Source organism: Allobosea sp. FG18 (assembly GCF_057809495.1).
Genome location: NZ_JBMDKB010000012.1, coordinates 57,315 through 112,699, shown reverse-complemented (window position 1 = coordinate 112,699; position 55,385 = coordinate 57,315). Strand labels below are relative to the sequence as shown.

The 55,385-nt window shown below is 66.4% G+C and carries 56 protein-coding genes and 1 tRNA gene (2 of these 57 cut by a window edge); 38 read left to right on the top strand and 19 right to left on the bottom strand.

The genetic code is table 11. The features are described 5' to 3' along the window. A protein-coding gene (locus ACODTJ_RS14995) for an alpha/beta hydrolase (protein ID WP_454656857.1) crosses the window boundary here: on the bottom strand, positions 1–17 show its start. It extends 655 nt beyond the left edge of the window; the window shows 17 of its 672 coding nt (coding positions 1–17); the start codon lies at positions 15–17; its stop codon lies beyond the left edge, outside the window. A gap of 290 nt (positions 18–307) precedes the next feature. On the opposite strand from ACODTJ_RS14995, the gene ACODTJ_RS14990 reads away from it, so the two are divergent. The 9 genes from ACODTJ_RS14990 to ACODTJ_RS14950 all read left to right on the top strand — a co-directional run bounded on the left by ACODTJ_RS14990 (position 308) and on the right by ACODTJ_RS14950 (position 9,062). After that, complete coding sequence (locus ACODTJ_RS14990; RefSeq protein WP_454658990.1) at positions 308–1,513, top strand: cysteine desulfurase family protein; 1,206 nt, start codon at positions 308–310, stop codon at positions 1,511–1,513. Between the two features lie 60 nt (positions 1,514–1,573). Continuing rightward, positions 1,574–3,046, top strand: a complete 1,473-nt coding sequence (gene sufB, locus ACODTJ_RS14985) for a Fe-S cluster assembly protein SufB (RefSeq protein ID WP_454656858.1) — start codon at positions 1,574–1,576, stop codon at positions 3,044–3,046. Positions 3,047–3,193: 147 nt separating this feature from the next. Then, complete coding sequence (gene sufC / locus ACODTJ_RS14980) at positions 3,194–3,946, top strand: Fe-S cluster assembly ATPase SufC (protein WP_454656859.1); 753 nt, start codon at positions 3,194–3,196, stop codon at positions 3,944–3,946. Continuing rightward, positions 3,946–5,295: a Fe-S cluster assembly protein SufD gene (gene sufD / locus ACODTJ_RS14975; protein WP_454656860.1), complete on the top strand. Its 1,350-nt coding sequence runs from the start codon at positions 3,946–3,948 to the stop codon at positions 5,293–5,295. The genes sufC and sufD overlap by 1 nt, the downstream gene beginning before the upstream one ends. Continuing rightward, complete coding sequence (locus tag ACODTJ_RS14970) at positions 5,295–5,504, top strand: tautomerase family protein (RefSeq protein ID WP_291668402.1); 210 nt, start codon at positions 5,295–5,297, stop codon at positions 5,502–5,504. The genes sufD and ACODTJ_RS14970 overlap by 1 nt, the downstream gene beginning before the upstream one ends. Before the next feature lie 4 nt (positions 5,505–5,508). Beyond that, complete coding sequence (locus ACODTJ_RS14965; RefSeq protein ID WP_454656861.1) at positions 5,509–6,747, top strand: cysteine desulfurase; 1,239 nt, start codon at positions 5,509–5,511, stop codon at positions 6,745–6,747. A gap of 15 nt (positions 6,748–6,762) precedes the next feature. Next, on the top strand, positions 6,763–7,146 hold the full coding sequence (locus ACODTJ_RS14960; RefSeq protein WP_454656862.1) for an SUF system Fe-S cluster assembly protein: 384 nt from the start codon (positions 6,763–6,765) through the stop codon (positions 7,144–7,146). A 15-nt stretch (positions 7,147–7,161) separates the two neighbouring features. Continuing rightward, positions 7,162–8,064 carry a protein-L-isoaspartate O-methyltransferase family protein gene (locus tag ACODTJ_RS14955; RefSeq protein ID WP_454656863.1) on the top strand — a complete coding sequence of 301 codons (903 nt, stop codon included), beginning with the start codon at positions 7,162–7,164 and terminating at the stop codon, positions 8,062–8,064. Between the two features lie 110 nt (positions 8,065–8,174). After that, on the top strand, positions 8,175–9,062 hold the full coding sequence (locus tag ACODTJ_RS14950; RefSeq protein WP_488849249.1) for a PhzF family phenazine biosynthesis protein: 888 nt from the start codon (positions 8,175–8,177) through the stop codon (positions 9,060–9,062). A gap of 184 nt (positions 9,063–9,246) precedes the next feature. On the opposite strand, the gene ACODTJ_RS14945 is transcribed toward ACODTJ_RS14950, so the two are convergent. After that, complete coding sequence (locus tag ACODTJ_RS14945; RefSeq protein WP_454656865.1) at positions 9,247–9,606, bottom strand: MmcQ/YjbR family DNA-binding protein; 360 nt, start codon at positions 9,604–9,606, stop codon at positions 9,247–9,249. Positions 9,607–9,610: 4 nt separating this feature from the next. Further along, the gene (locus tag ACODTJ_RS14940) at positions 9,611–10,678 is read right to left on the bottom strand and encodes a malate/lactate/ureidoglycolate dehydrogenase (protein ID WP_454656866.1); all 1,068 of its coding nucleotides are present in this window, start codon (positions 10,676–10,678) and stop codon (positions 9,611–9,613) included. A 232-nt stretch (positions 10,679–10,910) separates the two neighbouring features. Between ACODTJ_RS14940 and ACODTJ_RS14935 the strand changes: the two genes are divergently transcribed. Continuing rightward, on the top strand, positions 10,911–11,300 hold the full coding sequence (locus ACODTJ_RS14935; RefSeq protein WP_454656867.1) for a HesB/IscA family protein: 390 nt from the start codon (positions 10,911–10,913) through the stop codon (positions 11,298–11,300). A gap of 17 nt (positions 11,301–11,317) precedes the next feature. On the opposite strand, the gene ACODTJ_RS14930 is transcribed toward ACODTJ_RS14935, so the two are convergent. Beyond that, positions 11,318–12,376, bottom strand: coding sequence for a GGDEF domain-containing protein (locus ACODTJ_RS14930; protein WP_488849247.1), 1,059 nt, complete (start codon positions 12,374–12,376; stop codon positions 11,318–11,320). Positions 12,377–12,561: 185 nt separating this feature from the next. Continuing rightward, positions 12,562–14,037, bottom strand: coding sequence for a DEAD/DEAH box helicase (locus ACODTJ_RS14925; protein ID WP_454656869.1), 1,476 nt, complete (start codon positions 14,035–14,037; stop codon positions 12,562–12,564). Positions 14,038–14,199: 162 nt separating this feature from the next. On the opposite strand from ACODTJ_RS14925, the gene ACODTJ_RS14920 reads away from it, so the two are divergent. Next, on the top strand, positions 14,200–14,895 hold the full coding sequence (locus ACODTJ_RS14920; protein ID WP_454656870.1) for an alpha/beta fold hydrolase: 696 nt from the start codon (positions 14,200–14,202) through the stop codon (positions 14,893–14,895). 6 nt (positions 14,896–14,901) lie between these two features. Here ACODTJ_RS14920 and ACODTJ_RS14915 read toward each other — a convergent pair whose 3' ends face one another. From ACODTJ_RS14915 to parE, 3 genes are all read right to left on the bottom strand, one after another. Beyond that, positions 14,902–15,162, bottom strand: a complete 261-nt coding sequence (locus ACODTJ_RS14915; protein ID WP_454656871.1) for a hypothetical protein — start codon at positions 15,160–15,162, stop codon at positions 14,902–14,904. A 101-nt stretch (positions 15,163–15,263) separates the two neighbouring features. Beyond that, positions 15,264–16,205: a LysR family transcriptional regulator gene (locus ACODTJ_RS14910; RefSeq protein WP_454656872.1), complete on the bottom strand. Its 942-nt coding sequence runs from the start codon at positions 16,203–16,205 to the stop codon at positions 15,264–15,266. 156 nt (positions 16,206–16,361) lie between these two features. Further along, a complete protein-coding gene (gene parE, locus ACODTJ_RS14905) occupies positions 16,362–18,443 on the bottom strand; it encodes a DNA topoisomerase IV subunit B (protein ID WP_454658991.1) in 2,082 nt (693 codons plus the stop codon). Between the two features lie 210 nt (positions 18,444–18,653). On the opposite strand from parE, the gene ACODTJ_RS14900 reads away from it, so the two are divergent. Together ACODTJ_RS14900 and ACODTJ_RS14895 are read left to right on the top strand one after the other, a co-directional pair. After that, the gene (locus tag ACODTJ_RS14900; RefSeq protein WP_454656873.1) at positions 18,654–18,920 is read left to right on the top strand and encodes a hypothetical protein; all 267 of its coding nucleotides are present in this window, start codon (positions 18,654–18,656) and stop codon (positions 18,918–18,920) included. 266 nt (positions 18,921–19,186) lie between these two features. Continuing rightward, positions 19,187–20,578: a hypothetical protein gene (locus tag ACODTJ_RS14895; protein ID WP_454656874.1), complete on the top strand. Its 1,392-nt coding sequence runs from the start codon at positions 19,187–19,189 to the stop codon at positions 20,576–20,578. A 9-nt stretch (positions 20,579–20,587) separates the two neighbouring features. Here ACODTJ_RS14895 and ACODTJ_RS14890 read toward each other — a convergent pair whose 3' ends face one another. From ACODTJ_RS14890 to ACODTJ_RS14880, 3 genes are all read right to left on the bottom strand, one after another. Then, complete coding sequence (locus tag ACODTJ_RS14890) at positions 20,588–21,706, bottom strand: glycosyltransferase family 4 protein (RefSeq protein ID WP_454656875.1); 1,119 nt, start codon at positions 21,704–21,706, stop codon at positions 20,588–20,590. 174 nt (positions 21,707–21,880) lie between these two features. Beyond that, complete coding sequence (gene glnA / locus ACODTJ_RS14885) at positions 21,881–23,290, bottom strand: type I glutamate--ammonia ligase (RefSeq protein ID WP_454656876.1); 1,410 nt, start codon at positions 23,288–23,290, stop codon at positions 21,881–21,883. Between the two features lie 98 nt (positions 23,291–23,388). Further along, on the bottom strand, positions 23,389–23,727 hold the full coding sequence (locus ACODTJ_RS14880; RefSeq protein WP_265059502.1) for a P-II family nitrogen regulator: 339 nt from the start codon (positions 23,725–23,727) through the stop codon (positions 23,389–23,391). A gap of 279 nt (positions 23,728–24,006) precedes the next feature. On the opposite strand from ACODTJ_RS14880, the gene ACODTJ_RS14875 reads away from it, so the two are divergent. Then, positions 24,007–25,536, top strand: a complete 1,530-nt coding sequence (locus ACODTJ_RS14875) for an NAD(P)H-hydrate dehydratase (RefSeq protein WP_454656877.1) — start codon at positions 24,007–24,009, stop codon at positions 25,534–25,536. Positions 25,537–25,635: 99 nt separating this feature from the next. On the opposite strand, the gene ACODTJ_RS14870 is transcribed toward ACODTJ_RS14875, so the two are convergent. Beyond that, on the bottom strand, positions 25,636–26,166 hold the full coding sequence (locus tag ACODTJ_RS14870; protein ID WP_454656878.1) for a PRC-barrel domain-containing protein: 531 nt from the start codon (positions 26,164–26,166) through the stop codon (positions 25,636–25,638). 292 nt (positions 26,167–26,458) lie between these two features. On the opposite strand from ACODTJ_RS14870, the gene ACODTJ_RS14865 reads away from it, so the two are divergent. After that, a complete protein-coding gene (locus ACODTJ_RS14865; protein ID WP_454656879.1) occupies positions 26,459–26,662 on the top strand; it encodes a hypothetical protein in 204 nt (67 codons plus the stop codon). Positions 26,663–26,683: 21 nt separating this feature from the next. Here the strand turns inward: ACODTJ_RS14865 and ACODTJ_RS14860 are convergent, their stop codons facing one another. Further along, the gene (locus ACODTJ_RS14860) at positions 26,684–26,851 is read right to left on the bottom strand and encodes a hypothetical protein (RefSeq protein ID WP_454656880.1); all 168 of its coding nucleotides are present in this window, start codon (positions 26,849–26,851) and stop codon (positions 26,684–26,686) included. 263 nt (positions 26,852–27,114) lie between these two features. Between ACODTJ_RS14860 and ACODTJ_RS14855 the strand changes: the two genes are divergently transcribed. From ACODTJ_RS14855 to ACODTJ_RS14790, 14 genes are all read left to right on the top strand, one after another. Continuing rightward, the gene (locus ACODTJ_RS14855; protein ID WP_454656881.1) at positions 27,115–27,390 is read left to right on the top strand and encodes a hypothetical protein; all 276 of its coding nucleotides are present in this window, start codon (positions 27,115–27,117) and stop codon (positions 27,388–27,390) included. Positions 27,391–27,478: 88 nt separating this feature from the next. Further along, a tRNA-Lys gene (locus ACODTJ_RS14850) sits at positions 27,479–27,553 on the top strand. Between the two features lie 123 nt (positions 27,554–27,676). Beyond that, positions 27,677–28,345 carry a LexA family protein gene (locus ACODTJ_RS14845; protein ID WP_454656882.1) on the top strand — a complete coding sequence of 223 codons (669 nt, stop codon included), beginning with the start codon at positions 27,677–27,679 and terminating at the stop codon, positions 28,343–28,345. A 255-nt stretch (positions 28,346–28,600) separates the two neighbouring features. Beyond that, positions 28,601–28,879 carry an FtsB family cell division protein gene (locus tag ACODTJ_RS14840; protein WP_454656883.1) on the top strand — a complete coding sequence of 93 codons (279 nt, stop codon included), beginning with the start codon at positions 28,601–28,603 and terminating at the stop codon, positions 28,877–28,879. Between the two features lie 284 nt (positions 28,880–29,163). Further along, entirely contained in the window at positions 29,164–30,261 is a 1,098-nt protein-coding gene (gene pdhA / locus ACODTJ_RS14835) for a pyruvate dehydrogenase (acetyl-transferring) E1 component subunit alpha (RefSeq protein ID WP_454656884.1), read from the top strand. Between the two features lie 58 nt (positions 30,262–30,319). Further along, positions 30,320–31,711: a pyruvate dehydrogenase complex E1 component subunit beta gene (locus ACODTJ_RS14830; RefSeq protein WP_454656885.1), complete on the top strand. Its 1,392-nt coding sequence runs from the start codon at positions 30,320–30,322 to the stop codon at positions 31,709–31,711. Positions 31,712–31,726: 15 nt separating this feature from the next. Next, a complete protein-coding gene (locus ACODTJ_RS14825; protein ID WP_454656886.1) occupies positions 31,727–33,064 on the top strand; it encodes a pyruvate dehydrogenase complex dihydrolipoamide acetyltransferase in 1,338 nt (445 codons plus the stop codon). A 95-nt stretch (positions 33,065–33,159) separates the two neighbouring features. Beyond that, a complete protein-coding gene (locus ACODTJ_RS14820) occupies positions 33,160–33,414 on the top strand; it encodes a hypothetical protein (protein ID WP_454656887.1) in 255 nt (84 codons plus the stop codon). 30 nt (positions 33,415–33,444) lie between these two features. Continuing rightward, positions 33,445–34,884 (top strand): dihydrolipoyl dehydrogenase, encoded by a 1,440-nt coding sequence (gene lpdA / locus ACODTJ_RS14815; RefSeq protein WP_454656888.1) that lies wholly within the window; start codon positions 33,445–33,447, stop codon positions 34,882–34,884. Between the two features lie 247 nt (positions 34,885–35,131). Beyond that, complete coding sequence (locus tag ACODTJ_RS14810) at positions 35,132–35,470, top strand: GlsB/YeaQ/YmgE family stress response membrane protein (RefSeq protein WP_454656889.1); 339 nt, start codon at positions 35,132–35,134, stop codon at positions 35,468–35,470. 80 nt (positions 35,471–35,550) lie between these two features. Further along, positions 35,551–35,829, top strand: coding sequence for a GlsB/YeaQ/YmgE family stress response membrane protein (locus tag ACODTJ_RS14805; protein WP_454656890.1), 279 nt, complete (start codon positions 35,551–35,553; stop codon positions 35,827–35,829). 100 nt (positions 35,830–35,929) lie between these two features. Next, positions 35,930–36,943 (top strand): lipoyl synthase, encoded by a 1,014-nt coding sequence (gene lipA, locus ACODTJ_RS14800; RefSeq protein ID WP_454656891.1) that lies wholly within the window; start codon positions 35,930–35,932, stop codon positions 36,941–36,943. Positions 36,944–36,958: 15 nt separating this feature from the next. After that, positions 36,959–37,435 (top strand): type II toxin-antitoxin system RatA family toxin, encoded by a 477-nt coding sequence (locus ACODTJ_RS14795; protein ID WP_454656892.1) that lies wholly within the window; start codon positions 36,959–36,961, stop codon positions 37,433–37,435. A gap of 42 nt (positions 37,436–37,477) precedes the next feature. Beyond that, positions 37,478–39,589 carry a fused MFS/spermidine synthase gene (locus ACODTJ_RS14790; RefSeq protein WP_454656893.1) on the top strand — a complete coding sequence of 704 codons (2,112 nt, stop codon included), beginning with the start codon at positions 37,478–37,480 and terminating at the stop codon, positions 39,587–39,589. Between the two features lie 6 nt (positions 39,590–39,595). Here the strand turns inward: ACODTJ_RS14790 and ACODTJ_RS14785 are convergent, their stop codons facing one another. Together ACODTJ_RS14785 and ACODTJ_RS14780 are read right to left on the bottom strand one after the other, a co-directional pair. Next, complete coding sequence (locus ACODTJ_RS14785) at positions 39,596–40,084, bottom strand: CinA family protein (protein ID WP_454656894.1); 489 nt, start codon at positions 40,082–40,084, stop codon at positions 39,596–39,598. Between the two features lie 2 nt (positions 40,085–40,086). After that, positions 40,087–41,292 carry a bifunctional 2-C-methyl-D-erythritol 4-phosphate cytidylyltransferase/2-C-methyl-D-erythritol 2,4-cyclodiphosphate synthase gene (locus ACODTJ_RS14780; RefSeq protein ID WP_454656895.1) on the bottom strand — a complete coding sequence of 402 codons (1,206 nt, stop codon included), beginning with the start codon at positions 41,290–41,292 and terminating at the stop codon, positions 40,087–40,089. A gap of 177 nt (positions 41,293–41,469) precedes the next feature. Here ACODTJ_RS14780 and dusB point away from each other — a divergent pair, with 177 nt between their 5' ends. From dusB to hflX, 7 genes are all read left to right on the top strand, one after another. After that, positions 41,470–42,459, top strand: a complete 990-nt coding sequence (dusB, locus tag ACODTJ_RS14775; protein ID WP_454656896.1) for a tRNA dihydrouridine synthase DusB — start codon at positions 41,470–41,472, stop codon at positions 42,457–42,459. A 27-nt stretch (positions 42,460–42,486) separates the two neighbouring features. Further along, entirely contained in the window at positions 42,487–43,620 is a 1,134-nt protein-coding gene (locus ACODTJ_RS14770) for a two-component system sensor histidine kinase NtrB (protein ID WP_454658992.1), read from the top strand. Between the two features lie 16 nt (positions 43,621–43,636). Then, complete coding sequence (ntrC, locus tag ACODTJ_RS14765; protein ID WP_454656897.1) at positions 43,637–45,088, top strand: nitrogen regulation protein NR(I); 1,452 nt, start codon at positions 43,637–43,639, stop codon at positions 45,086–45,088. A gap of 148 nt (positions 45,089–45,236) precedes the next feature. Next, entirely contained in the window at positions 45,237–47,501 is a 2,265-nt protein-coding gene (locus tag ACODTJ_RS14760; RefSeq protein ID WP_454656898.1) for a sensor histidine kinase NtrY-like, read from the top strand. Next, on the top strand, positions 47,498–48,865 hold the full coding sequence (gene ntrX / locus ACODTJ_RS14755) for a nitrogen assimilation response regulator NtrX (RefSeq protein WP_454656899.1): 1,368 nt from the start codon (positions 47,498–47,500) through the stop codon (positions 48,863–48,865). The genes ACODTJ_RS14760 and ntrX overlap by 4 nt, the downstream gene beginning before the upstream one ends. A 419-nt stretch (positions 48,866–49,284) precedes the next feature. Next, positions 49,285–49,533, top strand: a complete 249-nt coding sequence (hfq, locus tag ACODTJ_RS14750) for an RNA chaperone Hfq (protein WP_038365847.1) — start codon at positions 49,285–49,287, stop codon at positions 49,531–49,533. 73 nt (positions 49,534–49,606) lie between these two features. Continuing rightward, the gene (hflX, locus tag ACODTJ_RS14745) at positions 49,607–50,935 is read left to right on the top strand and encodes a GTPase HflX (RefSeq protein WP_454658993.1); all 1,329 of its coding nucleotides are present in this window, start codon (positions 49,607–49,609) and stop codon (positions 50,933–50,935) included. Between the two features lie 12 nt (positions 50,936–50,947). Here the strand turns inward: hflX and mazG are convergent, their stop codons facing one another. Next, positions 50,948–51,784 carry a nucleoside triphosphate pyrophosphohydrolase gene (mazG, locus tag ACODTJ_RS14740; protein ID WP_454656900.1) on the bottom strand — a complete coding sequence of 279 codons (837 nt, stop codon included), beginning with the start codon at positions 51,782–51,784 and terminating at the stop codon, positions 50,948–50,950. A 100-nt stretch (positions 51,785–51,884) separates the two neighbouring features. On the opposite strand from mazG, the gene arfB reads away from it, so the two are divergent. Both arfB and ACODTJ_RS14730 read left to right on the top strand, forming a co-directional pair. Beyond that, positions 51,885–52,304 carry an alternative ribosome rescue aminoacyl-tRNA hydrolase ArfB gene (gene arfB / locus ACODTJ_RS14735; RefSeq protein WP_454656901.1) on the top strand — a complete coding sequence of 140 codons (420 nt, stop codon included), beginning with the start codon at positions 51,885–51,887 and terminating at the stop codon, positions 52,302–52,304. Between the two features lie 91 nt (positions 52,305–52,395). After that, positions 52,396–52,881, top strand: coding sequence for a regulatory protein RecX (locus ACODTJ_RS14730; protein WP_454656902.1), 486 nt, complete (start codon positions 52,396–52,398; stop codon positions 52,879–52,881). 19 nt (positions 52,882–52,900) lie between these two features. On the opposite strand, the gene ACODTJ_RS14725 is transcribed toward ACODTJ_RS14730, so the two are convergent. The 3 genes from ACODTJ_RS14725 to ACODTJ_RS14715 form a co-directional block, all read right to left on the bottom strand. Continuing rightward, a complete protein-coding gene (locus ACODTJ_RS14725) occupies positions 52,901–53,047 on the bottom strand; it encodes a hypothetical protein (RefSeq protein ID WP_454656903.1) in 147 nt (48 codons plus the stop codon). 73 nt (positions 53,048–53,120) lie between these two features. Beyond that, positions 53,121–54,095 (bottom strand): Bug family tripartite tricarboxylate transporter substrate binding protein, encoded by a 975-nt coding sequence (locus ACODTJ_RS14720; RefSeq protein ID WP_488849236.1) that lies wholly within the window; start codon positions 54,093–54,095, stop codon positions 53,121–53,123. Positions 54,096–54,322: 227 nt separating this feature from the next. Further along, positions 54,323–55,385 carry the 3' portion of a peptide ABC transporter substrate-binding protein gene (locus ACODTJ_RS14715; RefSeq protein ID WP_454656905.1) on the bottom strand. Its footprint extends 725 nt past the window's final position, so only the last 1,063 of its 1,788 coding nucleotides appear in the window; the start codon falls outside the window, past its right edge — the gene reads right to left on this strand; the stop codon is at positions 54,323–54,325.

Here is a 55,385-nt window from a genome sequence, read left to right as displayed (position 1 = left end):
AAGATAACCTCTGGCATCGTCTCACCGCTTCTTGCGGCAGCGCCGGCGCGGGCGGGCAGAAAGCGGGCGCATGCCTGCTCGAAACCCGGCCACCCTTGACGGCGCCACCAAGCGCGCCCTAGATGAAGAGCGCTTAGAATAGTTCTAACAGCCGTGAACAAGTCGAGAACAAAACGATGGATCGCCCGAGCGAACCGCGTTTCGACCGTTCCGGCCGGTTCGGATGGGCGGCTATAGCACGGCGCACAGGTGCGATTTCAAGCATTTCGTATCAGAGGTCGGCAATGACGAGGATGGAGCAGGCAGGATCGTGACGGCGGGACGCGCCTATCTCGACCATAACGCCACTGCCCCGGTGCGCCCGGAGGTGGTGGAAGCGGTCGCGCATGCGCTTTTGCTGCCGGGCAATCCGTCCTCCGTCCATGGCGAAGGGCGTGCCGCGCGAGCCGCCATGGAGCGGGCGCGCGAGCAGGTCGCGAAGCTCTTCGGCGCCAAGGCCTCGAACGTCGTCTTCACCAGCGGCGGCACGGAAGCGAACGTCGCGGTGCTCTCGCCCGGCCTGATGGATTGCGACGGCGGCCGTGATTGCGTGCGGACGCCCGCGACGCTTCTCCTGCATAGCGCGACCGAGCATGCCTGCGTGCGCGAGGGGCATCGTTTCCCGGCTGCCGCCGTCGAGGCGATCCCGGTCGATGCGAGCGGGCTGGTCGATCTCGCCTGGCTCGATGCCCGGCTGACGCGTTTCGTCGCCGAGAATCCCGGTGCCCGCGCGCTCGTCTCGATCCATCTCGCCAATAACGAGACCGGCGTGATCCAGCCGATCGCCGAGGCGGCCGCGATTGTTCATCGCCATGGCGGCCTCATGCATAGCGATGCCGTGCAGGCGGCCGGCAAGATCGCCATCGATATAGCGGCGCTCGGCGCCGACGTGCTCACCCTATCAGCCCACAAGATCGGCGGGCCGAAGGGCATCGGCGCGATCGTCTTCCGCACCGGCGCACTCGAACTCGCCGACAAGCCTCAGCGCGGCGGCGGGCAGGAGCGCGGCTGGCGTGCCGGCACCGAAAACCTGCCGGGAATCATCGGTTTCGGCGCGGCGGCTGAGATCGCTGGCAAGGTCCTGGCAGACGAAGCTGTCCGGCTTTCAGGTTTGCGTGACCGCCTGGAGGCGGGGATTGCAGCGCTGTCGTCTGAGACGATGATCTTCGCTCAGGCTGCACCGCGCCTGCCCAATACCAGCGCGTTCGCGACGCCGGGCCTCAAGGCCGAGACCGTGTTGATCAAGCTCGACCTTGCCGGTGCGGCGCTCTCGTCCGGCTCGGCCTGCTCCTCTGGCAAAGTCAAGCGCTCGCATGTGCTCGATGCGATGAAAATCGACCCCGCCATGAGCGCAGGGGCCTTGCGGGCATCGCTCGGATGGACCACCTGCGAGGCGGATATCGATCTCTTTCTCGCGGCCTACGAAAAGCTCGTGACCGCGCAAGCCGATCGGGGCGCCCGGGCTGCCGCCTGACGCGTTCCGCAAAACGAAGACCAAACCGGCGGGCCTTGAACCCGCACTGGAGACTGAGAAATGGCAGCGGTCCAGGAGACCATCGATCAGGTCAAGTCGATTGACGTGACCGAGTACAAATACGGCTTCGTCACGGAGCTGGAGGTCGAGAAGCCGGCCAAGGGCCTCACCGAGGACACGGTCCGCTATATCTCGGCGCGCAAGAACGAGCCGGAATGGATGCTGGAATGGCGGCTCGACGCCTTCCGCCGCTGGAAGACCATGACCGAGCCGACCTGGTCGCGGGTGAACTATCCGCCGATCGACTACCAGGACCTCTACTATTACGCGGCGCCGAAGAAGGGCGCCTCGCCCAAGTCGCTCGACGAGGTCGATCCGGCCATTCTCGAGACCTACAAGAAGCTCGGCATCCCCTTGCGCGAGCAGGAAATCCTGGCCGGCGTCGCGCCGGAGAACCGCGTCGCGGTCGATGCGGTGTTCGACTCCGTCTCGGTGGTCACGACCTTCAAGAAGGAGCTGGCGCAGGCCGGCGTGATCTTCTGCTCGATCTCGGAAGCGATCCAGGAGCATCCCGAGCTGGTGAAGAAGTACCTCGCGACCGTCGTTCCGGTGACGGACAACTATTTCGCGACGCTGAACAGCGCGGTCTTCACCGACGGCTCCTTCGTCTACATCCCCAAGGGCGTGCGCTGCCCGATGGAGCTGTCGACCTATTTCCGCATCAACGAGCAGAATACCGGCCAGTTCGAGCGCACGCTGATCATCGCCGACGAGGGCGCCTATGTCAGCTATCTCGAAGGCTGCACGGCGCCGAAGCGTGACGAGAACCAGCTCCACGCCGCGGTGGTCGAGCTGATCGCGCTCGACGATGCCGAGATCAAGTACTCGACCGTGCAGAACTGGTTCCCCGGCGATGCCGAGGGCAAGGGCGGCATCTACAATTTCGTGACCAAGCGCGGCGATTGCCGCGGCAAGAACTCGAAGATCTCGTGGACGCAGGTCGAGACCGGCTCGGCGATCACCTGGAAGTACCCGTCCTGCATCCTGCGCGGCGACGGCTCGCGCGGCGAGTTCTACTCGATCGCGGTGTCGAACGGCATGCAGCAGGTCGATAGCGGCACCAAGATGCTGCATCTCGGCAAGAACACGACCTCGAAGATCATCGCCAAGGGCATTGCCGCCGGCAAGTCGGACTCGACCTATCGCGGCATCGTCTCGGCGCATCGCAAGGCAACGGGCGCGCGCAATTTCACCAATTGCGACTCGCTCCTGATCGGCGACCAGTGCGGCGCGCACACCATCCCCTATATCGAGGCCAAGACCGCGACGGCGATCTTCGAGCACGAGGCGACCACGTCGAAGATCGGCGAGGACCAGATGTTCTACTGCCAGCAGCGTGGCCTCTCCGAGGAGGAGGCGGTGGCGCTGATCGTCAACGGCTTCGTCAAAGAGGTGCTGCAGCAGCTCCCGATGGAATTCGCCGTCGAGGCGCAGAAGCTGATCACGATCTCGCTCGAAGGCTCGGTTGGATAAGGGCGGTCTTCCCGCACGCGCTGCGGCACAGGGTGCCGCTGCGCAGATGCGGGGCCGCATCGGAATAATCACTGGACATAACGATCCCGGGTCTGCGGCGCAGCACTTCGTGCCGCACCGCGCACGGGATGACACAGGAACGAAACAATGCTCGAAATTCGCAATCTGGTCGTCAAGATCGCCGACGAGGACAAGCAGATCCTGAACGGCCTGAATCTCACTGTGAACGACGGCGAGGTCGCCGCCATCATGGGGCCGAACGGCTCCGGCAAGTCGACCCTGTCCTACGTCATCGCCGGCAAGGAGGACTATGAGGTCCTCGACGGCGAGATCCTGCTCAACGGCGAGAACGTGCTGGAGATGGAGGCCGATGCCCGCGCCGCCGCCGGCATCTTCCTCGCCTTCCAGTACCCGCTGGAAATCCCCGGCGTCGCCACCATGACCTTCCTGAAGGCAGCCATGAACGCGCAGCGCAAGGCGCGCGGGCAGGATGAGTTGCTGACGCCGGACTTCATCAAGCAGGTCAACGCCGCCGCCGACAAGCTCGGCATCGCCAAGGACATGCTGCGCCGTCCGCTCAATGTCGGCTTCTCCGGCGGTGAGAAGAAGCGCATGGAAATCCTTCAGATGGCTCTGCTTTCGCCGTCCATGTGCATCCTCGACGAGACCGATTCCGGCCTCGATATCGACGCGCTGCGCATCGTCGCCGAGGGCGTCAACGCTCTCCGCGACAAGAACCGTGGCTTCCTCGTCATCACCCACTATCAGCGTCTGCTCGACCATATCGTGCCGGATACCGTCCACGTCATGTCGCAGGGCAAGATCGTGAGGACCGGCGGCAAGGAGCTGGCGCTGGAGCTCGAGAAGTCGGGCTATGCGGCCTATGGGGAGGCCGCCTGATGGCCATCGTCACCCCGCTGAAGACGGCGGCCGAACAGCAGCTCGTCCAGCAATACGCTGACAGCAAGGCCGAGCTGCCGGGCGGCCCGGCCGTACGCAAGCTCCGCGAGGATGCTTTCGCCGGCTTCGAGGCCAAGGGCCTGCCGCATCGCCGGCTCGAATCCTGGCGCTATACCGACCTGCGCACGCTGCTGCGCGAGGCGCGTCCGCTCGCCGGCGGTGCTGCTGTTACGGCGGCGGTCAAGGCTCGCCTCGCCGCGCTGAAGCTCGACGGCCTGCGCCTCGTGCTGGTCGACGGCATCTTCGCGCCGGAACTCTCCACGCTCGACGCGATCCCCGAGGGCGTCTCGGTGCAGTCGCTCGCCGATGCGCTGGTGTCGCAGCGTGAGGACCTGACCCGCATCCTCGCCGGCCCCTCGGTCGGCCATGACGACATGGGTCTTGCGCTCAACACCGCGCTGATGCGCGACGGCGTGTTCGTCGAGATCACTGAGGGCGTCGAGCTGGAGCAGCGGATCGTGATCGTCGCGCTCGCTTCGGGCGAGGAAGAGCGGGCGGTGTTCCACCGCTCGGTCGTGCTGGCCGGCAAGGGCGTCAAGGGCACGATCGTCGAGGTCAGCGAAGCCGCGGGCGATGCCGCGCAGCAGATCAACGGCGCCATCGTCTTCGAGACCGGCGACGAGAGCGAGGTCCAGCATGTCCGCATCGTTACCCGCCAGCAGGCGGCGACGGTCGAGGTGCAGAGCCTCCTCGCCACGGTCGGGGCTCACGCGAAGTTCGATTCCTTCGCGCTGATCTGCAATGCCGGCACGGTGCGCCTGCAGCATTTCGTCCGCTATGCCGGCGAACACACCGAGATCGGCCTGCGCGGCGTCAACCTGATCAACAAGGCGCAGCATTCCGACGTCACGCTGATCGTCGATCACGAGGTGCCGCACGGCACCAGCCGCGAACTGTTCAAGACGATCGCAGGCGGCGAGGCGACCGGCGTGTTCCAGGGCAAGGTCATCGTGCGCAAATACGCGCAGAAGACCGATGGCGGCATGAAGAGCAACGCGCTGCTGCTCAACGACGGCGCCTCGATGTACAACAAGCCCGAGCTTGAGATCTTCGCCGATGACGTGGTCTGCGGCCATGGCGCGACGGTCGCGCAGATCGATGGCGAGCAGCTCTTCTACCTGATGGCGCGCGGCCTGCCGCGCCCGCAGGCCGAGGCGCTGGTGCTGCAGGCTTTCGCCGGCGAGGCGGTCGAGTTCATCACTGATGAGGATGTGCGCGATCTCGTGATCGGCGAGGTCGAGTCGTGGCTGAAGGCCCGCGAGGCCGCTTCCGAGGTGAGCACCGTCTGATGCCCTACATCAATCTCCAGATCACGAAGGGCGCATCGCGCCAGCAGAAGGCGCAGATCGTGAAGGAATTCACGGAAACGCTGGTCAAGGTGCTCGGCAAGAACCCGCAGAACACCCATATCGTGATCCAGGAGATCGAGCGCGAGGATTGGGGCCATGGCGGCGAACTTGTCGCCGACAAGGCTCCTGCTTCGCCCGGAAAGGCCTGAACCGATGAACGCGCTGGCGAAGCCCTACGATGTCTTGGGCGTCCGGAAGGATTTCCCGATCCTGAGCCGGGAAGTTTACGGAAAGCCGCTGGTCTATCTCGACAACGCCGCCTCGGCCCAGAAGCCGGAAGCGGTGATCGAGGCGATGACGCGGCTGATGCGGGAGGACTACGCCAATGTCCATCGCGGCCTGCACTATCTCGCCAACGCTTCGACGGAAGCCTATGAGGCGGCTCGCGAAAGCGCGCGCCGCTTCCTGAACGCGGCGCATCTGGAGGAGATCGTGTTCACGCGCTCCTCCACCGGTGCGCTCAACACCGTCGCATCCTCGCTCGGGCGCTACCTCAAGATCCAGGAAGGCGACGAGATCATCCTCTCGATCCTGGAGCACCATTCCAACATCGTGCCCTGGCACTATTGGCGCGAGCGCCATGGCGCCGTGATCAAATGGGCGCCGATCGACGAGGACGGCAATTTCCTCATCGCGGAATTCGAGAAGCTGATCTCGCCGCGCACCAAGGTGGTGTCGCTGACGCAGATGTCGAACGCGATCGGCACGATCATCCCGATCGCCGAGGTCGCCGCGATCTGCCATTCCTATGGCATTCCGCTGGTAGTCGACGGCAGCCAGGGCGCCGTGCACATGCCGGTCGACGTGCAGGCGCTGGGCTGCGATTTCTACGCTTTCACCGGCCACAAGACCTATGGGCCGACCGGCTCGGGCATCCTCTGGGGCAAGAAGGAATGGCTCGACAAGCTTCCGCCTTACGAGGGCGGCGGCGAGATGATCGTCACCGTCAGCGAAGACAGCGTGACCTATAACGACCCGCCGCATCGCTTCGAATCCGGCACGCCGGCGATCGTCGAGGCGGTGGGCTTGGGCGCTGCGCTCGACTACATGATGGCGCTCGGCCGCGAGAACATTGCCGCGCACGAGGCCAGGCTCGGCGCCTATGCGATGGAGCGGCTCGGCGAGATGAACTCGATCCGCATCTTCGGCAAGGCCCGCGAGAAGGGCGCGATCGTCGCCTTCGAGATGAAGGGCGCCCATGCCCATGACGTCGCGACCGTGATCGACCGCGCCGGTGTCGCAGTCAGGGCGGGTACCCATTGCGCCATGCCGCTTTTGGCACGATATGGAGTGACATCGACCTGCCGTGCCTCCTTCGGGCTCTACAACACGCTCGAAGAGGTGGACAAGCTGGTCGATGCCCTGCGGAAGGCCGAGAGCCTGTTCGCCTGACCGGGATTTGAAGAAATGACCGACAGCGTCGCCGAAGACATCAAGCCGAACGCCCCCGCCATGGGCAAGGGCGCCGCGCTGCCGCCGGAAGAGATCGACCGGCTGACGGACGATATCATCGCCGCCCTGAAGACGGTTTACGACCCCGAGATCCCGTCGGACATCTACGAGCTCGGCCTGATCTACCGCGTCGACATCGCCGACGACCGGCAGATCACGATCGACATGACGCTGACCGCGCCGGGCTGCCCGGTGGCCGGCGAGATGCCGGGCTGGGTCGAGAATGCCGTCAGCACGGTGCCGGGCGTCGCCGGCGTCACCGTCAACATGACCTTCGATCCGCCTTGGGACCAGTCGCGCATGTCCGACGAGGCCCGCGTCGCGCTCGACATGTGGTGAGCGCGAAGCCGGCTCTTGAGCGCGCGCTTCACCCCGGCTGAGCTGACGATCGTCAGGCGCGCCTTTGCGGCGCAGGTCTTGGCTGCTGCCGGCGTCGAGGGCAATGCGGCGCTATTCGAGGCCTTCGCCAGCGTGCCGCGCGAGGACTTCGTCGGGCCGGCGCCCTGGCAGGCGGTTCGGCAGCGCGCTTATGGCTCTGTGGTCTCCGACGATCCGGTCGTGCTCTACCAAGACGTCAACTTCGCCCTGTCGCCGGGGCGGGGCGTCAACAATGGCAGCCCGACCCTGCATGCGAGCTGGCTCGACGAACTTGGTCCGCTGGCCGGCGCGCGGGTCGTGCATGTCGGGGCCGGGACAGGGTACTACACTGCCTTGCTGTCGCGTCTGGCCGGCAAGGACGGCCGCGTTCTCGCGATCGAATACGACCCTGAACTCGCTGATCGCGCCCGGCGCAATCTGGCCGGTTTCGAGAATGTGTCGCTGATCACCGGCGATGGCACGGCAACCGTGCTGGAGCCGAGCGACGCGATATATGTCAATTTTGCCGCCGGTCGGCCAGCCGATCACTGGATCGAGGCGCTCGCGCTTGGTGGGCGGCTCGTCTTCCCGCTGGGCGTGCCCGGCCGCAAGCGCGGAGCCACCGGCGGACAGCATGCCGGCGGGGCCGGTTTCCGGATCGAGCGGGTGGCAGGCGGCTTCTCCGCGACCTGCCTCGGGCCGGCCTTCTTCGTCTATGCCGAAGGGGCGCTGGCGCCATCGACCGAAGATGGAGAGGCGCTGCGCGAGGCCTTCAAGGCGGGCGGCGTCGAATTCGTCCGGAGCCTTCGCTGGCAGGAGGCGGCGGTTCCGGGGCGATCCTGGTTCGCCGGCGCGGGCTGGAGCCTCTGCTATGACGAGCCAGCCGCTTCCGAACGGTGAGCGTTGCGCTGGCCGTGACGCCGGCGTGATGAAACGTATTCCATCGCTTCATTGGCGTTGAGGTTGTTTCGCTGGCACGAAGGGGGCGCTATCCGCTCTTGGAGCCCGCCATGACCAGCTTTCCCTACGAGACCGTCGACGTCTTCACCGATCGTCCCTTCGGCGGCAACCAGCTCGCCGTGTTCACCGATGCGCGCGGGTTGTCCGATGCCCAGATGCAGTCGCTCGCGGCGGAGATGAACTACAGCGAGACGACCTTCGTCCTGCCGCCGGACGATCCGGCCAACGACGCGCGCGTGCGCATCTTCCATCGCACGGCCGAGATGCCGTTCGCCGGCCACCCGAATGTCGGCACGGCCTGCGTGCTGGCCCGCCACGGCCGCGACCGCAACGGCGTGCTGCGCTTCGAGCAGATGGCCGGGCTGGTCGAGATCGCGGTGGAGCGGGATGCCGCTGGTGCCGTGACCGGCGCTGTCATCGCCGCGCCGCAGGCGCTTTTGCTCGGGATAGAATTGCCGGTCGACGGCATCGCCGCCTGTGCCGGCGTAGCGGCGTCCGATATCGTCACCAGTCGCCACAAGCCGGTCCAGGCATCGCTCGGCGTGAGGTTCGTGCTGGCGCAGGTCACACCGGCCGCGCTGACCGGCGCGACTCCCGACATCACCGCCTTCCGCAAGCTGGAGGGGCAGAATCCCGAATTGCAGGGGCGGCTCTCGCTGTTCCTCTATGCCCGCGACGGCAATGCCATCCGGGCGCGGATGTTCGCTCCGCTGGCCGGCACCTGGGAAGACCCGGCCACCGGCAGCGCCAGCGCAACGCTCGGCGCATTGCTCCTGTCGCTCGATGGCGGCGACGAAGCCGCCTACAGCATCACGCAGGGCGTCGAAATGGGGCGCCCGAGCCTGTTGAACGTCACATCGCGCCGCGCCGCCGACGGGATCCGTTCGCGGGTCGGCGGCGGCTGCGTGCCGATGTTCCGCGGCGAGGCGCTGCTATAGGCACTATAGGCATTACCTTTGTCATTCCGGGGCGCGCCACAGGCGCGAACCCGGAACCCACGACGGGGTGAGACATTCGATGCCGGGTGGTGGATCGCTCGCCCGGTCGTGGGTTCTGGGTTCTTCGCTTCGCGAAGCCCCGGAATGACAGACGTGGAAGCGAACCTGCAACCACCTCTGTCGCCTAACCCAGCCCCAGCTCCGCCCGCACCCGCTTCGTCAGCCCGGCAGCGGCGAGGCGGTGGCTCTCGGCGAGATAATCGCGCAGGGCATCGTCCGGCATGCTCTCGCCGGTGAGCCACTGAATCCATTTCATGCCGCGCGAGGCGAGATAAGGCGCGGGCCTGAGGCCCGGTTGCTCGCGCAGGATGTCGAAACCCATCGGGGAGCACTTGAAGGACACGGCCATCTCGCCATCCTCCTGCTGCCGGCCGATGGCGAAGACCTTGCCGCCGACCTTCCAGACATCGGCGCCGCCCCATTGCACGACATGGCTGGTGGCCGGCAGCGAGGCGCAGAAGGCGTTGTAGACTTCGGGCGACATGCTCTCAGTAGCTTTCGGCGTCGAGGCCATGCTGCCTGGCGGCAGCCACGATCTGCGACCAGGTTTCGTCGTCGAGCGGGATGCCTGCCGCCTGCCGCTCGATCCTGACCTTGCGCTCTTTGTCACCGGGCGCCAGCACCGGATTGGCCGGGGCCATCGGCTTCGCGGCACGGACGAAGGCGAGATAGCTTTCGGTGCGGCTGCGGCGCAGCTCCGCGTCCGGCTCGAGCCGGGCGGGGTCGATGATGACGCCGAAGAGCGAATTGATGACCCAGGTCTTCTGCGGCTTCTGGTCGATGCGGGCGGCGCCCATCAGGCCGGCCGAGAGCAGTTCGGCGATCAGCGAGAGGCCGGCGCCCTTATGGTCGCCGAAAGGCAGGAGCGCGCCGAGCGGATGATCCGGGCTGGCGAAGACATGAGCGGGGTCGGTAGTCGGGCGGCCCTCGCCGTCGATGATATAGCCGGGCGGCACCTGCTCCCCCTTGTTGAGGGCGACGCGTGCCTTGCCATGGGCCATGCGGCTGGTGGCGAAGTCGAGGATCAGCGGGTCGCCGCCGGGCACGGGGATGCCGATCGCATGGGGATTGGTGCCGAAACGGGCTTCCTTCGCCGCATAGGGCGCGACGATCGGCGGACGGCCGGCGACATTGACCCAGAAGAAGGAGATCAATCCGGCGTCGGCCGCGACCTCGGCATAATGGCCGATGCGGCCGATATGATGGGAATCGAGCAGGTTGACGATGGCGACGCCGCCGGTCTGCGCCATGGCGATGGCACGGTCGACAGCATTGCGGGCGTTCGGCTGGCCGAGCGCGATCTTGCCGTCGATGATCAGGAAGGGCGCGGCGTCGACGCGCGTCTGCGGTTGCGAGGCCGGGCTGAGATTGCCGTCCGCCAGCGACTGGAAATAGAGCGGCAGCATGCCGACGCCGTGGCTGTCATGGCCGCTGAGATTGGCGAGGACGAGATGATCGGCAGTCTCCTGCGCTTCGGCATCGGTCCAGCCGGCCTTCACGACCATGTCGCGGACGAGGGCATGCAACGATTCGGGGCGATGCAGACGATGCGCCATGGGTTTCCTGCCGTTTGGAAGAGGTCTTGTCGGAAGAGGTCGTGGAGCCTCGGGGATTCTTAAGCGCCAGAGTGCATGAGCCGGATCGTTCCGCAATGCGTGGGGCGGGCAGGGGCCGGATCGTGGGCGCATGGCGCGCGGTCGGCATCTCGACGAAAGCCCTGCCGATCCCTATGTTGTCGGGAACAATCTTGCTTCACCGGGCCTTGAACCCGGTCGAGGAGGGAAACAGATGTTTTCGATACCGGGCCTCAAGGTCATTTCGCTGACCGACGCCGCGGCGGCCCGCATCCGCGAGATCATGGCGCAATCCTCTGGTGGGGACGCCCTGGCGCTCGGCCTCAGGGTCGGCGTCAAGAAGGGCGGCTGTGCCGGCATGGAATATACCTTCGAGATCGCGCGTGCGCTCGGCAAGGGCGATGAGGTCGTGACCGACAAGGATGCGACGGTGGTCGTGGATGCCAAGGCCGTGCTGTTCCTGCTCGGCACCGAGCTCGACTTCAAGACCGACCGGTTCTCATCGACGTTCGTCTTCAACAATCCCAATCAGGTCTCGGCCTGCGGCTGCGGCGAATCCGTCGAGATCAAGCCGCGCAGCGAGAGCGTGCTGACGGCGCCCTGAGGCAGGCGACGCCTCGCTCAGGCGACGCGGCTTGCCGTCTCCACGACATCTTCGGTGACGGTGCGGTTGCGGCCGTCGCGCTTGGCCTGCATCAGGGCCTGGTCTGCCCGGTCGACCAAGGAGCCCGCGGTGTCGCCGCGACGATAACTGGCGACGCCGAGCGAGATGGTGATGCGACCGAGATTTTCATTCGTCGAGCGCTTGATCAGTTCGCGGGTGAGCAGTGCCTGACGCACCGTCTCGGCACCGAACTTGCCGGCGATCAGGTCTGCCTCGGGCAGGATGATGGCGAATTCCTCGCCGCCGAAGCGGGTGATGACCGCCTTGTCCTTGAATTTGTCCTTCATCGTGCGCGCGACGAGACGCAGCACCTGGTCGCCAGTCAAATGGCCATGGGCATCGTTGAAGCGCTTGAAGAAGTCGATATCGGCCATGACCAGCGCGAAGGGCTCGCGGCGCAGCGTCGCCTGATCGATCGACTTCTGCAGCATCTCCTCGAAATGGCGGCGGTTGGCGAGCCCGGTGAGCGGATCGGTCAGGGCCTCGGCGCGGGTCGATTCGAGGGCTTCGCGCAGGTTACGGATCTCGTTGGAGCTGTTGCGCAATTCCGCTTCGAGCTGCGCCTTGCGCGTGACTTCCTCGCGGGTCGACATCACCAGAGCCTCGACCCATTCGCGCAGCTTGTGACGGTCCGTCGGCGGCGGCACATCCTCGGACATCGCGCAGAGCCGGCCGTGATAGAGTTCGCTGGAGCCAAGCGCCTTGTCGACCAGACCCATCATCGCGTCGATCTCGCCGAGCACCTGCAGGCTCGTGCGCTCGGCCTGGCGCGAGAAGCGCTCGGTCGAGATGAAGCGTTCGTAGAGGCTGTCGATATCGGCGGCACTGACCTGACCGTCACTGCCGGTGAGGATCGCGCTCATCGCGACGCTGACGGCCGGCATCTCGCCGCTGAGATGGGCGTACCAGACCTCGAAGGCGCGCGGATAGCTCGGCGAGCCATGCTGTCGCATCGCCGCGACGACGCGCTCGGCGAGATCGTCAGTGCGGGCGGGAACCGAAACCAGGTCGTCCATGCCTTCGCCATCCGGTATGAAGCCGGTTCGCGGCCTTCGGCCACGTCAGCTTCGATTGACACAATCGAAGCGGGACATCCTGTCCGTATATACGGCGGCATGCGCCCGTTCGCCGCGAAGGTCATTCCATCGCTGCGAAGGGCAATCTAGGTCGATGTCGTTAAAAACGAGTTGATGCTGTTACGTTAGCCGACGCGTGCCGGACGCAGGAGGAAGGCCGGGACGTGATCGCCCAGGCCCTTCACCTGCGGGCCGTCATCGTCGTCGCGCGTACGGGGTGCACGGGAGCGCCGGGGTTCGTCCTGATTCCGCGCTACGGGCGGTGGCGCTGCCGTCTCGGAATCGGGCCGGATCGGCACGCGGCGCGGCTTGCGCTGTGTGTCGGCCACGTTCTCATCTGTATCCGAGCGCGAGGCACCGGATTCCGCGCGTGCGCTGCGCTCGGGACGGCCGCGACCACCACGCGACGAGGAACGTTTGTCGTCCCGGCGGCCACCGCGACGCTCGTCGCGCGGCTCGCCCGGAGGCAGTCCATCGAGGCCGGGGCCTTCGAAGGCGATGGTCTGGCCGGTCAGCTTCTCGACGGCGGAGACGAGCTTGTCGTCATGACGCGTGACGATGGTGAAGGCTGAACCGAGTCGCCCGGCGCGGCCGGTGCGGCCGATGCGGTGGACATAGTCCTCGGCATGGGTCGGCACGTCGAAATTGAAGACATGGCTGACGGCGGGGATATCAAGGCCGCGCGCCGCGACATCGGAGGCGACGAGGATCGGGTTCTCGCCGGTCCGGAACGATTCCAGCGCCGCCATGCGGGCATACTGGTCCATGTCGCCATGGAGCGCGACGGCGGGGAAGCCGTGGCGTTGCAGCGACTTGTGCAGCGTCGCGACATCGCGCTTGCGGTTGCAGAAGACGATCGCGTTCTGCAGGTCGGTGGCGCCCTTGATCAGCTTGCGCAGCGTCTCGCGCTTCTCGAAATCCTGGGAATTGGAGGCGATCAGGCGCTGGGTGATCGTCGCGGCGGCAGTGGCCGGGCGGGAGACCTCGACGCGGACCGGATTGTGCAGGAACTGCTCGGAGATGCGGGTGATCTCGGGCGGCATCGTCGCGGTGAAGAACAGCGTCTGCCGGGTGAAGGGAACAAGTTTGCAAACCCGCTCGATGTCCGGGATGAAGCCCATGTCGAGCATGCGGTCGGCTTCGTCGATGACGAGGAGCTCGACGCCGGTGAGCAGCAGCTTGCCACGCTCGACATGATCGAGCAGGCGGCCGGGCGTCGCGATCAGCACGTCGACGCCGCGGGTGATCTTGGCATCCTGGTCGCCGAAGGAGACGCCGCCGATCAGCAATGCGACCGAGAGCTTCTGGTTGACGCCGTAGCGAACGAAGTTCTCCTCGACCTGGGCGGCGAGTTCGCGCGTCGGTTCCAGGATCAGGGTGCGCGGCATCCGGGCCCGGGCGCGGCCGGTTTCCAGGATGGTCAGCATCGGCAGCGTGAAGGCCGCGGTCTTGCCCGTGCCGGTCTGGGCGATGCCCAGAACGTCCTTGCGAGCAAGGACATGCGGAATGGCCTGGGCCTGGATGGGGGTCGGCGTGTTATAGCCTGCGGCCGTGACGGCCGTCAGAACCTTTTCACTCAAGCCGAGTTCGGCAAATGACATCGCGTATGCTGCTTCTTCTGGGTCGGTGAAACGCGGCGGGATGACCTGCTCAACCACCACGTTGGCGCGACGACAGTTCCTGCGCGCCTTCGGACTCGTGTGGAATGCAAAGAAAACGCGGCAAAGTCAATCATCTAGCCTTGAAAGGACTGCTTTAACCTCATGAAGGAGCCGCTCGTTCTCGTTCCCGGCCTGAGTTGCAACGCCGCGCTCTACGCTTCGCAATGGCCCGCGCTTGCCGATGGGCGCCCGATCTTCGTCGCCGATCACGCCCGTGACGAAACGCTTTCGGCCATCGTTCAGCGCCTGCTTGCGGCCGCTCCGCCGCGTTTTGCGCTCTGCGGCCTGTCGATGGGCGGTTATATCGCGTTCGAGGTCCTGCGGCAGGCGCCGGAGCGCGTGACACGGCTCGCCTTGCTCGACACCAGCGCCAGGCCGGCGACGCCCGAGACAAACCTGCCGCGCGAGCAGATGATCGCGCTGGCCGAGAAGGGCGCCTTCGACAATGTCACCACGCTGCTCTGGCAGAAGCTGGTCGCGCCGGCGCGCCTGGCGGACGAGCCATTGCGCCTGCTGGTGCGCCGGATGGCCGACGAGGTCGGGGTCGACGGCTTCGTGCGCCAGCAGAAGGCGATCATGCAACGGCCGGATTCAAGGCCGGTGCTGGCGGGGCTATCGATCCCGGTGCTGGTGCTGGTCGGAGCGGAGGATGAGATCACGCCCGTCGCCGAGGCGCGGGACATGGCCGGTCTCGCCGGCGCACGCGCGCGGCTCGCGATCGTTCCCGGCTGCGGCCATCTGTCGACGCTGGAAGCGCCGGAGGCTGTGACGGCGGAATTGCTGCGCTGGCTCGGCTGATCGCGCTCAGCGGGGCAGGGCGCAGGGGTCGAGCTTCGCTGCGTTCGCCGCCTGGGTGATCGAGCCCGTGATCATCGGGTCGATCGCTTGGCGCTTCGAGGCGGCGAGGCTGACCTGTGCCATGCGCTCCTTGTCGAGCGAGGCGGTCTGGCTCGACAGGAAATTCGCGGCAATGACCGACAGGAAGGCGATGGCCGCTCCCGCCTTGGCGATGTCGGCGGCGATGGTGCCGCGATTGTTCTTCCAGAACATCTCGATCAGGCGCATGGCGCACTCTCCGCGGCCCGTGAGGTCACGAGCTTTGCGTCAACATGCGCCCCCAGCAGTAAAGGGATGGTTAGCCAAGTCTTGCCGGTTTCCCGGCGACTTTAAGGATCGTCGGTCTTCTCGACGGTTCGGCCAGCCAGGAGGGCCTGGCGCTCCTTGAAGAGCTTGCGCAGAGCCGTCAGCACGGCGGCGACGCCCGGCCTGCGGCGCGAGACCTCGTGCGAGACCAGGAAGATGTCGTCGCCGGTCTGCTCGGGCGGCGGCGCTAGACGGCGCAAGGTCGGATCGGCATCGCCCATGAAGCAGGGCGCCATCGACAATGCCCCTGACGAGCGGATGCTTTCGTAGCGGGCGGCGGAATCGCCGACGCGGGCTGCGATCGGCCGGCCGGCGGCATAGGCCATGATGTGATCGTCGATCCGCGAGGAGGTTTCGCGGTTGACGGAGATGATCGGCGCGGTCGCGGGATCGATGTCGCGACGGACATAGAGCGCCTGCATCAGGCGCCCGACCTTCTGGGCGTAATGGCCGGGCTCACCCGGAACCCTGGTCATGCGGAGCGCGATATCGGCTTCGCCACGCGCCAGATCGAGCCGGTTGCGCGTGCTGATGATGACGATCTCGACGCCGCCAGCCGCTTGCGAGATCGCCGTCGCGTTCATCGTCAGGAGCAGGCTGATCGAGGTTGTCGCGGTGATGCGGACCGGCGCATCGGCTTGCGGGCGGGCTGCATCGGCGCGAATTGCGAAGCGTCTTGCGGCAGTCTCGACGAGGGCGGCCTCGGCCGCGAGCTCCAAGCCGACGGTGGTCGGCACGAGCCGGTTGGCCTCGCGGGTGAAAAGCTGCAGGCCGAGAGCGGTTTCGAAGCCCTTGAGCCGGCGCGCGACGGTCGCTTCGCTCAGTTCGAGCTGTGCCGCTGCCACGGCCATCGACCCACCGACGGCGATGGCGTTGAAGATCCGGATGTCGTCCCAGGACGCCTGTCCGGCTGGCGATGCCAGTTCACCGTCGCGTCGAGATGGAGGGGAAGCAGGCTCGCCCATGCCGTCAGCGGCCAATCCCAGGTGGTGTGGTGTCGGCGGTCATGACGGTCCGGGGTGTGATGAGGGTTCGGCATGCGCGAACCCTGCCGGGAAACTGTGTGCCGGGCAGCCCGCCGGGCCTGAGCCCCAGCCCTGCAAACATGCAGGGCTTGGCGCTCACAGGTCGATCAGTTCGCCGGCAAAGGCGGCGCGTTCCTGAATGAAGATGAAGCGCGCTTCCGGCTTGTTGCCCATCAGGCGCTCGACCGTGTCGGCGGTCTCCTCCTTGGCCTCGTGATCGACCATGACCTTGAGCAGGATGCGCTTGCTCGGGTCCATGGTGGTTTCCTTGAGCTGGGCCGGCATCATCTCGCCGAGGCCCTTGAAGCGCGAGATTTCCGGCTTCTTGCCCTTGAACACGGTCTCGATCAGCTCGTCCTTATGGGCATCGTTGCGGGCATAGATGCTCTTGCCGCCGTGCTGGAGCCGGTAGAGCGGCGGCACGGCGAGATAGAGGTGCCCCTTCTCGATCAGGCGCGGCATCTGGCGCCAGAAGAACGTGACCAGCAGCGAGGCGATATGGGCGCCGTCGACATCCGCGTCGGTCATCACGATGACCTTCTCGTAGCGCAGGTCGTCTTCGCGGAACTGGGTGCCGATGCCGCAGCCGAGCGCGAGGATGAGGTCGGCGAGCTGCTGGTTGGCATTGAGCTTCTCGCGCGTCGCATTGGCGACGTTGAGGATCTTGCCGCGCAAGGGGAGGATTGCCTGGTTCGAGCGGTTGCGCGCCTGCTTGGCCGAGCCGCCGGCCGAGTCGCCCTCGACGATGAAGAGCTCGGAGCCGGCCGCGCCTGCATTCGAGCAATCGGCGAGCTTGCCGGGCAGGCGCAGCTTACGCGTCGCGGTCTTGCGCGAAACTTCCTTTTCGAGGCGCCGGCGCAGGCGCTCCTCGGCGCGGTCGACCGACCAGTCGAGCAGGCGCAGGGCCTGTTGCGGCGCGGCGGCGAGCCAATGGTCGAAGGCGTCGCGCATCGCGTTTTCGACGATGCGATGTGCTTCCTGCGTCGCGAGCTTGTCCTTGGTCTGACCCTGGAATTCGGGCTCGCGGATGAAGACCGAGAGCATGGCGGCACAGGTCGCCATGACGTCGTCGGTGGTGACCTGCGCCATGCGCTTGGACTGGCCGATGCGCTCGGCATGGTCGCGCAGGCCGCGCAGCAGGGCGATGCGCAGGCCCTGCTCGTGGGTGCCGCCCTCGGGCGTCGGGATCGTGTTGCAATAGGAGGAGGAGAAACCGTCCTCGCCGGTCGCGAGCCAAGCCACCGCCCATTCCAGCGAGCCGTGGCTGCCTTCCTTGGTGATCTTGCCGGAGAAGATTGGTTCGGCGACGAGATCCTTACCCTCGATCTCGCGGCCGAGATAGTCGCGCAAGCCGCCGGGGAAGCGGAACACGGCCTCGGCGGCGACATCGCCTTCCGGCTTCAGCAGCGACGGCGCGCAGGTCCAGCGGATTTCGACGCCGCCGAAGAGATAGGCCTTGGAGCGCGCCATGCGGAACAGGCGGGCGGGGGAGAAATGCGCGCCTTCGCCGAAGATCTGCGCATCCGGGTGGAAGCGTACACGGGTGCCGCGCCGGTTGGCGACGGCGCCGACGGTCTCCAGCGGCCCCTGCGGCAGGCCGCGCGAGAAAATCTGGCGATAGAGCGTCTTGCCGCGCGCGACCTCGACCTCGAGCCGGTCCGACAGCGCGTTGACGACGGAAACGCCGACGCCGTGCAGGCCGCCCGAGGTCTCGTAGGCCTTGGAATCGAACTTTCCGCCGGCATGCAGCGTCGTCATGATGACTTCGAGCGCCGATCTGCCGGGGAATTTCGGGTGCGGATCGACCGGAATGCCGCGGCCGTTATCGGTCACCGCGATCGAGCCGTCCTCGAACAACTCGACATCGATGAAGGTGGCGTGGCCCGCCACCGCCTCGTCCATGGCGTTGTCGATCACCTCGGCGAAGAGGTGGTGCAGGGCGCGCTCGTCGGTGCCGCCGATATACATGCCCGGCCGGCGGCGGACCGGCTCCAGTCCTTCGAGGACCTCGATCGCCGAAGCGTCGTAGCCGGCCTCGGACAGCGTGCCGTTGCGGGCGGGTGCGGCAGCGGTCGCCGCCGCCTTGGGGCTCGCGGCAGGCGGGCGCGCTTCCGGTCGCGGGCTCGCCGCGTCGGGCCGCTCCGGTTCTCCGCCGAAAAGATCGCCGTTATCCGCCATTGCCACCAATTGCTTCCTGATTCGCGACTGTGAACTCTAACGCATCGTGCGCCGCCATGCCCTGTCAGGGGCAGCTTATAGACACCTCATCCGAGGATCGAAACCGCTTCGTCGCCGCAGAGCACCCGCCCGTCACATCCCTGTCGTCGAGATCGGGAAGAGCGAGGTGGAACGGGTCCGTTCAGGCCACGTTAACCATCGGAGCCGAGGATGATCAGCACGATCTGGCCTATGCGGATTTCCGCAATGCGCTATGATCGGTCGGAAGGGGGGAAGGCCGTGGCGTCGCGTCAGTCAGTGCCGGTTGCGGGTATCGCGGGTCTGCAGCGTGCTGCACGCCTCGCCGGCGAATCCTTCGGTCATGAGGATGTGATCGGCACGCCCCTGGCGACGCACGATCCGCACGCCGCGCGCTGGCTCTGGTGGCTGGCCGCGATCGCCGCTTCGGCCGGGCTGGCGGTTCTGCATTTCTCCTGAGTGTCTGATCGAAAATTCGAGCCCTCATCCTGAGGAGCCGCCATTTCTGACGAAATGGCGGCTCCTCAGGATGAGGGCTGAGGGAATAGCCGGCGAGATAAAGACGGCACCGCTCCTCCAGCGCGGAAATATCAACCTTTTTGCCCTAGGTCTGCGGTCGGAGGGCAATCCGATGTGCTGCGCCATCGCGAGGGATTTCAAGGCGGCCAATAGCGGCGCGCGGCTGTGCGCCGTGGCTGGCCTGGGCTGAGCAGGGCGTCGCGCCGGTGGGTCAGCTCGTCGCTCTCGGAGCCTATGTCTATCAGGCCGTGCTGGCGCTCGTGCTGCTGCTGCTGGTCTCGCGCATCCTGCCGCCGCAGGAATTCACGCATTACTCGCTCTTCGTCACGATCAGCCAGTTCGCCAGCATCGCCGTCTTCGAATGGATACGGTTCTCCTGCAGCCGGTTCTACCCCGGCGCCGACGAGGCGGCGCAGCGCTCGGTGATCCTCTATGCCTTCGCTGCCTGTGCCGGGCTTTGCCTGCTGGCGGGCGGAGGCGTTCTCGCGTCGGGCATCATCTCCGCGGGCATCGCCGTCGGCGGCGCCTTGGTGGCGGTATTCCAGGGCGGCACCGAGCTGCATCTGACGATGCTGCGCTTTCGGCAGGACTTCCGGCTGTTCTCGACCCTGCAAGCCGCCCGCGCGTCGCTGCTGGCGATCGGGACGGTCGGCGGAGTTCTGCTCGTTCCGACGCTGTCCGGCGCGGTGGCCGGCATGCTGGCCGGAGGCCTCGCCTATGTCGTGCTGGCGCGGCTTGCCGGCGGCTCCCTGGCGCAGGGGCTCCGGCGCCCGCAGCGCCATCTCGTGACGAAATACCTGGCCTATGGCGGCGTCTCGGCCGGAGCATCAGTCGCTAGCCTGCTGGCGCCGCTCGGGCTCAAGACGCTGATCACGGCCATGATCGGCAGCCAGGGCGCGGCCGGCGCGTTGCTGGCGCTCGACCTGCTGCAGCGGCCCTTCGTCCTGGTCGTCTCGGCGCTGCATGCGATCCGCTATCCCGAACTGGTCGCTAGCTATGACCGGGAGCCGGGCTCGCCGGCATTCCGTGAGCGCCTCGGCGGCTATTACGGGCAATTGGCGAATTGCTCGCTCGTGGCGGCAGCCGTGATCCTGTGCCTGCTGGCGCCGGTTGCCGCCTGGCTGGTCAAGGCCGAGCTGCGCGAGGCCTTCCTGCTGGCCGCGCCGGCCGTGACGATCCTCGCGCTGCTGCGGGCCTGGGTCCAGAACCTGCTGCCGACGCCGGCGCATCTGGCGCAGCGCCTGCGGCCGATCATCGGGCTCGCCGTTGCTGACGCCATCCTGCTCAACCTGAGCGCGCTCGCCGGCTGGACCCTGTCCGGCGGCTCGCTGGCCGGGCTGCTCTATAGTGGTGCCGCCGGGGCGGCCGTCGCCGTCATGCTGGGGACGCCGCTCTTCCTGTCGATGCCGTTCCGCTGGCCGCGATTCACGCTGGGCAGCGCGCTTGCCGCGCTCGCCGTCGCGGGGATCGCCAATGGCGGCACCCCGCAGACATCGTTGCCGGTGTCTCTGGTGGTCTTCCTGCTGTGCATCCCGCCGACGGTCGCGACCGTCACCGCATTGCTCCAGCGCCAGGACGCGTCGCCGAAGATGTCCTGACGGGCGCGGTCAGGGCTGCGGTGCCGCCATCTCCGACAGGGTCGACAGCAGCGCCCCGGCGCTCTTGTCCCATGAAAAGCGGGCGAGATTGGTCCGCGCCTTCTCGGCCAGTCCGGGCGCATCGCCGCCGGCGTCCATGATCCCGCGCATGGCATCTTCGAGGCTCGCCCGATTGCGCGGATCGAAATAGAGCGCCGCCTCGCCGCAGGCCTCGCGGACCGCCGGGATATCCGCCGCCAGGACCGGGCAGCCCTGCGTCATCGCTTCGAGCGGCGGGATGCCGAAGCCCTCGTAGAGGCTCGGAAAGACGAAGGCGCGGGCGCGGCGTTCGAGCGCGATGATCTCGGCATCGCTCAGGCGTCCGGTGAATATCAGGTTCTCGGCGCTTGCCGGCGCGTCGGCCTTGAACACGCCGCTCCTGTCGAGCGCGCCCGCGATGACGAGCTTCCAGCCGCGGTCGCCGAGGGCATCGAAGGCGCGGATGGCGAAATCGACATTCTTGTTGGGCTTCAGGGTGCCCAGCATGAAGAAGAAGTTAGTGCCGTCGAGCCCGAGGCGCCGCAGGACGGTTTCGTCCGGGATGAGCCCGGAGAAATGGTCGGTAGCGTTGTAGATCACCGCGATCTTGTCCGGCCGGACCCGGAAGATCGTGCCCAGCTCGCCGCGCGAGAACCGTGAGACGGTGGCGATGCGCGCGGTGCGCGTCAGCCCGAAGCCGAGCGCCTTATGGGTAGCGCGATAGGCCCGGCTGAAGGCTTCCGGATGCCGGAAGATGGTGACGTCATGGATGACGACGAGCTGGCGGCGGTGGAGCAGGGGGCCGCTGCCGCCGAAGCCGACGAGGATGTCTCCCGCCGCCCGGCGCGCGAGCGCGGTCTGTTCCCAGAGATGGCCGGAGAACGGCCCGAAGCGCTTCAGCGCGATATGCCGGAACTCATGGGTCTGGGGGACGTCCATGGGCGCGAGCAGGCGCCAGCGCGCATTCTTCAGCCGATCGGGAAGCGCGCCTGCGCCGATCCGCTGGTCGAGCGCCCTGGTCAGTTCCAGCGCAAAGCGCTGCACGCCGGTCAGCGGCTGGCCGAGAAACCGCCCGTTGATCGAGATCGTCTGCACATCCTGGGTCTGCAAGTTCGGGGCACCGTCATCCAGTCGTTCTCCGCCGAACCTGCCCGATCACGCATGAAGGCGAGGTTACCCAGCGCCACGGGCCCCGCGCCCAATGAAAAAGCCGGGGCGTCGCCGCCCCGGCCTTGATCGTCTTGGGGGTGTCGGCCGGTGCCTGCGCGACCGGCCGGAAATCCCTCAGTAGGAGTAGTACATCGCGAACTCGACCGGGTGCGGCGTCATCTCGAAACGCGCCACATCCTGCATCTTGAGTTCGATATAGCTCTCGATGAAGTCGTCGGAGAAGACGCCGCCGGCCTTGAGGTAGGCGTTGTCCTTCTTGAGCGCTTCCAGCGCCTCGCGCAGCGAGCCGCAGACGGTCGGGATCTTCTTCAGCTCGCGCGGCGGCAGGTCGTAGAGGTCCTTGTCCATCGCCGGGCCGGGATCGATCTTGTTCACGATGCCGTCGAGGCCGGCCATCATCAGGGCCGAGAAGGCGAGATAGGGGTTCGCCATCGGATCGGGGAAGCGGACCTCGACGCGCTTGGCCTTCGGCGAGGTCGTCCACGGAATACGGCAGGAGGCCGAGCGGTTGCGCGCCGAATAGGCGAGCAGCACCGGGGCCTCATAGCCCGGGACGAGGCGCTTGTAGGAGTTGGTCGAGGGATTGGTGAAGGCGTTCAGCGACTTGGCATGCTTGATGATGCCGCCGATGTACCAGAGGCACTCCTGCGACAGGTCGGCATACTTGTTGCCGGCGAAGAGCGGCTTGCCGTTCTTCCAGATCGACTGGTGGACGTGCATGCCCGAGCCGTTGTCGCCATAGACCGGCTTCGGCATGAAGGTCGCGGTCTTGCCGTAGCTCTGGGCGACGTTGTGGATGCAGTACTTGTAGGTCTGCAGCTGGTCGGCGGTCTTCACCAGCGTGTCGAACTTCATGCCGAGCTCGTGCTGGGCCGAGGCGACCTCGTGGTGGTGCTTCTCGACGGCGACACCCATCGAGGCCATGGCCGCGAGCATCTCGCCGCGCATGTCCTGCGCCATATCCTGCGGCGGAACCGGGAAGTAGCCGCCCTTGGTGGCGATGCGGTGGCCGAGATTGCCGCCCTCGTAATCGGTCATGCCGTTGGTCGGCAGTTCGGCGGCGTCGAGCTTGAAGCCCGTGTTGTACGGGTCGGCCGCGATCTTGACGTCGTCGAAGATGAAGAACTCGGCCTCGGGGCCGACATAGACGGTGTCGCCGATGCCGGTCGACTTGAGATAGGCCTCGGCCTTCTTGGCGATGCCGCGCGGGTCGCGGCTATAGGGCTCGCCGGTGGCGGGCTCGAGCACGTCGCAGTTGATGACCATGGTCGCGGCCGAGAAGAACGGGTCCATCACGGCGGTCGTCGGATCCGGCATCAGCAGCATGTCGGACTCGTTGATCGCCTTCCAGCCGGCGATCGACGAGCCGTCGAACATCGTGCCCTCGGCGAAGATGTCCTCGTCGATGATGCTGACGTCGAAGGTCCAGTGCTGCCACTTGCCGCGCGGGTCGGTGAAGCGGAAGTCGACGTATTTGACGTCGTTGTCCTTGATCGCCTTGAGGACATCCTTGGCGCTTTTCATTTCAGCAATTCCTCTTGCCAGCCATGTTCACATTCACGCTGCCGCACCCGGCTCCAATCCGGCCTGCGGCTCGTTATTCGATGAGGAGGGAGAAGTCCTCAGATCGCGTCCGCGCCGGTCTCGCCGGTGCGGATGCGGATCACCCCCTCGATGGTCGATACAAAAATCTTGCCATCTCCGATCCGGCCGGTCTGGGCGGCCTTCATGATGGCCTCGATGGCGCGATCCAGCATGTCGTCGGCGAGCACGATCTCGATCTTCACCTTCGGCAGGAAGTCGACGACGTATTCGGCGCCGCGATAGAGCTCGGTATGGCCTTTCTGGCGGCCGAAGCCCTTGGCTTCCAGCACCGTGATGCCCTGCAGCCCGACCTCCTGGAGAGCCTCCTTCACCTCGTCCAGCTTGAAGGGCTTGATGATCGCTTCGATCTTCTTCATGCGCCGACCGGCCTCCCTTGCGTCTCGAGCTCCGGCCGGGGCCGGACTGTAACTGATGGCACCCTTGGGCGCGGGAAAGAGCCCCGCTGCCTCGGACGCCTGCAACCCTGCTTCTGCTCATAGCATTGGCGCCGACGCCCCGCCATGCGGCAGCGCCCGCGAAGGCGCCCGACGAAAAGGCAATAAACAGCACAAAAAATGAGCATATGCGCATCTGTTGATCATAAGCGGCATTCCGTCGCAACTTGCGGCCTGCCGGGCGCCGCCCGAAGATGCGGCATGGACGACAAGAGCGCCGGCATGACGGGCAAGGCGGAACTCGCCCTGCTGACCACGCAGCAGATGGCGGCGGCCGATCGCGTCGCGATCGCGGCCGGCACGCCCGGCATCGTGCTCATGGAGCGCGCGGGCCGCGCGGTGGCGGATGCCGTGCTCGGGCGAGCAGGGGCGGGAGGCTCCGTCACGCTGCTCTGCGGGCCTGGCAATAATGGCGGCGATGGCCTTGTCGCGGCGCGCCTCCTGCGCGAGCGGGGGCTGACGGTTCGCGTCGTCCTGCCAGGTGCTGCGGATGGCTTCAAGGGCGATGCCGCGACCGCGTTGGCGCGCTGGGACGCTCCGGTCGAGCCGCCGGGCGCGCTCGGCGATGCGCAGTGCGATGTCCTGGTCGATGCCATGTTCGGGGCTGGCCTGACGCGTCCGTTATCCGGGGCCTTCGCCGACGCGGCGGCGTTTCTCAACAATGCTGGGCGTCCGGTCATCGCCGTCGACATACCGAGCGGCGTGTCCGGCGATACCGGCAGGGCGGACGGCATCGCCGTCAAGGCGAGCGAGACCGTCACCTTCTTCCGGTTGAAGCCGGGGCATCTGCTCCAGCCGGGGCGGTCGCTCTGCGGCCCGGTGACGGTCGCCGATATCGGCATCCCCGCCCGGGCGGCGCTTGAAGCCGTCGGTTCGACGGCTTTCCGCAACGACCTCGCGCTCTGGCGTCGTGCCTGGCCGGAGCATGCGGCCGAGACGCATAAATTTCGGCGCGGTGCCGTCGCGGTGCTGGCGGGCGGCGTCGCGGGCGTCGGAGCGCCGCGGCTGAGCGCGCGCGCGGCGCTGCGGATCGGGGCCGGGCTGGCAACCGTTCTGTGCGAGCCGGAGGCCCTGCCGGTCCATGCGGCGCGCGGACCGGATGCGCTGATGCAGCGAGCGGTGGCCGATCGCGGGGCGCTGGAGGCGTTCCTCCGGGATCGACGGGTGTCGGCCATCCTGGCCGGGCCGGCTCTCGGTCTCGACCGACGGGCGGAGGATCTGGTGCGCGCCGTGATCGGGAGCGACAGGCCTGCCGTGTTCGATGCCGATGCCCTGACGGCGCTTGCCGGCTTTTGCGATGGCGGCGCGGTCCTTCTCCGCGATCGCGGCGGCGAGACTGTGCTGACGCCGCATGAAGGCGAATTCCAGCGCCTGTTCGGCAAGGCGCCGGCCATTGCCTCGGAGCCCTCGAAGCTCGAGCGGGCCCGAAAGGCCGCGGCGCTGTCGGGGGGCGTCATCGTCTACAAGGGGGCCGATACGGTCATCGCCGCCCCGGACGGGCGCGCCGCGATCAACGAGACCGGATCGGCTGCGCTGGCGACGGCGGGGTCCGGCGACGTGCTGGCCGGGCTGATCGCCGGCCTCCTGGCTCAGGGCATGCCCGCGTTCGAGGCGAGCTGCGCGGCTGTCTGGCTGCATGGCCTCGCCGGTGAGCGGCTGGGAATGGGGCTGATCGCCGACGATCTGCCGGAGGCGATCCCGTCGCTGCTGCGGACCATCCTCGCGGCCTGATGTCTGCCAGCGGGAGAGCCCCAGGCAGACAGAAGAGCCCGCCCCGCTTTCGCGGAGCGGGCCTGCTCGACGGGGCAGTCACGCCACGGCGATGGGCCGTCAGGTGCCCGCGTAAGTCACGCTCGGCGCGGACTTGAGCTGGTCCTTGGTCATCGTGATCTTGCCGTGATCCGGATACATGGCCGGCGCCTTCGGGGCCGCCGCGGCCGGCGGCGGGGAGGCCATGCCGCCACCCGTGCTGCCGGCGCTGCCGGACGGAGCGGGCGCCGGAGCCGGTGGCGCGATCGGCTGGTCGCTCCAGTTCACCTGATCGAACGGAACCGCGACGTCCTTCGAGCCGATGCCGAGGAAGCCGCCGACGCCGATCGTGACCATCTCGACCTTGCCGGTCTTGTCGACGATCACCTCTGTGACGTCGCCGACCTTATTGTCGTCAGGCCCGTAGATGTCGACGCCGATCAGCTTGCTGGTGCGCCACTTGCCCTTGCCGGCCAGATTGGTCTCGGCCGCTGGGCTGGCGGTCGCCTGCGTCGCGGTCGGCGCGGAGGGCGCCGCGGAGGGCGGCGTCGGTGCGCTGGTCTGGGCCATGGCAGCCGTGGCGAGCATTGCGACGCCAACGGTGGACAACATGAAGTGATGATGCCTGATCATATCTTCCTCCAGAGTGTTTCCGCTTAAAGCGGCTCGCATCGACAACAGTTCTGAGGCGAATTTGTTCAGATTGGAGATCCGTTAATTCCGACTATCGGGCGATTTATTTGGGGTGTCCGCTCAAGCGAATGGCATGACCCATCGTCCCGGCAGATTGATCTTTGCCTTGTCGGATATTTGCTAGCCGAGTGGAGCTGTGCTCCAATGCCGCATCCATGGAAACGCCGCCGCCGCGGGCGCTGTTCCGCCCTCGGTTTTACGAGGTGCTCTGATGTCGGCAGTCCCTGTCACGCTTTCGGTCGACGAGCGCACGCTGGCCGTGCTCGACCGTCATATCGAGCTCCATCGACAAGGGCGTTCGCGCGCCGATGTCATCGCGGAGATTCTGGCCATATGGGCGGCCAGCCCGGAGCGTTCCGCGGAGCCGGATGAGGGCCTGCGCCCCGAAGAGCTCAATGCGAGCAATGATTCCTGAAGCCGGGGCCGAGCCTTCGCATCAGTCGTCGGCGTCGTCGCGCCGCAATTCGAAGGCGAGCATGGCTTCGGCCAGCGCCTGCAATTCACGCTCCTTGTCCGTGCCGTCCGGCATTGCGTTCAGCTCTTTCGCGCGCTGCTGCGCGCGATCGTAGTCTTCCTCGGTGTGGATCACGATGGGCAGCTTCACGGGGAACAATCTCCTCTGTGGAGAGGGGGCATGGACCGGCCGGCACGCCGCCCTCTCGAGACGTTAGAGCCAATCCGGCGTCGAGCCGAACGCCGGGCCTCGCGAATCGGTTCCTCACGCTGCAGGTCGTTGCACGACCGCGTGCCGTCATGTCGTGTGTCTCTGGGGAGCGGAGAGGAAATGTCGACTTAAGCCTTCGGCAAGGGCGGGGCGGGCATGATGAGCGCTCCCCATCAGGATGCAAGGTGCCGAGAGGGCAGGCGATGCGAGGTTTTCTGTTTCCGGCCTGCCTGGCGGCGGCGATGGCTGCGGCCGGCGGGCCGGCATCCGCCTTCTGGCAGCGCTCGCAGGTCTCGGCCTGTTCGGATGCCACGACCGATGCGGAGCGCCAGCGTCTGCGCTGCTGGGAGCTGAACGCCTATGCCGATCCCGGCTGGCCCGCGCTTGGCGGCGCCGGCGGCGCTTACCTGATGCCCGCACCGGCGATCCGCCCGGGCCACGGGCACAAGGGCGGTGGCGTGACCCGACGGCTCGGGTGAAAGATGTGAGGAAGAGAGCCGGTCACGACCAATCTACACGGAACGTGTTGACCGCCGCCGCTCCGCTCCGTATTCAGCGGCCCGGTGAGGGCGGGTAGCTCAGTGGTAGAGCACGTGACTTTTAATCATGTGGTCGTGGGTTCGATCCCCACCCCGCTCACCATATAAGAAGCTGATTTTGCTGATATAATTTCAAATCAAGCTGAGCGAGGGGTCTCGATTTTTCCCGTCGCACGTCGCACGTCGTACGTCGCATGATCAGCCCGTCACGATTCTGGGATGAACGATGACGGTCGAGAAGTCTGCTACCAAATCAGAAATCAATATCGCTGTTCGAGAACAGCAGCGTCTATGGCTTGAGGATGCCAGGAGCAGAACCGGCCTAAGCTGGTCGCAGCTTGCTGAGCGCTCTGGCCTGACGCCGTCGACGCTGCTTCGCTTCATCAAGAACGGCAAGATGCACGGTGGCCTGCTATCGGCTCGCACGGTGGCAGCTGTAACAAGTTGCGTAGAGCAGCTTAGCGATCAGCGCGCAACCTTTAGCCCGCCTCCATCAGGGAGGCTGTCAGAGGCCAGGCCATGCAAGCTCGATCCCCTTAGTCTTATGGGTGCGTATTTTTCCCAAGCACTTGCGAACAATGCTGACCTATCTCTCTGGGAAATCTCCACATCCGCGCTTGTGAACGTCGGCTACCATCCTGGCGATATACTCGTTGTTGACGCTCGTTCGGTCGCATCTTCGGGTGATATCGTGTTCGCGCGCTTGTACCGCTGGGCACCACAGAAGACCGAACTGGTCTTCAGGATTTTCGAGGAGCCCTATTACCTTGTCGCCGCCTCCTCAGATCCCGGTCTGCACAAGCCGATGGTCGTTGACCACGACAACACCCTTATTCTCGGGGTCGTGGTTTCATCGGTGCGGCTTAGGCGAAAAGCCGAAGTTCGCCGGGAATGATGCGACAAACACCTGATCTCGCCCCATCGTCGCATGGGGGTGTCATCTAAGTATTTGAAATATCTTAAGGCGATCAAAACTTTTAATCATGTGGTCGTGGGTTCGATCCCCACCCCGCTCACCAGCGAAATCAACCGGCATGCGTGATCTTGTGGCGACGACCGATCGGTTCGATCGGGTGCGTTAACCTGCCGGAAACCAAACCGCCCTAGCGTTTTCGGCATGGTTATTCGCCGCGGTCTCCGGTCCATCTTCGTGACACTGGCCCTCTATCTCGTGTCGGGGGCGGCCGTGGCCTATTTCATGTTCCATGCTCAGCACGGTGCGCGCGGCCTCGAAGCGCGCGGCGCTATCCGGGAGTCGCTGCGCGACATGGAGGGTGAACTCGCCACCCTGACGGCCGAGCGCAAATCCTGGGAGCAGAAGCTCGCCCTGGTGCGCAGCGAGGCCGTCGACCGCGACCTCCTCGAAGAGAACGCCCGCGCGATCCTCGGCCGGACCCATAAAAACGACGTCGTCATCATGGGGCGCTGAGCGGCGATAGCCGGACGCCCGCGCGGGGATTAAGGCTCGCGTGACGGTTCAGTGCGTCGCTCCGGTCTCGATCCTGCCCGAAAGGCGGGTTCCGTCTTTCGGCCCGCACGTTCCAAAAAGCGCTACGCTTTAGTCTCGGACGTATCGATTAACTTAATTCCAGTTAAAGTGTCTTGCTCCTTGTTTTTCAATGGGTTATGTCATGTTGCATTGCGAGATAGCGTGCTCGCCAAGGTTTTTCCGATCCTCTACAACAATAGTCGGATGACCTTGGAGGACCGCCTATGGCTGTTGCTGCGCGTAAGTCGAAAGCTCCCGCTCAACCCAAAGCCGCTGCAAAGCCGGCAAAGGCCCGCGCGGGCAAGGAAGGCGCCGGCAAGGTCGAAGGAGCTCTCAGCAACACCGCGACCTTCACCAAGGACGAAGACCTCCATGCCTATCGCGAGATGCTGCTGATCCGGCGCTTCGAGGAGAAGGCCGGCCAGATGTACGGCATGGGCCTGATCGGCGGCTTCTGCCATCTCTATATCGGCCAGGAAGCCGTCGTCATCGGCATGCAGATGGCATCCAAGGATGGCGATCAGGTCATCACCGGCTATCGCGACCACGGCCATATGCTGGCCTGCGGCATGGAATCGCGCGGCGTGATGGCGGAGCTGACCGGCCGGCGCGGCGGCTATTCGCGCGGCAAGGGCGGCTCGATGCACATGTTCAGCCGCGAGAAGAATTTCTACGGCGGTCACGGCATCGTCGGCGGGCAGGTATCGCTCGGCACCGGCCTCGCCTTCGCCGACTGGTATCGCGGCGACAACACGGTCTCGATGACCTATTTCGGCGATGGCGCGGCCAACCAGGGCCAGGTCTACGAGAGCTTCAACATGGCCGAGCTCTGGAAGCTGCCGGTCGTGTTCGTCATCGAGAACAACCGCTATGCGATGGGCACCTCGGTGAACCGCGCTTCGGCGCAGACCGATTTCTCCCGCCGCGGCGTTTCCTTCGGCATCCCGGGCGAGCAGGTCGACGGCATGGATGTCCGCGCGGTGCGCGAGGCCGGCCTTCGCGCGATCGAGCATGCCCGCTCCGGCAAGGGCCCGTATATCCTGGAGATGCAGACCTATCGCTATCGCGGGCATTCGATGTCCGACCCGGCGAAGTACCGCTCCAAGGACGAGGTCCAGCGCATGCGCGAGGAGCACGATCCGATCGAGCAGGTCCGCGCCCGCCTCGTTCGCGACTTCAAGGTCGGCGAGGACGAGCTCAAGGCGATCGACGCCAAGGTGCGCGAGATCGTCAACGATGCCGCCGAGTTCGCGACCCATGATCCCGAGCCGGATCCGTCGGAACTCTACACCGACATCCTGCTGGAAGCCCCGCGGAGCTGATCGCTCCGCGTCTGCCGGCCTTCATCCTTTCCCCGCGTCTTAGAATCCGGGTGCGTTCATGCCGATCGACATTCTCATGCCTGCGCTTTCTCCCACCATGGAGGAAGGAAAACTGGCCAAGTGGCTGAAGAAAGAGGGCGATCAGGTCAAGGCCGGCGATATCATCGCCGAGATCGAGACCGACAAGGCGACCATGGAGGTCGAGGCGGTCGACGAGGGCGTGCTCGCCAAGATCCTCGTCGCCGACGGCACCGAGAACGTCGCCGTGAACACGCCTATCGGCGTGATCGCCGCCGAGGGCGAGGATGTCTCGGCCGCGGCCAGCGGTGCTGGCAAGGCCGCTGCTCCTGAAGCCAAGGCCGCGCCGGCTCCTGCTGCGGAAGCGGCTCCCGCCGCCGCCCCGGCCGCCAGCGTTCCCGCCCAGGCGAAATCCTACGATTCCTCGTCGGAATTCCCGGCCGGCGCCGAGCTCGTCAGCACCACGGTCCGCGAAGCGCTGCGCGACGCGATGGCCGAGGAGATGCGCCGCGACAAGGACGTCTTCGTCATGGGCGAGGAGGTTGCGGAGTATCAGGGCGCCTACAAGGTCACCCAAGGGTTGCTGCAGGAATTCGGACCCAAGCGCGTGATCGACACGCCGATCACGGAGCACGGCTTCGCGGGCATCGGCGTCGGCGCGGCGCTCTCCGGCCTGAAGCCGATCGTCGAGTTCATGACCTTCAACTTCGCCATGCAGGCGATCGACCACATCATCAACTCGGCTGCCAAGACGCTCTACATGTCCGGCGGCCAGATGGGTGCGCCGATCGTGTTCCGCGGCCCCAACGGCGCGGCCGCCCGCGTCGGCGCCCAGCACAGCCATGACTACGCGGCGTGGTACTCGAACGTGCCGGGCCTCAAGGTGGTGATGCCCTACAGTGCCTCCGACGCGAAGGGCCTGCTGAAGAGCGCGATCCGCGATCCCAACCCGGTGATCTTCCTCGAAAACGAGATCATGTACGGCAAGTCCTTCGACGTGCCGAAGGGCGATGACTTCCTGATCCCGATCGGCAAGGCGAAGGTGGTGCGCCCGGGCACGGACGTGACGATCGTCTCCTTCGGCATCGGCATGACCTATGCGCTCGGCGCCGCCGAGGCGCTGGCCAAGGAGGGCATCGAGGCCGAGGTCATCGACCTCAGGACGATCCGCCCGATGGATATCGAGACCGTCATCGCCTCGGTGCAGAAGACCAATCGCTGCGTCGCGGTCGAGGAAGGCTTCCCGCAGTCCGGCGTCACCGCCGAGATCGGCATGAAGATCATGGAGGCGGCCTTCGATTACCTCGACGCTCCCGTCGCCCGCGTCACCGGCAAGGACGTGCCGATGCCCTACGCGGCCAATCTCGAGAAGCTCGCTTTGCCGAATGTCGGCGAGGTCATCGCGGCGGCCAAGGCCGTCTGCTATCGCTGAGTGGGGGGCTGACCGATGCCGACGAACATCCTGATGCCCGCGCTCTCTCCGACGATGGAGAAGGGCAATCTCGCCAAGTGGCTGAAGAAGGAAGGCGACACCATCAAGTCCGGCGACATCATCGCCGAGATCGAGACCGACAAGGCCACGATGGAGGTCGAGGCGGTCGACGAGGGCGTGCTCGCCAAGATCGTGGTGCCGGAAGGCACGGCCGATGTCGCGGTCAACGAGGTGATCGGCGTGATCGCCGGCGAGGGCGAGGATGCTAAGAGCATCTCCGCCCCGGCGGCTGGTGGTGCTGCGCCCGCCAAGGCCGAGGCTCCCAAGGCTGAAGCGCCGGCCGCCGCTGCGGCTCCCGCACCGGCTGCGGCCGCTCCCGCGGCGGCTCCGGCCTCTGCCGGCGGCAGCCGTTCGTTCGCCTCGCCGCTCGCCCGCCGCATCGCCAAGGACGCCGGGCTCGACCTCAATGCGATCAAGGGCTCCGGCCCGCATGGCCGCATCGTCGAGAAGGATGTCGAGGCTGCCAAGGCCGGCGGTGGCGCCAAGGCGGCTCCGGCTGCGGCTGCGGCCGGGGCTCCGGCCGCCAAGCCTGCGGCTGCACCGCTCGCGAGCGGTCCCTCGGACGAGCAGGTCAAGAAGCTGTTCGAGCCGGGCTCCTACGAGGAGGTCCCGCATGACGGCATGCGCAAGACGATCGCGCGCCGCCTGACCGAGGCCAAGCAGACGGTTCCGCATTTCTACGTCACCGTGGATTGCGAGCTCGACGCGCTGCTCAAGCTGCGCGGGGAGCTCAATGCCGCCGCGCCGGAGAAGGATGGCAAGCCGGCCTACAAGCTCTCGGTCAACGACATGGTGATCAAGGCGCTCGCGCTGGCGCTCCGGGCCGTGCCGGACGCGAACGTGTCCTGGACCGACAACACCATGCTCAAGCACAAGCATGCCGATGTCGGCGTCGCCGTCTCGATCCCCGGTGGTCTGATCACGCCGATCATCCGCGATGCCTGCCACAAGAGCCTGTCGCAGATCTCCAACGAGATGAAGGACATGGCGGCCCGCGCCAAGGCTCGCAAGTTGAAGCCCGAGGAGTATCAGGGCGGCACGACGGCGGTCTCCAATCTCGGCATGTTCGGGGTCAAGGACTTCGCGGCGATCGTCAATCCGCCGCATGCGACGATCCTGGCGGTCGGCGCCGGCGAGCAGCGCGTCATCGTCAAGGGCGGCCAGCCGGCTGTCGCGACGGTGATGTCGGTGACGCTCTCGACCGACCACCGCGCCGTCGACGGCGCGCTCGGCGCCGAGCTTCTCGCAGCGTTCAAGGGCTATATCGAAAAGCCCATGGCGATGCTGGTTTGACGATGGCTGCCCGGCGGGCGCCACGTTCTCTGACAGCCGGCATGGAGGCCTTGGCTTCCATGCTCGGTCCCGGACGGGGCATCGAGCCGAAATCCATGCTGAACGCCGCTGGCCTTGCTGTTTCAGGCAAGGTGTTCGCTTTCGAGCATGATGGCGCGCTGGTTCTCAAACTGCCGCGTGATCATGTCGAAGGCCTCGTTGCTTCCGGAGCGGGGCGCTCCTTTGGAACGCCGGGACGGATCATGAAGGAGTGGGTCGCGGTCCCGACGCAGCGGCCCGTCGACCAGGCGGCACTGGCCGAGGCTGCTCTGGAATTCGTCGCAAGATCAATCAAGCCGGCAGGCCGCTAGGCCGCATAGTTTGTTCACGAGGTGGTCTTCATGGCTGACTACGACATCATCGTCATCGGATCCGGCCCCGGCGGCTATATCGCTGCCATTCGGGCGGCGCAGCTCGGCTTCAAGACCGCGATCGTCGAGCGCGAGCATCTTGCCGGCATCTGCTCGAACTGGGGCTGCATCCCGACCAAGGCGCTGCTGCGCTCGGCTGAGATCCTGCATTACGGCCAGCACGCCAAGGATTACGGGCTGGTCCTGGAAGGCTCGTTCAAGGCCGATCTGGAGGCGATCGTGAAGCGCTCGCGCGGCATCGCCGCGCGGATGAACAACGGCGTCCAGTTCCTGATGAAGAAGAACAAGGTCGACGTGATCTGGGGCGAGGCGAAGCTCACCAAGCCCGGCACGATCACGGTCGCGCCGACCAAGAAGCCGGCCATGCAGCCGCAGACGCCGCCGCCGAAGAATGCCAAGGGCGAGGGCACTTATACCGCCGATCACATCATCGTCGCGACCGGCGCCCGGCCGCGTGCGCTGCTTGGCATCGAGCCGGACGGCAAGCTGATCTGGACCTATTTCGAGTCGATGGTGCCGGCGAAGATGCCGAAATCGCTGCTCGTGATGGGCTCCGGCGCCATCGGCATCGAATTCGCCTCGTTCTACCGGACGATGGGCGTCGAGGTGACCGTCGTCGAGGTGCTGCCGCAGGTCGTGCCGGTCGAGGATGCCGAGATCGGCGCCTTCGCCCGCAAGGCCTTCGAGAAGCAGGGCATGAAGATCATCACCAGCGCCAAGGTGACGAAGGTCGAAAAGGGCGCAGATTCCGTCACCGCTCATATCGAGGACGAGAAGGGCGGCAAGCAGACGATCACCGCGGATCGGATGATCTCGGCCGTCGGCGTCGTCGGCAATATCGAGAATCTCGGGCTCGAGGCCCTCGGTGTGAAGACCGATCGCGGCTGCATCGTCATCGACGATCTCTGCCGGACCAACGTCAAGGGCGTCTATGCGATCGGCGACGTCGCCGGCCCGCCGATGCTGGCCCACAAGGCCGAGCATGAGGCGGTGATCTGCGTCGAGGCGATCAAGGGCCTGCATCCGCATCCGATGGACAAGCTGATGATCCCGGGCTGCACCTATTGCCACCCGCAGATCGCCAGCGTCGGCCTGACCGAGGCGAAGGCCAAGGCCGCCGGCCACGAGATCAAGGTCGGCCGCTTCAACTTCGTCGCCAACGGCAAGGCCGTGGCGCTCGGCGAGGATAGCGGCCTGGCCAAGACGATCTTCGACGCCAAGACCGGCAAGCTGCTCGGCGCCCATCTCGTCGGCCCGGAAGTGACCGAGCTGATCCAGGGCTTCGTCGTTGCCATGAACCTGGAGACGACCGAGGAAGAACTGATGCACACGATCTTCCCGCATCCGACCCTGTCGGAGGTGATGAAGGAAAGCGTGCTCGACGCCTACGGCAAGGTCCTGAACGCCTGAGGCTTCGCCTGCAGGTGCCGGCTCGAAGCCTCACGACTGTCATTCCGGGGCGCGCCGCAGGCGCGAACCCGGAACCCACGATTGGGTCGGACATCTTGTGCCTTGCTACAGCCGGCTCACCCCGTCGTGGGTTCCGGGTTCTTCGCTCCGCGAAGCCCCGGAATGACAAACTACGCCGCCCGAAAATGACGCCCTGTCTCTAGCGCTGACGCTTGGCGACCGCCCATCCGCGCTCCATATTGCGCCGATGCCGCCACGCACCCGCAAATCCGCCAAGCCCGATCGCGTCGTCCGCGACGAGGAGATCGAGATCCTGCCGCCGCGCCGGACATTGCCGCTCGACTGGAGCGTCATCGTGCCGACCGTGGCCTTCGGCACGTTTACGGGCTTTGCGGCCAGCTTGGTCGTCGGAGGCGGCGGCTTGATCCGCCATGCCGTCGTCGGCGTGCTCGGCATGCTGGTCGGGCAGGGCATCGTGCGCCTGACCGGCTGGCGCCTCAACACGGGCTATAGCTTCCTCGACGATGCCGGCATGGCGGTCATCGGCGCCATCCTCGTCATCCTGCTGGCGCGCTTCATCGCCTGAGATAGCATCGCGAGCGGAACCGGCGGCGCCCCAAGTCGTTGGTAGGCGCGCATCCACGCATGGCTAGGGGGATATCCGCGATGGAAAGCTTTGCCGCCACCATGGCCCAGCCGGGCTATGGCTTCTTCATGACGCTGCTGATCGGCGTCCTCGCCGGCTGGATCGCCGAGCGCCTGACCTCGTCCGATCACGGCCTCTTCACCAATATGCTGGTCGGCGTCGCTGGCTCCTTTGTCGGCGCCAAGGTCGCGGAACTCATGGACATTCCGGTGTTCGGCTTCTGGCGGACACTCACTGCTGCGGTGGCCGGCGCGATCATCGTCATCGTGATCTGGAACGCGGCCCGCGGTCGCAGGTGAAGCACTGTTGCCCAGGCCGGTGGTTGCGGCAGAGCGCTTTGGGGATTAGCTAGAGGGAGCCGGCTTGGCCGGCTCCTGCTGTTGAAGCCCGGACCCTGTTATGGCGCTTGTTCTCGACCTGCTGAACCGCGATCCGCGGCCCAATGCCGGCAATCCGAAGGCGCAAGCCACGGAAGTCCGCCACCCCGAGAAGCAGAAGCGGCCGGAGAACCCGGTCCTGCGCAAGCCGGACTGGATTCGGGTCAAGGCGCCGGGCTCGCCGAAATGGGCCGAGACCAAGGCGATCGTGAAGGCCGAGAAGCTGGTCACGGTCTGCGAGGAGGCCGGCTGCCCCAATATCGGCGAGTGCTGGGAAAAGAAGCACGCCACCTTCATGATCATGGGCGACACCTGCACGCGGGCCTGCGCCTTCTGCAACGTGAAGACCGGTGTGCCGCAGCCGCTCGATCTCGAAGAGCCGCGCAAGATCGCCGAGGCCGTCACCAAGCTCGGGCTCGAACATGTCGTGATCACCTCGGTCGACCGCGACGATCTCAAGGACGGCGGCGCCGAGCATTTCGCCCAGGTCATTCGCGCGATCCGCAAGGCTTCGCCCAGCACGACCATCGAGATTCTGACGCCCGACTTCCTGCGCAAGCCGGGCGCGCTCGAAGTGGTCGTGGCGGCCAAGCCCGACGTCTTCAACCACAATCTCGAGACCGTGCCGGGCAAGTACCTGAAGGTGCGGCCGGGCGCGCGCTATTTCCATTCGCTGCGTCTGCTGCAGCGGGTGAAGGAGCTCGATCCGACCATCTTCACCAAGTCCGGCATCATGGTCGGCCTGGGAGAGGAGCGGAACGAGGTGCTCCAGTTGATGGACGACCTGCGCTCGGCCGAGGTCGATTTCATGACGATCGGCCAGTATCTCGCGCCTTCGCGCAAGCACCACGCCGTGATCCGCTTCGTCACGCCGGACGAGTTCAAGAGCTTCGAGACCATCGCCTATGCCAAGGGCTTCCTGATGGTGTCCTCGACGCCGCTGACCCGGTCCTCGCATCATGCCGGCGAGGATTTCGCCAAGTTGCGTGCCGCGCGCGATGCCCAGATCGGTATCGGCCATAACAGCCGCGGCTGAGAAGGCACGTTCTCGATGCCGATGTTCAACAGCAGCCGCCGGGTGAAGCACTCGCCCGAGCAGATGTTCGCGCTCGTGGCGGATGTCGAGACATATCCGCAGTTCCTGCCGCTCTGCGAAGGGCTCACCGTGCGCCGGCGCACGCCGCGCGAGGGCGGCGGCGAGGTGCTGCTGGCCGACATGACCGTGGGCTACAAGGCGATCCGCGAGACCTTCACCAGCCGCGTCACGCTCGATCCGGACAATCTCAAGATCCTCGTCGAATATGTCGACGGGCCGTTCCGCTATCTCGAGAACCGCTGGACCTTCAAGCCGCACGAGGCGGGCTGCGAGATCGGGTTCTTCATCTCCTACGAATTCGCCAGCCGGATGCTCGGCCTGCTGATGGGCGCGATGTTCGACAAGGCCTTCCGCAAATTCGCGGAAGCCTTCGAGAAGCGCGCCGAACTGGTCTACGGGCGGAATGCCCCTACGGCAGTGACGGGGTCTTAAGCCCCGCGTGGCATGGTTCGGCCATCAGCCGAGGACATGCCCATGGATGCATCCGCAGCGCAGACGGTCGATCGCCTTCACGCCCGCCGCGTGGCCGCGACGCTTCCCGTCTATATCGCGACGATCTTCGTCTCGGCCTTCCTGCTGTTCGGCATCCAGCCGATGTTCGCCAAGATGGTGCTGCCGAAGCTCGGCGGCTCGCCGGGCGTCTGGTCGGTCGCCATGGTGTTCTTCCAGGCCGTGCTGCTCGCGGGCTATGGCTACGCGCATCTGCTCGTCAGCCGCCTTTCCCTGCGCCGCGCGGCGCTGATCCATCTGGCGCTGATGATGACAGTCCTGGCGATCAGCCTGCCGATCCATATCGCTGCCGGCTTCGAAAGGCCGCCGCAGGAGGGGGAGGTCACTTGGCTGATCGGCCTGTTCGCGGCCTCGGTCGGCTTGCCCTTCTTCGCCGTCTCCGCCAATGGCCCCCTGCTTCAGGCCTGGTTCGCCCGGTCGGGTCATAGCCACGCCGCCGACCCCTATTTCCTTTACGCTGCATCGAACATCGGCAGTTTCCTGGCTCTGATCGCCTATCCCTTCGTCGTCGAGCCGTTGTTGCCGCTCGCCATGCAGGCCAGCGCCTGGACCTGGAGCTTCGCGCTTCTGCTTGCCGGGATTGCCGGTTGTGCCGGGCTCGCCATCGGTACGGGCCGGATGGATGCTTCCACGCCGGCCGCTGCCGCGCCGGCCGTGCCCGTCACCCATGCGCAGCGCTTCGGCTGGGTCGCACTCGCCTTCGTGCCGTCGGGGTTGCTGGTCGCGGTTACCGCGCATGTTTCCACCGACGTCGCCGCCGTGCCGCTGCTCTGGGTGGTGCCTCTGGCGCTGTTCCTCCTGACTTTCGTCATTGTCTTCCAGCGCCGGCCGATCCTGCCGCATCGCTGGATGCTGCGCCTGCAGATCGTCCTGATGCTCGGCGTACTTGCTGCCTTTCCGTTCAAGTCGTGGGTCGGCTGGGGCCTCTCGCTGGCGCTGCATCTTGGGCTGTTCTTCGTAACGGCCATGGTGGCGCATGGCGAGCTCGTGAAGCGGCGCCCCGATGCTTCGCGCCTCACCGAATTCTATCTGTGGATGTCGTTCGGTGGCGTGCTTGGCGGGCTGTTCTGCGGCCTGCTGGCGCCGATGCTGTTCAATGCGGTCATCGAGTACCCGATTCTGGTGATGGCGGGATTGCTTTGCCGTCCTGAAGTCATCGCGGGTCGCGCGAAGGGCGCCGTGAAGCTCTACCTCGTCTCGGCGACCGCAAGCGTGATGATTTTCCTTGTGATCAGCGACTGGCAGCGCACCGATTCGATCCGCTCCTTCTTCGGCATCAACCGCGTTTCCGAAACCGAGGATGGACGCTTCCGCAAGCTCACGCACGGGACTACCGTCCACGGGGTGCAGCGCCTCCGCAATGACGACGGCAGCATGGTCACCAGCCGCCCCGAGCCGTTGAGCTACTACTTCACCGGCGGAGCCATCGCGGACGGTATCGATGCGGTACGGCGTGCGCGCGGCGGAAGGTTGGGCAAGGTCGCCTCGGTCGGCGTCGGCACGGGCTCGCTCGCCTGCCAGATCCGCCCCGGCGAAGACTGGAGCTTCTACGAGATCGATGCCCGCGTGGTTTCGCTCGCGACCGATCCGGCGCGCTTCTCCTTCATCAGCCAGTGCGCTCCGCATGCGCCGTTCGTGATCGGCGATGCGAGGCTGACGCTCACCGATGCAGCCCCCGGCTCGCTCGACCTGATCGTCGTCGATGCGTTCTCCTCGGACGCGATCCCGATTCACCTGCTGACGCGCGAGGCGATCGGGCTCTACCTGTCGAAGCTGACCCCCAATGGTGCGCTGCTATTCCACATCTCCAACCGAAACATGGACCTGGCTCCCGTGGTCGCGGCGACGGCACGCGAGCATGGGCTTATCACCTGGATCAGCCAGTATCGTCAGACACAGGAGCTGGCGGATCAGCACAAGTTCCTGTCCCTGGTCGCGATGGTCGTGCGCGATCAGGCCGATCTCCGCTTCGCGGCAGGTGAGCGTTGGCGGGTGGAGCAGGGGGGCGGGACGCGGCCCTGGCGCGACGATTACTCAGACGTCATCGGCGCGATCTGGCGCAAGCTCTCGCGCTGAACGAGGTCAACCGGCGGCGTCGCGCAGCAGCCCAAGCGCGATGATGACGGAAAGCCGCCGGATCTGGTCGCGCGACAGGGGGCCGAAGCGCATTTCGCGATGGGCCGTGCCGGTTGGCCCGGCGCAGGCAAAATGGACCAGGCCGACAGGCTTGCGGTCCGTGCCGCCACCGGGGCCGGCGACGCCGGTAACGGCGACGGCCAGGTCTGCGGAAAGCCGTGTGCGACCTCCCGCGGCCATCGCGCGAGCGACCTCTTCGCTGACGGCGCCGTGAGCCTCGATCAGGGCGGCAGGCACGCCGGCCAGCGCCGTCTTGGCGCCGTTGGAATAGGTCACCAGCCCGCCATTGACGACATCCGAGGAGCCCGCGATCGCGGTCAGGGCGCCCGAGACCAGCCCTCCCGTGCAGGATTCGACCGTGGCCACGCTGAGGCCACGGTCGCGGCAAGCTGCCAGGACCGTTTCGGCCAGCACGGTGATCTCCGCATCGAACATGGCTAGTCCTCCTCGGGCAGGCGGATCGTTGCCGTCCCAAATGCGACGAGGCCCTCGCGCCGGCCGGTGAAGCCCATGCGCTCCGAGGTCGTCGCCTTGATCGCGACCTTGCCGAGCGGCAGGCCGGCGATCGCTGCGATCTCGGCGCGGATGACCTCGCGGTGCGGGCCGATCTTCGGGGCCTCGCACACGACGGTCAGGTCGAGAAGGTCGATCCGCCCGCCGCGTTCGCGCACCCGCTGCGCGGCGAAGGCAAGGAACTGGGCCGAGGCTGCGCCGCGCCATTGCGGATCGCTCGGCGGGAAATGCGTGCCGATATCGCCGTCTGCGAGCGCGCCGAGCAGGGCGTCGGTCAGCGCGTGGAGCGCGACGTCACCGTCGGAATGGGCGATGACGCCCTGGTCGTGGCCGATCCGGACGCCGCCGAGCCAGACATGGTCGCCCGGCCCGAAGGCATGGACATCGTAGCCCGTGCCGACCCGCGTCACGAGCGCCTTGCCCGGTTGTGCGGAGGCCCGCAGGAAATCTGCGGCATGGGTCAGCTTCACGTTGGCCGGGTCGCCCTGGAAGGTCGCGACCGGATGGCCGGCCCATTCCATCAGGGCGGCATCGTCGGTGAAGCCATCGAGCAGGGCCGCCTCCGCGGCCTCATGGGCCTCCAGCAGGGGCCTGAAGCGGAAGGCCTGCGGCGTCTGGACGGTGACGAGTTGGTCGCGCGGCGGGGTCTCGGCGACATGGCCGTCGGCGCTGGTGCGCTTCACTGTATCGGTGACGGGCAAAGCGGGGATCGCGGCGATGCCGCCGGCACCGAGCCGGTGGATCGCGGCGCTGATCTGGGCGCGCGAAACGAAGGGGCGGGCCGCGTCATGGACAAGCACGATACCGTCGAAGCCCTCGCGCGACAGCGCGAGCAAACCGCGCCGCACCGAGGCCTGGCGCGTTGCACCGCCGAGCGTCGGCGTCACGAGACGGGAGCCGTCGATGCCGGCCATGGCATTGGCGTAGCGTGCCTCGTCGCCTTCGCCGATGACGATGGCGATACGCTCGATCGCCGGCTCCGCCAGGAAGGGCGTGAGCGCATGAGCGAGAACGGGGCGGCCGTCGACCAGCCGGTACTGCTTCGGCTCGCCATCGCCGGCCCGCAGGCCGCGGCCGGCCGCGACGAGCAGGGCTGCAACCGGCGGAAGCGCATCGGATTGACGGAGCACGGCGCTGGATCCTGTCTGCAAGCGGGTCAAGAGCGCATGCCATAACCAATTCCGCTGCGATGGGGCAGGGGGGTGTGACGCTGTTGCATTGCAGCATTCCGCCTAAGCGCTTGCGCTCATGCAGCATTGTCCAATAAATATGCATATAGAGAATTGCCTTAAAAGCAGCCTGCCCTTTTGGACATTGCAGATATCCCGATCGCCTCCCGTGCCTTCCTGGCGCCGATGTCTGGCGTGACCGACATCGTGATGCGTCGCCTGGCGGCGCGCAGCCGCGCCGGGATCGTCGTGTCGGAGATGGTTGCATCCGACGAATTCGTGCGTGGCAGCGAGGAAGCGCGCATCCGGGCCGAGGGCGAGGGCGTCTCGCCGCATGTCGTCCAGCTCGCCGGCTGCGACCCGTACTGGATGGGTGAGGCGGCGCGGCTGGCCGAGGCCAACGGCGCCGATATCGTCGACATCAACATGGGCTGCCCGGCCAAGAAAGTAACGGGCGGCTGGGCCGGCTCCGCCCTGATGCGCGATCTCGACCATGCGATCGCGCTGGTCGAGGCCGCCGTTGCCGCCACCAGCGTGCCGGTGACGGTCAAGATGCGCCTCGGCTGGGACGATGCTTCCCGCAATGCTCCCGAGCTTGCCCGTCGGGCGGTCGATGCTGGGGCGCGGATGATCACGGTCCATGGCCGGACGCGCCAGCAATTCTACAAGGGCACGGCTGATTGGCGGGCGATCGCCGCGGTGCGTGCTGCCGGCGCCTTCCCACTGGTGGCCAATGGCGACATCCACGATGTCGCGGATGCGCGGGCTTGCCTGGAACAGTCGGGCGCCGATTTCGTGATGGTGGGGCGTGCTGCGCTCGGCCGGCCCTGGCTGGTCGGCGCGATCGGCGCGGCGCTCGACGGGCGCGCGTTCCCCCCACTCACTCTGGCCGAGAAGCTCGCGCTGGCCTGCGAGCACTATGAGGGCCTGTTGTCCCTGATGGGCGTGGCGCATGGCGTGCGCCATGCCCGCAAGCATCTGGCGGCCTATGCGGATGACGCCGTTGCCGATGGCTGCGAGCCCGATGCGGAGCTGCGCCGCAGTCTTCTGACGTCTGACGAGCCCAAACAGGTCCTGGTCGCGCTGACCGGCCTGTTCTCGACCGAACGCAATCGCGAAGCGGCCTGACGCCGCAAGGAGCAGCCGATGACGGCGATGTTTGCCGACAAGGGGCTTGGAAGCCGGAGCACCTACCTGCTCGATCCGATCGAGGTCCAGGCGCTGAACGTGCTGCCGATGCCGGTGCTGGTGATCGGCGAGAGCCATGCCGTGCTCTATGCGAACACGGCAGCCGAGGATTTCTTCCAGTCGAGCGCCGCCCTGCTCAAGCGCCAGCGCATCGATGATCTCGTCGCCTTCGGCTCACCCGTGCTGGGGGTGATCGAGGAGGTGCAGCGCCGCGGCGCCAGCGTCAGCGAGTACCGCCTCGATCTCGGCACGCCCCGCCTCGGAACCGATCACATCGTCGATGTCTTTGCCTCTCCCTTGCCCAGCCAGGGCGACGCCGTCGTGCTGATGCTGCAAGAACGAACAATTGCTGAAAAAATGGACAGGCAATTGACCCATCGCGGGGCAGCTCGCTCGATCACCGCGCTCGGCGCGATGCTGGCCCACGAGATCAAGAACCCGCTTTCGGGCATCCGCGGCGCGGCGCAGCTGCTCGAAGGCTCGATCGGCGACGAGGATCGGATGCTGACGCAGCTGATCTGCGACGAGACCGACCGGATCGTAAAGTTGGTCGAGCGTGTCGAATTGTTCGGCGACGAGCGGCCGAGCGAGCGCGACGCGGTCAATGTCCATGACGTGCTCGACCATGTGAAGCGCCTCGCCCAATCCGGCTTCGCCCGGCATATCCGCTTCACCGAGGCCTACGACCCGTCGCTGCCGCCGGTGGCCGGCAATCGCGATCAGCTCGTCCAGGTGCTGCTCAATCTCATCAAGAATGCCGCCGAAGCCATCGGCGAGGGCGCGATCGACGGCGAGATCACGCTGACGACCGCCTACCGCCCGGGTATCCGCCTGCAGGTGCCCGGCTCGTCGGAGCGCATCGCGCTGCCGCTCGAGATCGGCGTGCGCGACAACGGGCCGGGCGTGCCTACTGATCTGGTGCAGCACCTGTTCGATCCCTTCGTCACGACCAAGGCTCAGGGAAGTGGCCTTGGACTTGCACTTGTCGCCAAGGTGATCGGCGATCACGGCGGAATCGTCGAATGCGAGTCCGTTCCGCGCCGGACGCATTTCAGGATCCTCCTGCCCCTGCACCAGCTCAGGTCGGGGCAGGCAACGTAAAGGCCTCAAGCAACACATGCCGACCGGTCACATCCTTGTCGCCGACGACGACGCCGCGATCCGCACCGTCCTGAACCAGGCGCTGGCCCGGGCGGGCTATGAAGTCAGGACCACGGGTCAGGCCGCCACGCTCTGGACCTGGGCTGCCCAGGGGCTGGGTGACCTGATCATCACCGATGTCGTGATGCCCGACGGCAATGCCTTTGACCTGCTGCCGCGCATAAAGCGGGTGCGGCCAGAGCTGCCGATCATCGTGATGAGCGCTCAGAACACCTTCATGACGGCGATCAAGGCGTCGGAACGCGGCGCCTACGAGTATCTGCCGAAGCCCTTCGACCTGAAGGAGCTCGTCGCCATCGTCGGGCGGGCCATGTCGCGCCCGCGCGGCGAGGCAGCGCGCGGCCATGCAGCCGAACCCGAGGACATCCCGCTGATCGGCCGCTCGCCGGCGATGCAGGATGTCTATCGTGCGCTGGCCCGCCTGATGCCGATCGACCTGACCGTGATGATCAACGGCGAATCCGGCACCGGCAAGGAGTTGGTGGCGCGCGCGCTGCACGATTACGGCAAGCGCAAGAACGGGCCCTTCGTCGCGATCAACATGGCCGCGATCCCGAAGGACCTGATCGAGTCCGAGCTGTTCGGCCATGAGAAGGGCGCCTTCACCGGCGCGCTGACGCGCTCGTCCGGCCGCTTCGAGCAGGCCGAGGGCGGCACGCTCTTCCTCGACGAGATCGGCGACATGCCGATGGAGGCGCAGACGCGCCTGCTGCGCGTTCTCCAGCAGGGCGAATACACCACGGTCGGCGGCCGCACCCCGATCAAGACCAATGTCCGCATCGTCGCCGCGACCAACAAGGACCTGCGCATCTCGATCGCGCAGGGGCTGTTCCGCGAGGACCTGTTCTTCCGGCTGAACGTCGTGCCGATCCGCCTGCCGCCCCTGCGCGAGCGCATCGAGGACATCCCCGATCTCGTTCGCCACTTCTTCACGCTGGTCGAGAAGGAGGGGCTGCCGCGCAAGCAGGTCGATTCGGAAGCGATGGACGTGATGCGGCAGTATCGCTGGCCGGGTAACGTCCGCGAACTGGAAAATCTCGTGCGGCGCCTGGCCGCGCTCTACCCGCAGGAAACGATCACCGCGCCGATCATCGAGGCCGAATTGCAGCCGGCGGCGGTGGGGGCGGGATACATCGGCAGCCCTGCCGTTTCCGAGCGCGCCGAGACCCTGTCCGGCTCTGTCGAGCGCCATCTCGGCCAGTATTTCGGCGGTTTCGGCGACAATATCCCGCCACCGGGCTTGTATCACCGCATCCTGCGCGAGATCGAGCCGCCCCTGATCGCCGCGGCGCTCGCCGCCACGCGCGGCAACCAGATCCGAGCCGCGGAGCTGCTCGGGCTCAATCGCAACACGCTGCGCAAGAAGATTCGCGAACTCGACATGCAGGTGGTCCGCTCGCCGCGCTGAAACGCGGCATCACCGCCTTGTGAATGTCATATTTTGACAACACCGTTGCGGCGGCGCATCAGTGGCGCCCCGCAGGCGTGATCGGTTCGCGATCCCTGCCATTTCGGAGTTGTCGGAAAACGTGTCTGCGTCGGTCAACGAAGCCAGAATGATGCCGCGCGGCGAGGAGAAATCCCGTCGCGTATCGGGCTGGGTCGGCGGGATCGTTGTCGCGCTGGCTTTGATCTCGGCGCTGCTCACCTTCCTCGTGCTGTCGGGCGCGACGCCGATCGTGCCCGTGCACGAGGTCGTCGTCGGCGTGTTCGTGCTGAACGCGCTGCTGATCCTGGTGCTGATCGTCATCGTCGCCATCGAGGCAGCCGTGCTGATCCGCGCCCGCAAGGCGGGAGCGGCTGCGGCGGGCCTTCATGTCCGCATCGTCGGCCTGTTCAGCATCATCGCCGCCCTGCCGGCCGTGCTCGTCGCGATCATCGCCACCATTACGATCGAGCGCGGGCTGGAACCATGGTTTTCCGACCGCATGCGCGATGCCGTCTTCAAGTCGGTCGAGGTCGCGGATGCCTATGCCGCCAGCCAATGCCGTTCGCTCGGCCGCGAAATCCGTGTGCTCGCCGACGATCTGAGCCGGGCCAAGCCTGCCTTCGACGTCGACCGCAAATGGTTCGAGAACTTCCTTACGACGCGCGCGACAGCGCTGGGACTACCCGTCGCCACGATCATGCAGCCGCCGGACAAGGTGGTCGTGCGTGCCAATATCAACGTGCTGCGCGATCCGCCCATGCCGGATCAGGCCGCCTTCGACGATGCCAAGTCCGCGCCGGAGCCGATCTGCGTCATCCCGCGGACGGGTACCGTCTTCGGTGCCGTGGTGAAGCTTCCGGCCTATGACAACAGCTTCCTGCATGTTGCGCGCGAGGTCGATCCGCTCGCCGTCGAGTTCCCTTCGGTCGCGCGCGGGGCGGCTGTCGAATATCTCTCGATCGATGCGCGCCGAAAGGGCGTGCAGATCGCCTTCGCCTCGATGTACGGGCTGATCGCGCTGATCCTGCTGCTTTCGGCGATCTGGCTGGGCTTGAGCTTCGCCAATGGCCTGGTCGCGCCGATCCGGCGGATGATCGATGCGACGGATCAGGTCTCGAGCGGGAATTTCTACGTTCAGGTGCCGATCCGACGATCCGAGGGCGATCTCGCCCATCTCGGAGAGACCTTCAACAAGATGACGGCGGAGCTGCGCCGCCAGCGCGACAGCCTGGTCACGGCGAGCGAGGTCATCGACCGGCGGCGGCGCTTCACCGAGACGGTCCTGTCCGGTGTCTCGTCCGGCGTCCTCAGCCTCGACAGCGACGGGCATGTCACGACGATCAATCGCTCGGCCGAGAATCTGCTGGGCACCGGCGGGCGCCTGCTGGGCAAGCCGATCGGCGAGGTCGCGCCCGAGGTGGCGGGCTTCGTCACGGAGGCCCTGCAGAACCGGCAGCGCCTGAGCTCAGGTCAGGTCGCCTTCACGCGCGCCGGGCAGGACCGGATGGTCAATATCCGCGCCGTCAGGGAAGGCGAGGGGATCGGCGCCGGGCTCGTCGTGACGCTCGACGACATCACCGACCTCGTCTCGGCCCAGCGCACGGCCGCCTGGGCCGATGTCGCCCGCCGCATCGCGCATGAGATCAAGAACCCGCTGACGCCGATCCAGCTCTCGGCCGAGCGCATCAAGCGCCGGTTCGGGCGTGTCATCACCGAGGGCAAGGACGTCTTCGACCAGTGCACCGATACGATCGTTCGGCAGGTCGAGGACATCAGGCGCATGGTCGACGAATTCTCGTCCTTCGCCCGCATGCCGAAGCCTTCGCTCGCCCGCGAGGACATCGTCGAGACCGTCAGACAGATCGTCTTCCTCTGGCGGGTCGGCAATCCCGAGACGACGATCGCGGAGGTGCTCCCGGACGAGGCGGTGCCGGCGCGCTTCGACCGTCGCCTGATCTCGCAGGCTTTGACCAACGTCATCAAGAACGCCACCGAGGCGATCGAGGCCGTGCCGGCCGAAGAGCGCGGACAGGGCCGCATCGACGTGCAGATGGCACGGCTCGACGACGGCCGGATCGTCATCGACGTCATCGACAACGGCAAGGGTCTGCCGGCGGATCAGCGCCAGAAGCTGCTCGAACCCTACATGACGACGCGCGAGGGCGGGACGGGCCTGGGCCTCGCCATCGTCGGCAAGATCCTGGAAGACCATGGCGGCGGTATCGAATTGCTCGACCGTCCGGACGCTGCCAGCGGTGCGCGAGGTGCGCGCATCCGTCTCTGGTTCCCCGAAACGGGTCCGGCGCAGGACGCTGAGGGCAGCGATGCGGCCGGCCAGCCCGAAAATAGCTCTCGCAACACAGATGATGGGAAGAATGGGATACGCCTATGAGCGCTGACATCCTGGTAGTGGACGACGAAGTCGATATCCGCGATCTGGTCGCCGGCCTGCTGGAGGACGAGGGCTACCGGACCCGCAAGGCGGGCTCCGCCGACGAGGCGCTGGCCGCGATCGCGTCGCGCCGGCCGAATCTCGTTTTCCTCGACATCTGGCTGCAGGGCAGCCGGCTCGACGGCCTGCAGGTCCTGGAGCTGATCAAGGAAAACCACCCCGATCTCGCGGTGGTGATGATCTCCGGCCATGGCAACATCGAGACGGCGGTCTCGGCGATCAAGAGCGGCGCCTATGACTTCATCGAGAAGCCGTTCAAGGCCGATCGGCTGGTGCTGGTCGCCGAGCGGGCGCTCGAAGCCTCGCGGCTGCGCCGCGAGGTCCGCGAGCTCAAGACCCGCTCGGTCCAGGCCGACCGAATCGTCGGCCGTACGACGGTCGTGAACCAGCTCCGCCAGACGATCGAGCGCGTCGCGCCGACCAATGCGCGCGTGCTGATCACCGGCGAGCCCGGCTGCGGCAAGGAGCTGGCGGCACGCACGCTGCATGGCGCTTCCACGCGCTCCAGCGGGCCGTTCGTCGTCATCAACGCGGCGACGATCACGCCCGAGACGATGGAAGAGGAGCTGTTCGGGGTCGAGGGCGGAGACGGGCGCGGGCGCCGGATCGGCGCGCTCGAGGAGGCCCATGGCGGCTCGCTCTATATCGACGAGATCGGCGACATGCCGCGCGAGACGCAGAACCGCATCCTGCGCGTGCTCGTCGACCAGAACTTCCAGCGTGTCGGCGGTGCGACGCGGGTGCATGTCGATGTCCGCGTCATCTCCTCGTCGAGCCGCGACCTGGCGCAGCTCATCGCCGACGGACATTTCCGCGAGGATCTCTATCACCGCCTCAGCGTCGTGCCGATCAAGGTGCCGCCGCTGTCGGAGCGGCGCGAGGACGTTCCCGAGCTGATCGAGTTCTTCATGGAGCAGATCTCGATCGCCAGCGGCCTGCCGAAGCGCCAGATCGGCAGCGACGCCATGGCCGTGCTGCAGTCGCATGAATGGCCGGGCAACATCCGCGAACTGCGCAACAATGTCGAACGCCTGATGATCCTGACCAAGGGCGATCCGACGGCCGAGGTGACGATCGAGATGCTGCCGGCCGAAGTCGGCGCGATGGTGCCGACGACGCCGTCGGGCTCCGGTGGCGAGCGCCTGATGAGCCTGCCGCTGCGCGATGCGCGCGAGATCTTCGAGCGCGAGTACCTGATCGCGCAGATCGCCCGCTTCTCCGGCAATATCTCGCGCACGGCCGAGTTCATCGGCATGGAACGCTCGGCGCTGCACCGGAAACTGAAGTCGCTCGGCGTCGGCTGAAGGCGCGTCGATATACGACAGCAGCTGTTAGCAGCCACCTTTGTCATTCCGGGGCTTCGCGGAGCGAAGAACCCGGGACCCACGACCGGGCGAGCCACCGGCAACGGGAGACAAAAGGTCTCACCCGGTCGTGGGTTCCGGGTTCGCGCCCGTGGCGCGCCCCGGAATGACAAGGGTGGTGCCGGAGCCAAAGCCAAGCCAGGAAACGGTGTTAGGCGCGCCACGCATGCCCATTTGCGCGCTACGCAGGCGGCATGCGTCTAAAGTCGGCAATGCTGCACTTGCGTTGTGGGCGAAGACGACGATCTAATGGAGCATCGGTGTTCCGACGCTGGTGGAATGCGCCGCCGGCCTGAAACGGAACGAATTGGATCGCTGGATTTTAATCCGATCGGCGATCCCAACAACAGGGACTACCCATGGCCGCCGAGCGGGCACAGAACCTTCAGGACACTTTCCTCAACCATGTGCGCAAGCAGAAGATTCCGCTGACGATCTTCCTCGTCAACGGCGTCAAGCTGCAAGGCGTCGTCACCTGGTTCGACAATTTCTGCGTGCTGCTGCGCCGTGACGGTCATTCGCAGCTGGTCTACAAGCACGCGATCTCGACCATCATGCCCGGCCATCCGGTGCAGCTGTTCGAGCCCGAGGAAACGGACAAGAACTGATTTGGCGACAAGCCACAAGGACGACAAGGATCGGGCGGCCACGCGTGTCACAGGCGCGAAGCCGCTCGACGAGATCGAACGCGAGATCGCGGCGAATACGCGCGCCTATGTCGTGGGACCCTATCTGCAGAAGCGCGGCATCGCGGTCGATGCCAACCAGCGTTCCTTCGCGGCGCGGCTGGACGAGGCCGTCGGGCTCGCGGCCGCGATCGACCTGACCGTCGTCGAGCCGGTGCAGGTGCTGCTGACGGCGCTGCGCCCGGCGACCTATCTCGGCAAGGGCAAGGTCGAGGAGCTGGCCGAACGCATCAAGATCGAGGAGATCGGGCTTGTCGTGATGGATTGCGCCTTGTCGCCGGTCCAGCAGCGCAATCTCGAGAAGGCCTTCGGCTGCAAGGTCATCGACCGCACCGGCCTGATCCTCGAAATCTTCGGCCGGCGGGCGCGCACCAAGGAAGGCGCGCTGCAGGTCGAGCTTGCGCATCTCAATTACCAGAAGAGCCGATTGGTGCGGTCCTGGACCCACCTTGAACGCCAGCGCGGCGGCTTCGGCTTCCTTGGCGGCCCCGGCGAGACCCAGATCGAGGCCGACCGGCGCATCATCCAGGAGCGGATGACCAAGATCGAGCGCGATCTGGAGAGCGTGAAGCGTACGCGCTCGCTGCATCGCGCCAGCCGGAAACGCGTGCCTTATCCGATCGTTGCGTTGGTCGGCTACACCAATGCCGGCAAGTCGACGCTGTTCAACCGGCTGACCTCGGCGGAGGTTCTGGCGCAGGACATGCTCTTCGCGACGCTCGATCCGACGGCACGCGCGATCAAGCTGCCGCATGGCGCGCGGATCATGCTCTCCGACACGGTCGGCTTCATCTCCGACCTGCCGACCCAGCTCGTCGCCGCCTTCCGCGCCACGCTGGAGGATGCGATCGAGGCCGATGTGCTGCTGCATGTCCGCGACGTCGCGCACGAGGATACGCAGGCCCAGGCCGCCGACGTGCAGGCGATCCTGCGCGACCTCGGCATCAACCCGGACGATGGCCAGCGCGTCATCGAGGTCTGGAACAAGGCCGACCTGCTCGACCCGGCCGAGCGCGAGCGCCAGCTCGGTATCGCGACGCTCCGGCCCGATGGGTCGCGCCCGGTTCTGGTCTCGGCGCTGACCGGGGAAGGCATCGAGCGGCTGACCCGCGCGATCGAGACCCGCATCGCGCATAGCCGCCCGGTCTACACGCTGGAACTCGTTCCCGGAGACGGCAAGTCGCTGGCCTGGCTGCATGCCAATGGCGAAATCCTCCAGCGCGAGGACGGCGAGGATGGCGCGCTGAAGCTCGTCGTGCGTCTGCCGCCCGAGCGGGAAGGGGCGTTCACGGCGCGCTTTCCCGAGGCTCTGCGGCAGGGATAAGCCCTGCCGCGGCTAGCCGGCGGCCTTCTCCCGCTGCTTCACCGCCTGCCAGAGTGCCTCCATCTCGTCGAGGCTGGCCTCTTTCGCGGTCCGGCCCTCTGCCTCCAGGGCCTCCTCGATGCCCTTGAACCGGCGTTCGAACTTGGCGTTGGCGGCGGCGAGGCAGCCTTCCGGGTCGGCACCGGCATGGCGGGCGAGATTGGCGACGACGAAGAGCAGGTCGCCGATCTCCTCGTGGATCGCAACCTTGTCGCCGCCGGCAAGCGCCTCGTCGATCTCGGCCGTTTCCTCACGGATCTTGTCGAGCACGAGGCGGGCATCGTTCCAGTCGAAGCCGACGGTGGAGGCGCGGGCCTGCAATTTCCAGGCGCGGGTGAGGGCGGGCAGGGTGTGCGGCACGCCGGCCAGGACGCCGCGCTCCTCGGTCTGCGGCGGCAGGCCGGCCGCCTCGCGCGCAGCCGCCTTGGCAGCCTTCTCCTCGGCCTTGATCCGGTGCCAGAGCGTCTTCACCTCGGCCGGGGAGAGATCGCGCGCATCGCCGAATACATGCGGGTGCCGGCGGATCAGCTTCGTGGTGATCGCCTCGACCACGTCTGGAAAGGCGAAGGAGCCCTCCTCCTCGGCCATGCGGGCATGGAACGCGACCTGCAACAGCAGGTCGCCAAGCTCATCCTTGAGGTCCAGCTTGTCGCCGCGGGCGATCGCGTCAGCGACCTCATAGGCCTCCTCGACGGTGTAGGGGGAGACCGAGGCGAAATCCTGCTCCAGATCCCAGGGGCAGCCGGTCTCCGGCGTGCGCAGCGCAGCCATGATTTCGATCAGGCCGGCGATCTCGCGAGAGGGCTTCAACGCTTTCATGTCTCCGTGAATGCGGGTGGAGCCTTGCGCGAAGAAGCGGGAACCGGTTTTTCGCTGAGGCAATGCGCAAAACTTTGATAATCCTCCTCCCATGATTCAAGCCACCCCGTCCATCGCGATCGACGAGAGCGAGATCGAGGAGAGTTTCGTGCGCGCCTCCGGTCCGGGCGGTCAGCACGTCAACAAGGTCTCCAGCGCGGTACAGATCCGCTTCGACGCGCGCCGCTCGCCATCCCTGCCCAACGATGTCGCGATCCGGCTGATGAAACTCGCCGGCAGCAAGCTGACGCAGGAGGGCGTGATCGTCATCGTCGCCCAGACGCATCGCAGCCAGAAGCGCAACCGCGAGGAGGCTGTCGAGCGTCTGCTGGAACTGATCCGCGCAGCAGCTGTGCGCCCGCAGATCAGGCGTGCGACGAAACCGACCAAGGCCTCGAAGGAACGCCGGCTCGCCTCGAAGGAGAAGCGCTCCGGCGTCAAGGCCGGCCGGCAGAGACCGGCTTCCGACTAGCATGACAGAGGAAGGCGACAGGCGGGGGCAGGGTGCACGCCCCGCCCGGGCACCGCGGCGGATTACGCCAGACTATCTCCAGCGGGCGGCGATGCATTACCTCGAACGTTACGCCGCGCCGGCCGCGCAATTGCGCCGGGTGCTGGCGCGAAAGATCGCGCTGAGCTGCCGCCACCATGGCGAAGACCCGGCAGCGCATGCGGCTGCGCTCGAGGATGTCGTCTCGCGTTGCATCGGTTCCGGGCTGGTTGACGACCGGCGTTTCGCCGAGGCGAGGGCTGCAACGCTCAGGCGCCGCGGTCGCTCGGCGCGGGCCGTCGCGGCGACACTCACCGCGAAAGGCGTGGGCCGTGAACTTGCGGCACGCGCCAGCAGCGTCGGCGACGCGGAGGAGCTGGCCGCCGCCCGGAAGGCGGCGCGGCGCAAGCGGCTCGGCCCATGGTCGCGCGGTGACCGGGCAGCCAGCCGCCAGAAGGACCTCGCAGCCATGGCGCGAGCCGGCTTCTCGATCACCATAGCCCGTGCCGTGATCGACGGTGCAGCAGACGAAGATGCGAACGGTGGCGCGCTGACCTGACGGTGTGGCGCGCGGCGTTTCAGGTCGGGATGCAACGTTGCTTCGTCGCGCTCCACACTCCGTCCTGGCAGGGCACGGTTGCGAAGTCCGTGAGGAGGCTCACCGCCAGCAGGGCGGCAAAGGCGGTCAGCGCGACCGCCAAGCCGATGACGACGAGCCTCGTCATGCTCCATCCCTCTCGCATCAGCGCGCGAATTCAAGCCGATGCGGCACGGGAAGAACGGTCACGGACGCCGGTCTCACTCCAGCTTGACCTGCGCCTCCTTGACGACCTTGCCCCAGCGCTCGACCTCGGCCGTGACGAACTTGCCGAAATCCTCTCCGCTCAGGGTCGGCATCGGCGAGCCGCTCTTCTTCCAGACGGCCTCGATGGCGGGCATCTTGAGTGTCTTCTGCACCTCCTCGCGCATCTTCGTCACGATCTCCGGGGGCGTGCCCTTGGGCGCCCAGAGGGCATACCAGGTCGAGACCTCGAAGCCCTCCAGGCCGGCCTCCTTGGCTGTCGGCACATCGGGTACGGCTTCGGAACGGGTCGGCGCGGCGACCGCGAGCGCCCGCAATGCGCCGCTCTGGATCTGGGCGGCCGAGGAGCCGAGACCGTCGAACAGCAGGTCGACCTGGCCGGCGACCGTGTCCTGCAAGGCGGGGCCTGCGCCGCGATAGGGCACATGGGTCAGCTTCGTCTTGGTCGAGATCTGGAAGAGTTCGCCGGCGAGATGATGCGTCGTGCCGTTGCCGGCAGAGGCATAGTTCAGCTTCTCCGGGTTCTTCCGAGCGAAGTCGACCAGTTCGGCCACCGTCTTGGCCTGGACCTTGCCGGGATGGACGACGATGACCTGCGGCGGCTGGGCGATGACCGCGATCGGGATGAAGTCGGTCTGGATGCTGTAGTCGAGCTTCGGATAGAGCGCCGGCGCGATGGCATGATGCGCCGCTCCGACGAAGAAGGTGTAGCCGTCGGGCTTGGCCTTCGCCGCGGCCGAGGCGCCGACCGTACCGCCGGCACCGCCGCGATTCTCGATGATGATGCGCTGGCCGAGCTGCTGGTCGAGCTGGGCGGCGAGGGGCCGGGCGAAGGCATCGGTGCCGCCGCCGGCCGGGAAGGGCACGATGAAGGTGATCGGCCGCTGCGGCCAGGTGTCGGCCAGTGCCGGCGCCGCCGCCAGCAGCACGAAGGCGGCGGTCGCGAGGATCAAGTCTCGTTTCGTCGTCATTGTTGATGCGTCTCCCTTGATGCGGCGCTTGTCGGCCCCTGCCTTCGTGGCGTGCAGGGTTCAGGAGAACAGGAAGGGGCATCCGGTCGCGCCGCTACGCGGGGATATGCCGGGCGCGGCCGATGCAACCCGAATGCGTGAAAGCATCCTCCGGCCCGTGGCGGGGCTGGAGGCAGGTTCGGTTCGGAGGCCGGGCTTTGCGCCAGCCTCCGAACCATGGACGGCGATCAGCTGCGATACCAGCTCGCCAGGTTCCAGGTCGTCACCTCCCAGCCGGAGATGTCGGGCGTCAGGTTGTTGATGGCAGCGCCGACGACCGTGCGCGACAGGACCGGCAGGATGACGTTGGCCTCGCAGAAGATCTCGTTGACCTTGATCAGCAGCGCGGCGCGCTTGACCGGGTCGAGCTCCTTCTGGGCGGCCTTGTAGGCCTTGTCGGCTTCCGGGTCCGAGTAGCGCGAGACGTTGCGGCCCAGCCACTTGTTCTCCTTGCTGGCGATCTCCCAGGAGACGAGCTGGTTGAGGAACCGCTCCGGATCGGGCTGCGGCTGCGTCGTGGTGTACATTTCCATGTCGCAGTACAGCTTGGTGTAGGTGTCGGGGTTGGCGACATCAGACGAGAAATACACCGATGCCGTGACCGACTTCAGCTCGAGCTCGATGCCGGCGCGCTGGCAGGCCTGCTTGATGATGGCCTGGGTCTTCTGGCGTGGGGCGTTGATCGAGGTTTGGAAGACGTATTTGAGCTTCTTGCCGTCCTTCTCGCGGATACCGTCGGCGCCCTTCTTCCAGCCGGCATCGTCGAGGATCTTGTTGGCCTTCTCGATGCTGAACTCGTATTTGAGCTTGGTCGACTTGAACTGCTTGGGTTCGTTGACGAAGCTCGCGGTCGCGACGCCGCCGCGGCCATAGATGAACTTCTCGATCGAATCGCGGTCGATCAGGAGGTTCATCGCCTGGCGCACGGCCGGGTCGCTGAGCGAGGGGTGCTTGGTCTTGACGCTCGAACGCTCGCCGTCGACCTCGGTCCACGGATCGGTCGTGTTCAGGATGATGAACTCGACGTCGCCGCCCTTGACCGCCACGACCTTGCCGCGGCCGCCGGCTTCCATACGCTTGAGGACCTCGTCCTCGACCTGCAGGTTCCAGGCATAGTCGTATTCGCCGGTCTGGAGCACGGCGCGCGCAGCAGAAACCGCGTCACCGCCGCCCTTGACCTCGAGCGTGTCGAACTGCGGCTTGTTCTTGACGTGGTAGTTCTCGTTGCGAGCAGCCAGCACGATGTCGCCC

Excerpts from the sequence above, each read along its gene's own strand:
- sufB (WP_454656858.1), top strand. The coding sequence starts at position 1,574 with ATGGCAGCGGTCCAGGAGACCATCGATCAGGTCAAGTCGATTGACGTG.
- sufC (WP_454656859.1), top strand. The coding sequence starts at position 3,194 with ATGCTCGAAATTCGCAATCTGGTCGTCAAGATCGCCGACGAGGACAAG.
- sufD (WP_454656860.1), top strand. The coding sequence starts at position 3,946 with ATGGCCATCGTCACCCCGCTGAAGACGGCGGCCGAACAGCAGCTCGTC.
- ACODTJ_RS14970 (WP_291668402.1), top strand. The coding sequence starts at position 5,295 with ATGCCCTACATCAATCTCCAGATCACGAAGGGCGCATCGCGCCAGCAG.
- ACODTJ_RS14965 (WP_454656861.1), top strand. The coding sequence starts at position 5,509 with ATGAACGCGCTGGCGAAGCCCTACGATGTCTTGGGCGTCCGGAAGGAT.
- ACODTJ_RS14960 (WP_454656862.1), top strand. The coding sequence starts at position 6,763 with ATGACCGACAGCGTCGCCGAAGACATCAAGCCGAACGCCCCCGCCATG.
- ACODTJ_RS14950 (WP_488849249.1), top strand. The coding sequence starts at position 8,175 with ATGACCAGCTTTCCCTACGAGACCGTCGACGTCTTCACCGATCGTCCC.
- ACODTJ_RS14945 (WP_454656865.1), bottom strand. The coding sequence starts at position 9,606 with ATGTCGCCCGAAGTCTACAACGCCTTCTGCGCCTCGCTGCCGGCCACC.
- ACODTJ_RS14940 (WP_454656866.1), bottom strand. The coding sequence starts at position 10,678 with ATGGCGCATCGTCTGCATCGCCCCGAATCGTTGCATGCCCTCGTCCGC.
- ACODTJ_RS14935 (WP_454656867.1), top strand. The coding sequence starts at position 10,911 with ATGTTTTCGATACCGGGCCTCAAGGTCATTTCGCTGACCGACGCCGCG.
- ACODTJ_RS14930 (WP_488849247.1), bottom strand. The coding sequence starts at position 12,376 with ATGGACGACCTGGTTTCGGTTCCCGCCCGCACTGACGATCTCGCCGAG.
- ACODTJ_RS14925 (WP_454656869.1), bottom strand. The coding sequence starts at position 14,037 with ATGTCATTTGCCGAACTCGGCTTGAGTGAAAAGGTTCTGACGGCCGTC.
- ACODTJ_RS14920 (WP_454656870.1), top strand. The coding sequence starts at position 14,200 with ATGAAGGAGCCGCTCGTTCTCGTTCCCGGCCTGAGTTGCAACGCCGCG.
- ACODTJ_RS14915 (WP_454656871.1), bottom strand. The coding sequence starts at position 15,162 with ATGCGCCTGATCGAGATGTTCTGGAAGAACAATCGCGGCACCATCGCC.
- ACODTJ_RS14910 (WP_454656872.1), bottom strand. The coding sequence starts at position 16,205 with ATGGGCGAGCCTGCTTCCCCTCCATCTCGACGCGACGGTGAACTGGCA.
- parE (WP_454658991.1), bottom strand. The coding sequence starts at position 18,443 with ATGGCGGATAACGGCGATCTTTTCGGCGGAGAACCGGAGCGGCCCGAC.
- ACODTJ_RS14900 (WP_454656873.1), top strand. The coding sequence starts at position 18,654 with ATGATCAGCACGATCTGGCCTATGCGGATTTCCGCAATGCGCTATGAT.
- glnA (WP_454656876.1), bottom strand. The coding sequence starts at position 23,290 with ATGAAAAGCGCCAAGGATGTCCTCAAGGCGATCAAGGACAACGACGTC.
- ACODTJ_RS14880 (WP_265059502.1), bottom strand. The coding sequence starts at position 23,727 with ATGAAGAAGATCGAAGCGATCATCAAGCCCTTCAAGCTGGACGAGGTG.
- ACODTJ_RS14875 (WP_454656877.1), top strand. The coding sequence starts at position 24,007 with ATGGACGACAAGAGCGCCGGCATGACGGGCAAGGCGGAACTCGCCCTG.
- ACODTJ_RS14870 (WP_454656878.1), bottom strand. The coding sequence starts at position 26,166 with ATGTTGTCCACCGTTGGCGTCGCAATGCTCGCCACGGCTGCCATGGCC.
- ACODTJ_RS14865 (WP_454656879.1), top strand. The coding sequence starts at position 26,459 with ATGTCGGCAGTCCCTGTCACGCTTTCGGTCGACGAGCGCACGCTGGCC.
- ACODTJ_RS14855 (WP_454656881.1), top strand. The coding sequence starts at position 27,115 with ATGCGAGGTTTTCTGTTTCCGGCCTGCCTGGCGGCGGCGATGGCTGCG.
- ACODTJ_RS14845 (WP_454656882.1), top strand. The coding sequence starts at position 27,677 with ATGACGGTCGAGAAGTCTGCTACCAAATCAGAAATCAATATCGCTGTT.
- pdhA (WP_454656884.1), top strand. The coding sequence starts at position 29,164 with ATGGCTGTTGCTGCGCGTAAGTCGAAAGCTCCCGCTCAACCCAAAGCC.
- ACODTJ_RS14830 (WP_454656885.1), top strand. The coding sequence starts at position 30,320 with ATGCCGATCGACATTCTCATGCCTGCGCTTTCTCCCACCATGGAGGAA.
- ACODTJ_RS14825 (WP_454656886.1), top strand. The coding sequence starts at position 31,727 with ATGCCGACGAACATCCTGATGCCCGCGCTCTCTCCGACGATGGAGAAG.
- ACODTJ_RS14820 (WP_454656887.1), top strand. The coding sequence starts at position 33,160 with ATGCTGAACGCCGCTGGCCTTGCTGTTTCAGGCAAGGTGTTCGCTTTC.
- lpdA (WP_454656888.1), top strand. The coding sequence starts at position 33,445 with ATGGCTGACTACGACATCATCGTCATCGGATCCGGCCCCGGCGGCTAT.
- ACODTJ_RS14810 (WP_454656889.1), top strand. The coding sequence starts at position 35,132 with ATGCCGCCACGCACCCGCAAATCCGCCAAGCCCGATCGCGTCGTCCGC.
- ACODTJ_RS14805 (WP_454656890.1), top strand. The coding sequence starts at position 35,551 with ATGGAAAGCTTTGCCGCCACCATGGCCCAGCCGGGCTATGGCTTCTTC.
- lipA (WP_454656891.1), top strand. The coding sequence starts at position 35,930 with ATGGCGCTTGTTCTCGACCTGCTGAACCGCGATCCGCGGCCCAATGCC.
- ACODTJ_RS14795 (WP_454656892.1), top strand. The coding sequence starts at position 36,959 with ATGCCGATGTTCAACAGCAGCCGCCGGGTGAAGCACTCGCCCGAGCAG.
- ACODTJ_RS14790 (WP_454656893.1), top strand. The coding sequence starts at position 37,478 with ATGGATGCATCCGCAGCGCAGACGGTCGATCGCCTTCACGCCCGCCGC.
- ACODTJ_RS14785 (WP_454656894.1), bottom strand. The coding sequence starts at position 40,084 with ATGTTCGATGCGGAGATCACCGTGCTGGCCGAAACGGTCCTGGCAGCT.
- ACODTJ_RS14770 (WP_454658992.1), top strand. The coding sequence starts at position 42,487 with ATGTTTGCCGACAAGGGGCTTGGAAGCCGGAGCACCTACCTGCTCGAT.
- ntrC (WP_454656897.1), top strand. The coding sequence starts at position 43,637 with ATGCCGACCGGTCACATCCTTGTCGCCGACGACGACGCCGCGATCCGC.
- ACODTJ_RS14760 (WP_454656898.1), top strand. The coding sequence starts at position 45,237 with ATGATGCCGCGCGGCGAGGAGAAATCCCGTCGCGTATCGGGCTGGGTC.
- ntrX (WP_454656899.1), top strand. The coding sequence starts at position 47,498 with ATGAGCGCTGACATCCTGGTAGTGGACGACGAAGTCGATATCCGCGAT.
- hfq (WP_038365847.1), top strand. The coding sequence starts at position 49,285 with ATGGCCGCCGAGCGGGCACAGAACCTTCAGGACACTTTCCTCAACCAT.
- arfB (WP_454656901.1), top strand. The coding sequence starts at position 51,885 with ATGATTCAAGCCACCCCGTCCATCGCGATCGACGAGAGCGAGATCGAG.
- ACODTJ_RS14730 (WP_454656902.1), top strand. The coding sequence starts at position 52,396 with ATGCATTACCTCGAACGTTACGCCGCGCCGGCCGCGCAATTGCGCCGG.
- ACODTJ_RS14725 (WP_454656903.1), bottom strand. The coding sequence starts at position 53,047 with ATGACGAGGCTCGTCGTCATCGGCTTGGCGGTCGCGCTGACCGCCTTT.
- ACODTJ_RS14720 (WP_488849236.1), bottom strand. The coding sequence starts at position 54,095 with ATGACGACGAAACGAGACTTGATCCTCGCGACCGCCGCCTTCGTGCTG.